Source organism: Pseudomonas anguilliseptica (assembly GCF_021375795.1).
Lineage (GTDB): Bacteria > Pseudomonadota > Gammaproteobacteria > Pseudomonadales > Pseudomonadaceae > Aquipseudomonas > Aquipseudomonas anguilliseptica_A.
Map to the genome: position 1 here is coordinate 280,738 of NZ_JAEIOI010000001.1, position 56,224 is coordinate 336,961.

Here is a 56,224-nt window from a genome sequence, read left to right on the forward strand (position 1 = left end):
GCGCATCGCCGGCTTCGGCAATCGCCGTGCCTACGGTTTGTAACAGGGCGCGGCGTTCGCTGGGCAGCCCCGGTGCATCCTGAGCCAGTTGTGCCAGGCGCTGACTGCCAAGCAACTCCACCAGCAAGGCGGCCCCGGCGGTATCCAGCGCGGCGAGGCTTTGCAGGTCGACGCGGGCGCTGCTCGGTAGCGTGCCGCGCAGTTGCAGAACCTGCGCCTCCAGGCTGGCGTAGTGAGCCAGTGTCCAGTCACCGCCAATACGCACCCCAGAAGGCGCATCCGTGCGGCTGGACTCAAGCGGCGTGATAAAGGGTGCTGTGCTCATGGGCCACAGCTTACCCCTGTCGTTACGCTCACGCCCAGTGCCAAGGTGCAGGCTTAACCGTCAGCAGTGATTTCAGCGATCAGTTCGCGCAGGGCTGCTTCGGCGTCCTCGTTGGCCACCTGGCAGGTGCCGGCATTGGCGTGGCCGCCGCCGTTGTAGCTCAGGCACAGTTCGCCAACATTGGTCTGCGAGCTACGGTCGATGATCGATTTGCCGATGGCGAACACGGTGTTCTGCTGTTTCACGCCCCACATCACGTGGATGGAGATGTTGCACTGCGGGTACAGGGCATAGATGACGAAGCGGTTGACCGCGTAAATCGTCTCCTCGTTGCGCAAATCCAGCACCACCAGGTTGTGGTAGATCGTGGCGCAGCGCTGGATCTGTGCCTTGGCTTCGCGCTGGTGGTCCAGGTACAGCGATACGCGCTCATCGACATCGGGCAGTTCAAGGATTTCATCGATGCCGTGGGTCTGGCAGAAGTCGATCAACTGCATCATCAACTGGTAGTTGGAGATGCGGAAATCTCGGAAGCGGCCAAGGCCGGTGCGTGCATCCATGATAAAGCTCAGCAGTTCCCAGCCCTGCGGGTCGAGGATGTCGTCGCGGTTGAATTGGGCGGCGTCGGCCTTGTCCACGGCCGCCATCATTTCGTCCCAGTCGCGCGGGAAGGCGTCGTGGCCGCCGTAGTGTTGCCACACCACACGCGCTGCCGAGGGTGCAGTGGCGTCGATCAGATGGTTGCTCGCCGGCTGGTTGCGGATGGTTTCGCTCAAGTGGTGATCGAAGGCCAGGTAGCAACCGGGTACGTAGGGCAGGTTGGTGGTGATGTCGTTGCTGGTGATGGCGACTTTGCCGTCCTGCATGTCTTTGGGATGGACGAAGAGGATGTCGTCGATCAGCTTGAGGTGTTTGAGCAGGGCGGCGCACACCAGGCCGTCAAAATCACTGCGGGTGACCAAGCGATAGGAACTGGACATAGAGCATCTCCGGAGCAGGCAAGCGACGTTAGGAACGTACAGGCCCTCTTCAAGGTAGCACGCGCTTTGCCCCTCAGCTCGGCGGTTGTCGCTGCGTTTCCAGGCAGCTGAAGGTCGACTTCAGGACAGTCTCGAAGAGGCCATGGCCCTAGGCTGCGGCTGTTGTTCTACCGATCTCAGGAGCCACCATGTCGCCGATTACCGTACTGCGTGATACCCATCCGATTCCGCTGCTGGATGCCTGCAAGTGGACGCGCATTGCTGGGGAACCGCACACCGTCAATCTGAATGCCTACACCTCGGCCGATGGCAGCAAGATCATGGGCACCTGGATCTGCACGCCCGGCAAATGGCAGGTGGCCTATGAAAAGTGGGAGTACTGCCACTTCCAGGAGGGCTACTGCATCATCACCCCGGAAGGCCAGGCGCCGATTCACCTGCGGGCCGGCGATATTTTTATCGTCGAACCGGGCATGAAAGGCACCTGGGAGGTGGTGGAAACCGTGCGCAAGTACTTTGTATTTGCCTGAGCCCATTCAGGGTTTGAAGCTGCGCGCATCCTTGGCCCACACATCTAGCGCCGGCTTGATGTCCTTGAGGCGCAACTGGGTGCTGTCATTCTCCAGCTGCAGGCCATGGCCTTTGCGCACCACGCGGGCCATCGGCTGGCTGTTGCGGGCTTCGATGACCTCCAGTTCGACATAGATCTCCGTGTTCAGATCGCGAGTACCGGCGGCGGTGCTGGCTGCAGCGGCCAGCAGGGCGACCGGCACCACTTCATAGACCTTGAGCCCTTCCGGTGACAGGTTCACCGCCGTAATGGCCGAGCGCAGTACCAGGGTGTCGGTATCGGGGTACTCGACAATTCGCAGCCGCCCGGCGAGCTCCAGGCGCATGGCCTGCTGCAGATAGAGGGCGATTTCGTCCAGGGTCTGCTGGCTGACCTGGGCATCGGGTGTTGGTGCCGGGTAGAACAGCGGCCGCTCCACCAGCACCGAACGGTAGTTCTCCGGCTTGAAGTCCGGTGAGACCCAGCGCATCACAGGTGCGCCGCTGGCCGATTGCGCCGGTTGCAGCTGCGAGTAGTCGCTGAGAAACCCTGAATACTGCGACGGGGTGGGCGTTTGGCTGGCGCAACCGACCAGCAGCAGGGTGGCGGACAGGGCAAGAACGGGGGCAGTGAGCTTCATCGCAGCGGCCTTGATTGGGGACAGTTGCCTAACTGTAGACCAGCCTTGAGCCCTGTTCTGCGTGGGTTAGTTGCGCCGGAAGACCAGGGCCTTGAGGGCGCTGTCCGGCTGGCTGTCGGGGAACTCCGGCGGGTTGGCCAGGCGTTCGCAAAAGCGCAGGCTTGGTGCTTCATCGGCCATGGCCTGGATCAGATAATCCGGGCCAATTTCCGGCTCGTTACTGCAGGCCAATACCACGCCGTTGGCATTCAACAGCTCGGGCAGGCGACGCAGCACCTTTGGGTAATCCTTGCTCAGTACAAAGCTGCCGCGCTGGAAGGAGGGCGGGTCGATGATGATCAGGTCATAGGGACCGTACTTGGCCACTTTGCCCCAGGACTTGAACAGGTCATGGCCGAGAAACACCACCTGGCTGAGATCGTGCTGGTTCAGCCGATGATTATCGCGACCCCGACTGAGCGCGGCTCGGGCCATGTCCAGATTGACCACCTGATGTGCGCCGCCAGCCAGTGCTGCCACCGAGAAGCCGCAGGTGTAGGCGAACAGGTTGAGCACGCGCTTGCCCGCCGCCTGGGCCTGCACCCATTGGCGGCCATAGCGCATGTCGAGAAACAGCCCGCTGTTCTGCTTTTTGCCTAGGTCGAGGCGATAGTGCAGGCCGTGCTCACAGATATCCCAGTGCTCGACCGGCTCGCCGAGCAGCCACTGGGTCGGGCTTTCCGGCAGGTAGCGCAGTTGCAGCAACAGGCTGTGTGCGCCGCTCTGCTGCCAGGCGGCGGATTGGCCGAGATCGAGCAGCATCTGCTGCAGTGCGGCCAGTTCGGCATCGCTTACTGGCTTGAACAGCGCCACCAGCAACACGCCTTGCAGCCAGTCCACGGTGATCTGCTCCAGGCCCGGCCAGCAGCGACCACGACCGTGAAACAGCCGACGGGTTTCGCTGGGCGCTGCCGATAGGGCATCAAGCAGGTGTTGCTGCAGGGTGGCAAGGGCGGTTGGATGCATGGTCAGGGCCTGTTTGCGGGGCGGGGATTTTAACAGGCCGGCCATAACCATCGCCTGCTTCGATAGTTTCTATCGTCAATCGCGTTTGGCATTCGCCTGGCCGAGTGCCTAGCATTGCCTTCTCTTTCAACCGCATTTAAGGAACGACCATGCACATCGACGAAGCCATCCGCAGCCGCCGCGCCGTCAAGGGTTATGACCCGGCTTTCACCCTGAGCGAGGCCGAGAAGGATGAACTGCTGCAACTGGCGCTGCTGGCACCGTCGGCGTTCAATCTGCAGCATGTACGCCTGGTCGAAGTCAGTGATCCGGCACTGCGTCAGCAACTGCGCGAAGTGGCCTGGGGCCAGGCGCAGGTGACCGATGCGTCGATGCTGGTGGTGGTGTGCGCGCAACTCGACAGCTGGCAGCAGAATGTCGGTCGCGTCTGGGAAGGCGCGCCGCAAGAAGTGCAGGCCTATATGGCCGGCGCCATCGACACCTACTACCGTGACAAACCGCAGGTGCAGCGTGATGAAACCATGCGCAGCTGTGGCCTACTGGCGCAGACCCTGATGCTCGCCGCACGCGGCAAGGGCCTGGATTCCTGCCCGATGGACGGCTTTGATTTCGATGCGGTGGGCAAGTTGATCAACCTGCCTGAAAACCATGTGATCGCCCTGATGGTCGCCGTCGGCAAGAAGACCATTGAACCCAAGCCGCGTATCGGCAAGCTGCCGTACAACGAAGTGGTGTTGCGCAACCGCTTCTGATTGCCAGGCAGATGGTTGCGCGCTTCGGTCATTTTTCAGCTATCACTGTGGTCAGTCTGCGGCTGTTCACACCACTAAAGGTTGGATGGCAAACGCGTTGTAGGGGGGGAATCTGGCGGGCATACGGGGGCTACACATGGCCCCGCAGCCATAACAAGAAGCCTGAGGAGCCCCCATGTCTGCCGAACATCTGGATGTATTGATCATTGGTGCCGGTCTGTCCGGCATCGGTGCTGCCTACCACCTGATGAAGCACTGCCCCGGCAAGCGCTTTGCCATCCTCGAAGGCCGCGCAGCATTGGGCGGCACCTGGGACCTGTTCCGCTATCCGGGCATTCGTTCCGACTCTGATATGTTCACCCTCGGCTACAACTTCAAACCCTGGACCAACCCGCTGGCGATTGCCGATGGCCCGTCGATCCGCAGCTACATCGAGGAAACGGCCGAGGAAAACGGTATTCAGGAGAAGATCCGCTTCCGCCACAAGGTGCTCAAGGCCGACTGGTGCAGCGAGCGCGCTATCTGGACCTTACAGGTGCAGTGCGGCGATGAACCGGAGCCGATCAAACTGAGCTGTCAGCACCTGCTGATGTGCACCGGCTATTACCGCTACGAAGCGGGTTACACCCCCGAGTTCAAAGACCGCGAACAGTTCCAGGGTGACTTTATCCACCCGCAGTTGTGGCCGGAAAACTTTGATTACAGCGGCAAGAACGTGGTGGTCATCGGCAGCGGTGCGACTGCCGTGACCCTGGTGCCGGCGATGACCGACAAGGCCAGGCACGTGACCATGCTGCAACGCTCACCGACCTATGTGGTGAGCTTGCCGCAGGGCGATCCGATCTCTGACGTGCTGCGCAAGTTCTTGCCAGAAACCTGGGTCTATCGTCTGGCGCGCACCCGTCAGGTGGCGATACAGCTGGGTTTCTACAAGCTCGCCAAGGCCTTCCCCAACCTGGTGCGCAAGGCGTTGCTGGGCCTGGCTCGGCATCAGCTGGGTAAGGATTTCGACATGCGCCACTTCAGCCCGCGTTACAAACCCTGGGATGAGCGAGTCTGCACGGTACCCAACGGCGATCTGTTCAAGGTGCTGCGCAATGGCAAGGCCTCGGTGGTCACCGAGCATATCGACGGCTTTACCGCCAAGGGCATTCGCCTGAAATCCGGCGAGGAGCTACCGGCAGATGTGATCATCAGCGCCACTGGTCTGGAGTTGCAGTTGTTTGGTGGTATGCAGGTGGCGGTCGACGGGCAGCCGTTCGACGCGTCCAAGAGCATGGGCTACCGCGGCATCATGCTGCGCGACCTACCCAATGCCGCCGTGGTGCTGGGCTACACCAACGCCAGCTGGACGCTCAAAGCCGACCTTTCCAGCGAATACTTCTGCCGGCTGATTAACCACATGGACGCCACTGGTATGCGCCAATGCACCCCGCGCGACAGTACGCGGCAGGTTAAAGAGGCACCCTTCCTCGATCTGGCGTCCGGCTATATCCAGCGCGCCGCCGACAGGATCCCTACCCAGGGTGATCGTGCGCCGTGGAAGCTCTACCAGAACTACCTGCTCGACCTGGCGCTGCTGCGCTATGGCAAGGTGGAAGACGGCTACCTGGAGTTCAGCTCACCGCATGTCGGCGAATCTACTGCAACGGCTACAGCGGTCTAGACTGGAGGGCAATGTAAGCCAAACGCTATAGCCGCCTGACGCGTTACGCCTACAGAGATGTGGCCATTTGCCGCTTTGGTGGATTGGCAGAAGGCCACTATGCTTTTGTGACAGCTTTCACGGATGAATGGCCGCTATGCCGGCTGCTGTCACAAAGGAGTCCTCTAGAGGATGAAAAGAATGGAATCGCTTCAGCAAGAGCAACGCTACCTGCCTGAACTGCGGGCGCATATCGACAAGTTGCTGGCCAAGGGCTGGGTGATCGCTGATCGCAACCCCTTGACCCTGCAGTCCGGGCGCAAGACCTACATGGTTGTGCACGGCATGTTGATTGGTGATGCTGCGTTCTAGCGCCTGCCCCATCGTTTTCCCGGGCCACTGTCGACCTCGATCGACAGTGGCCTTTTTTGTGGCCGGTGATTAACCCGTATTGCGCGGCAGTTGCCAGTGGGTCGCCGCCAGCCAGTCGGCAAACGCGGCAGGCGGCAGCGGTTTGCTCAGTAAGTAACCTTGAGCGATATCGCAGCCGAGCTGATCGAGACGGTCGAGAATGGCTTCGGTTTCCACCCCTTCGGCGACGATCTTGAGATTCATGTTGTGGCCCAACTCGATGGTCGAGCGGACGATGATGTCGTCGTCGGGATTGCTCAGCAGGTCCAGCACGAAGGACTTGTCGATCTTCAGCTCATGCACCGGCAGCCGCTTGAGTTGAGCCATGCTTGAGTAACCCGTGCCGTAGTCGTCGATCGATAGCTGCACCCCCAATTCGCATAATTCCTGCAGTTGTCCCATGGCCAGCTCCGGGTCTGCCATCACCGCGCTTTCAGTGATTTCCACGATCAGGGCAGATGGCGGCACGCCATGCTCGGCCAGTTGCGCGGCGATAAAACCGGCAAAGCCGGGATCGGCCAGATCCAGTGCGGAGATATTGATCGCTGTCTTCAGGTCCAAGCCCTGCTCCTGCCAGGCGCGACTCTGCGCCACCGCAGTGCGCACCACCCAGCGCGTGAGGGCGCAGACGTTGCCGGTCTGTTCGGCCAGGGGGATAAATTCGTCCGGCGGAATAAACCCGTGCACCGGGTGAATCCAGCGCACCAGGCATTCCACGCCATACAGGCTGCGCGCGCGGATATTCAGTTTGGGCTGGAAGTACAGGCTGAGTTGACCGCCTTCCACCGCGCCTTTCAGTTCGCTCATCAATGCCAGGCGCAGCAGGCTGTGACGGTCCAGCTCGGGGCGGTAAAGGGCGTAGGGGGAGCGCTGCTGTTTGCCTAGGTACATCGCCACTTCGGCATGCTGCAGCAGGCTGCCGGCGCTTTCACCGTGATCCGGATACAGGGCGATGCCAATCGTGGCGTTGAGGGTCATGCTGATGCCGCGTACAGCAAAGGGTTCGTGCAAGGCCGTGCGGTAATGCTCGGCCGCGGGTATCAGCCAGCCCGGCTGGCAGGGGCTGATCAGCAACGCAAACTCGTCACCGCCCAGGCGTGCCAGCTGCTCGCCTGGACGCAGCAGCGTTTGCAGGCGTCCAGCAAGCTGGCACAGCAGAAGGTCGCCGGCATCATGGCCGAGGGTGTCGTTAAGGTCCTTGAAGTTATCCAGGTCCATCAGCAGTACGGCGACGCCTGCGTCTGGCGGGCACTGCGTCAGGGCCTGTTGCAGCTGGGCAACAAAGCGGTTGCGGTTGGCCAGTTCTGTCAGCGGGTCGCGGTAGGCGAGAAAACTGATGGTGGTTTCGCGCTCGGCAATGCCTTGCTGCATGGCGACGAATTCGCGGGCAAGCAGGCCGACCTCGCCACTGGCCTGGGTCGCCGGCACTTGCATCGCCACCTGATAGTCGCCGCTGGCGATGCGTCGCACGTTGTCGACCATCTGACTCAGCGGCCGGCTGACGGTATTGGCGATCCATAGCGCGCCGAGACCAGCCAGCAGCAAAGCGATGGCGAAGATGGCGGCCAGCTGCCATTGCAGTGGCTGGTAGTCGGCCAGCTCGGCGGACAGCGAGCGCATCAGTAGCACCTGCAATTCGCTGCTGGTGCCGCTCAGCGGCGCCCGCAGGGCAACCTGCTCCAGGCCCTGCAGGTCAAAGCGAAATACCCCCTCGGTATTCGTCAGTAACTGGCCGGCCAGTGCCGCTCGTGGCAGCGCCTGCAGGTTGCTGGCCAGTACCCGGTACTGGCCAGGGCTGCCGTCGAGCAGGGCGACATCGGCGCCGCTCAGGCGTGCCAGGTGCGCAGTGGCCTGATCGTCCAGTTCAAAAGCCATCAGCAGCCAGCCCATCAGGTTGGGGCGTGGGGCGAAGATCGGCGTGGCGTTGATATGCAGCACTCGCTCGCCAAACACCACCAGGCGGTCGGCGCTTTGCGGATCGTCTGCATCCAGCAGGTCATCCCACGGCAGTGGCGCACCGGGCAGCAGTTCGCCACTGGTGCCTGCCAGAATAAGCCCCTCGGGGGCGCTGACCAGGGCGAAGCTGGCCTGGCTGCGCGAGGCGAAGGACTCCAGCGCGGCAGACAGCGACTGCGCTTCCTGCTGTGGGCTGGCGATCAGGTCGGCGATTTCGCCGAGCAGGGTGAAGTCCTTGGCGATCAGGTCGGCCATGGCGCTCTGCGCCTGCCGCCGGCTCTGCAGCTCGTTGCTCAGTACGGCATGGGCGAAGTTCAGCTGTCCGGCCACCTGGCTCAGGGTGTGCTGATAGGTGGAGCGATAGACCAGCGCCAGTAGCAGCAGCATCACCGCCAGCAATAGCAGCAGAAAGAAGCCGAGAATCTTGCCGCGCAGGGTCATGAGGCGTAGTCACGTTTGGCCGTGGGGCGGGTTTTGGGCTCTTGCGGGCGTGGGTCGCGCTTCAGCGCGCCGGTGAGTTGCCAGGTCAAGGTGCCGTCGCTGGGTACGGCGCGGCTCAGGGCTTCCTGCGGATCGGCGATGCGCGGGTGCCAGAGTTGCAGAGTTTGCCCAGCGGCAGCGTCGAATTGCAGGCTGGCCTTGCCCTGCTTGTCGGTTTGAGCGAACCAAGGGGTGTCGAGCACCAGAATAAAGCCGAGCATCCAGTCATGGATATTGCAGCCCAGGGTGACCAGGCCAGGCTGATCGAAACGCATCTCCTGTGGTGCGGCCTTCTGTTGGTGCAGGCGCAGTTCGAAGCGCTTGGCCGGGGAGAAGGAATAGACGTGGTGGTTGATCGGGTCGGAGTTGGGAAAGCTCACCGTGGTGCCGACCTGCACCGGCAGAACATAGGGGGTGAACTGGCGCTGCTGCTGGTCCATCACCGCAGTAGCGGGTTGGCTTTGTGCCGGGCCGGGTTCGATCCACAGCACGGCGTCGCTGAGCGGTTGGCCCTGATTATCGAGCAGCATGACCTCAAGACTTTGGGCCTGCGCCAGTGTGCCCAGCAGCACCAACAGCAGCGCCAACGCCGATTTCAACATGATCGATTCCCCAAGACCGCACGACAGTAGCCGTCAGTATAGGAAGGCTTTGTCCGGCTGCTGGACGCTCAGCGCTGACCGATGTGCTGGATCTGTTCAATCAGCCACTGCAGCGCCGGGTCACGCTGGCGCTGGGCCAGGCTGACAATTTCCAGGTGAAACGGGCCAAGGGCGAATGGCAACTCGAACAGTTGCAGCGGCAGCAGGCTGGCGAAGTGGCGTGCCAGCTGAGTCGGCAACACGGCGGCCAGCTCGCTGCTGGCGACGATATGCGCGGCTTGCAGGTAATTGGGCGTGGTGTAGAGGATTTCCCGACACAACCCCTGCTCCCCCAGCCATTGGTCGACCATGCCACGCGTCTGACCGCCGTGTACCCACAGGTGGCGCAGCTGCAGAAAGGTCGGCAGGTCCATGGGTTGGTTGCCCAGCGGGTGGTCGCGGCGCAGCGCCAGTTGTAGGGTTTCGCTCATCCAATGCTGGCGGGCAAAGCGCGCGGGGATGTCCTCGAAACGCCCCAGCACCAGGTCCAGCTCGCCCTTGTCCAGTGCTTCGGCCGGCAGGCTTGGGCTCAGGTGGCGGATATCGATGCGCATGCCGGGAGCCTGCTGGCTGAGTTGTTCAAGCAGGCGTGGCATGCAGATCAGCTCGACATAGTCAGTGACGGCGATGCTGAAGTGCTGACGGCTGCTGGCGGGGTCGAACACGTCGCCGGCACTCAGGCTCTGTTCCAGTTGCTGCAGGGCCGCGCGGATCGGCGTTTCCAGCGCCTGGGCGCGCGGCGTGGGTTGCATGCTGCGGCCCACCCGCACCAGCAGCGGATCGCCGAGCAATTCGCGCAGGCGATTCAGCGCGTTGCTCACCGCCGGCTGGCTCAGGGCCAGGCGCTCAGCCGCGCGGGAAACGTTCTGCTCCCGCATCAGCGCATCGAACACGCGCAACAGGTTGAGATCAAAGGTCGAAAAATTCATCTGCTGAATACGACTTATCACAAGACTAAATTTCAAAAATAGTAGCGCCTTGCTTAAGGTGGCTGGCGAATTTTCTTTGCAGCACAGGCATTTCATTCGGCACCAACTAGAGGAGTGGGCATGAGCAAGGCATTCGAGGTTCGACAGGCCGCCGTGATCGGCGCGGGCACCATGGGCCGGGGTATCGTCATGAGCCTGGCCAACGCCGGTATTCAGGTGCTGTGGCTGGACAACAACCCGCAGATGCTTGAGCAGGCCATGCAGGTGGTGGCCGAGACCAATGCCCACAACCTCAAACTGGGGCGGATCAGCGCCGAGCAGTCGGCCGCACGCCTGGCTTGCGTCACCCCGGTGGGTGACTACGCCGCGCTGGCCGATGCCGATCTGGTGATCGAAGCGGTGTACGAGAACCTTGAACTCAAGCAGCAGATCTTCCGCACGCTTGATGCCACCCTGAAGCCTGGCGCGATTCTCGCCAGCAACACCTCGGCGCTGGATATCGATGCGATTGCCGCCGTGACCAAACGCCCGCAGGACGTACTGGGTCTGCACTTCTTCAGCCCGGCGCACATCATGAAGCTGCTGGAAATCGTGCGTGGCGCCAAGACTGCGCCGGCGGTATTGGACGCGGCGCTGGCCCTGGGTCAGCGTATCGGCAAGGTCAGCGTGGTGGCGGGTAACTGCGACGGCTTTATCGGCAACCGCATGCTGCACACCTATGTACGCGAGGCGCGCATGCTGCTGCTCGAAGGCGCTTATCCGCATCAGGTAGACGCCGCGTTGCAGGGCTTTGGTTTCGCCATGGGCCCGTTCCGCATGTACGACGTGGTCGGCATTGATCTGGAATGGCGCGCTCGCGAGCTGGCCGGCAAAGGCCAGGATGATCCGGCGGTGCAGGTGGATAATCGCCTGTGTGGCCTCGGCCGCTTTGGCCAGAAGGTGCGCATGGGTTACTACCGCTACGCCGAAGGCAGCCGCCAGGCCGAGCACGACCCTGAAGTGGATGCGCTGGTGCTGCAAGTGTCCGAGCAGCTGGGTTTCACGCGCCGCGACATTGATCCTTCAGAGATTCTCGAGCGCTGCCTGCTGGCACTGGTTAACGAGGGCGCAAAAATCCTCGAAGAGAACATCGCCGCCAACAGCCACGACATCGATCTGGTCTACCTCAATGGCTACGGTTATCCAGCCGACAAGGGTGGGCCGATGAGCTGGGCGGACAGCCAGGGTGTGGCGGCGATTCATGAGCGTTTGAAAGCGTTGCAGGCGGCCTTCGGTGAGCACTGGCTGCCGGCGCGGCTGATTGAAAAACTGGCCAGCAGCGGTCAGCGCTTCGTTGATGTGCAGGAGGGCCGGGTATGAGTTATCAGGCTCCGCTGCGCGATATGCGCTTTGTGCTGCACGAGCTGTTCGATGTCAGCGGCCACTGTGAGCTGCTCGGTAATGGCCTCGACCGTGAGCTGATCGACGGCGTGTTGGAAGAGGGCGCGCGTTACGCCGCCGAGGTGGTCGCGCCGCTCAATCGCAACAGTGACGAGCAGGGTTGTCAGCTACGTGATAGTCAGGTCAGCACGCCGGACGGCTTTGCCGAGGCTTATCAGCAGTATGTGGATAACGGCTGGGCGAGCATGACCGGGCCGAGCGAATACGGCGGCCAGGCGCTGCCGCAAATGCTCGCGTGCAACTTCCACGAGATGTTGATGGGCGCCTCGCTGTCGTTCCGCGTCTACTCCGGGCTGACCGAAGGCGCGGTGCTGGCGCTGTACAAACACGGCAGCGAAACGCTGAAAGCCACCTACCTGCACAAGTTGGTGAGCGGCCAATGGACCGGCACCATGTGCCTCACCGAGCCGCAGGCTGGCACCGATCTGGCCCTGCTTAGAACCCGCGCCGAGCCGCAGGCGGATGGCAGTTTCAAGGTCAGCGGCAGCAAGATCTTTATCAGCGGCGGTGAGCAGGATCTGTCGGAAAACATCATCCATCTGGTGCTCGCGCGGCTGCCGGATGCACCGGCCGGGGTGAAGGGCATCAGCCTGCTGCTGGTGCCGAAATTTATCGCCGCGGCCGATGGCACGCCGGGCGCGCGCAACGCGCTGTCCTGCGGCGCCATCGAGCACAAGATGGGCATCAAGGGCGCGTCCACCTGCGTGATGAACTTTGACGGCGCCACCGGCTGGCTGATCGGTGAAGCCAACCAGGGCCTGGCCTGCATGTTCACCATGATGAACGACGCGCGCTTTCAGGTCGGTTTGCAGGGCTTGGGCATTGGCGAAGCGGCTTTCCAGGGTGCGCTGCGCTATGCCCGCGAGCGTTTGCAATCGCGTGCCCTGAGCGGGCCGGCGGAGCCGGGCAAGGCGGCTGATCCGATCATCGTTCACCCCGATGTGCGGCGCATGCTGCTGACGCAGAAGAGCCTGGTCGAAGGCAGCCGCATGCTCGCCGTCTACTGCGCGCGCCAGCTTGATCTGGAACACGCTCACCCGGACGCCACGGCACGCAAGGCCGCTGGCAAACGCGCGGCGCTGCTGATCCCGATCGTCAAAGCCTTTTTTACCGATATGGGCCAGGAGGTCGCCAGCCATGCGGTGCAGGTGTACGGCGGCCACGGTTTTATCCGCGAGTGGGGTATCGAGCAGCTGATGCGCGACAGTCGCATTACCCAGCTGTATGAGGGCACCAACGGCATTCAGGCGCTGGACTATATTCGCCGCAAGGTGCTCGGCGACGGCGGTGCCGAACTGTCGGCGTTGCAGGCTGAGTTCAGCGAGCTGTGCGATGCCCAGGTTGGGCGTTCGGCATTGGCCGAGATGGCCAAGAGCGTGCAGGTGCGTCTGGGCGAGTGGCGCGAGCTGAGCAGCGCGGTGATCACCGCCAGTCAGCGTGATGTGCAGGAGATCGGCGCGGTGTCGGTGGATTTCCTCCAGTATTCGGCCTATGTGTTGCTGGCCGGTTTCTGGCTGCAGGCGGCGGCGCGGGCGCAGGATGCCCTGCAGGCGGGCAATGGCGATGCCGCGTTCTACCAGGCCAAGCTGCAGTCGGCTGACTTCTACCTGCGCCGGGTATTGCCACGGGCCAGCGCCCATCGAGAAGCCCTGTTGGGTGGTGCCGACTGCCTGATGGCCATGGATGAGGCGAGTTTCGCGTTTTAACCGCGAGTCTCTGTAGGAGCCAGCTTGCTGGCGATGCTTTTGATCTGCCGGGATCGCCAGCAAGCTGGCTCCTACATGAACGTTACATAACAACAAGAGGATCACCCCATGCTGCCCTTTAGCTTTGCCACCACGGCACAGATTTTCTGCGAAACCGGCGCGTCTCGGCGTCTGGCCGAGTTGTGCCGCGAGCGCGGCGCGCAGCGGGTACTGATCGTCACCGATCCGGGCATCAGCAAGCTCGGCCTGCTGGACGAGGTGTTGCCAGGCTTTGCCCGTGCCGAGCTGACGGTTGAAGTATTCGATCAGGTGGTTGCCGACCCGCCCGAGGCCATTCTGCTGGCAGCGGTGGAGCAGGCTCGGGCGCTCAAGGCGCAGCTGATCATTGGTTTTGGTGGCGGCAGTTCGATGGACGTGGCCAAGCTGGTGGCGCTGCTGGCGCATCCCGAGTGCAGCCAGGCTTTGGCGCAGATGTATGGCGTTGGCAATGCTCGTGGGCAGCGCCTGCCGCTGATTCTGGTGCCGACCACCGCCGGTACCGGTTCGGAAGTCACGCAGATTTCCATCATCACCACCGGTGAAACCACCAAGATGGGTGTGGTTTCGCCGCTGCTGCTGCCGGACCTGGCCCTGCTCGATGCCGAGCTGACCCTCGGCTTGCCGCCGGCGGTGACTGCCGCCACCGGAATTGACGCCATGGTGCATGCCATCGAGGCCTACACCAGTGTGTTGAAAAAGAACCCGCTGTCCGACCTGCTGGCCCGCGAAGCGTTGCGTTTGTTGGCGGCCAATCTGGATGAGGTCGTGCATAACGGCGGTAACCGCGAGGCGCGTCAGGCCATGTTGCTGGGTTCCTGCCTGGCCGGCCAGGCGTTTGCCAATGCGCCCTGCGCGGCGGTACATGCACTGGCCTATCCACTGGGCGGGCATTTCCATATTCCCCATGGGCTGTCCAACGCCCTGGTACTGCCACATGTGCTGGCCTTCAACGCCAGTGCCGCCGCGCCGCTGTATGCCGAGCTGGCACCGCTGGTACTGGGCGAGCGCTTGCAAGGTGGCAGTGCTGCGCAGCAGACCGAGCACTTTATCGCGGCCCTGGCCGATTTCAGCGTGCGCAGCGGCCTGCCGACGCGTCTGCGTGACGCCGGTGTACCGCAGGACATGCTGCCGACCATGGCCCGTGATGCGATGTTGCAGCAACGCCTGCTGGTGAATAACCCGCGTGAAGTGAACGAAGCCCAGGCCCAGGCCATTTACCAGGCGGCGTATTGAGCCGCCTCGCTAACTTCAAGGATTACCGATGAGCCAACCCCAACACCTGCGCGGCGATTACCGGCACTTTCAGCCGATCACCACGCGCTGGCATGACAACGACGTCTACGGCCACGTCAACAACGTCACCTACTACAGCTTCTTCGACAGTGCGGTGAACACCTACCTGATTGAGGTCGGTGGCCTGGATATCCATAACGGCAGTGTGGTGGGCTTTGTGGTCAGCTCCAGCTGCGATTACTTCGCCTCCATCGCCTTCCCCGAGTGCATCGAGATCGGCTTGCGGGTCGGCAAACTGGGCAACAGTTCGGTGCAGTACGAGCTGGCGGTGTTCAAGGCTGGTGAAGGTGAGGCCTGCGCTGCCGGGCGCTTTGTGCATGTCTTTGTCGACCGCAGCAGCAACCGCCCGGTGAGCATTCCCGAGAACCTGCGGGCGGCGCTGACGGTGCTGCTGGTGGAACCGACAGCGTAGCGGCACTTGAGTGGCGTGCCGTCAGGCTCTCCCACATAAACAAAAAAGCCGCTGTTAGGCGGCTTTTTGCTGTCAGCATTCGGCACTTAGCGGTGTTTGTGCTTTTTATGCTTCTTGTGTTTCTTGCCGTGGTAATGGCCGCGATCACGTTCGCTGCCGCCGGCGTATTCATTAGCCAATGCGCCACCGGCCGCGCCGCCCAGGCCGGCGCCGATGGTTGAACCGGTGCTGCCGCCGACCTTGTTACCCAGTACCGAGCCACCGGCTGCGCCCAGGCCGCCGCCCAATGCGGCTTCGGTCTTGTTACCGTCGCGGGCGGTAATGACGCCACCTGCCGCGCCGCCCAGGCCTGCACCAATCGCCGCGCCGGTACTGCCACCGACCTGTTGACCGATTACGTTGCCCAGGGCACCACCAATACCGCCGCCGATGGCGACCTTGCCGGTATCGCCCGCCAGGGCCAGGGGCGAAGCCAGGGCGCTGAATAACAGCGCAGAAAATAATGTACGCATACGGCAGACCTTCTCGACTAAATGGGTGTGCGGAGCTAGGCCTTTGTTTCTAAAGGATGATTTGTCCGCGCACAGTCTTAGAGGGCGATTTGCCGAAAAATTCCCTGCCGCTGGTCGCCGCTGTGATCGCCGCCACAGATTCGCTTAAAGAATGCGCGCAGCGGCCTGATGGGCCTGCAAGCGGATGGCTACGTACTTCGAGGTCGGAGTAAAGCTGCCCGCACCAAAACTCTGCAACGGCACCAGCGGGTTGGCCTCTGGGTAATAAGCGGCGGCCTGGCCGGCGGGGATGTCGAAAGCCAGCAGGGTAAAGCCCTCGACCTTGCGCTCAATGCCGTCATCCCAGATGGACTGGATATCGACCTGCTGCCCCGGCTGAAAGCCCAGGCGCAGAATGTCCGCCTCATTGACGAACAGTACCTGGCGCTGGCCCTTGACCCCACGGTAGCGGTCATCCAGGCCATAGATGGTGGTGTTGTACTGGTCGTGAGAGCGCAGCGTCTGCAGGATCAGATCCGGCGTTTGCCCGCTGCTGCGCACTTGCGGCGGCAGCAGGTCGGCGGGCAGCGGGTTGGCCTTGAAGTTGGCTTTGTGGCTGGCGGTCAGCCAGCGCCGTTCGGCAGCGGCGTTGCCCAGGTAGAAGCCGCCGGGATGTTGCAGGCGTTGGTTGAAATCGCTGAAACCGGGAATGGTCTCGGCAATCAGTTCGCGGATGCGCCGGTAATCGGCAATCAGCGCGTCCCAGTCCGCCGGATGGTTACCCAGGGTGGCCTTGGCGATACCGGCGATGATCGCCGGCTCCGAACGCATCTGCGCCGACAGCGGTTCGAGCTGGCCGTAAGAGGCGTGGATCATGCTGAACGAGTCTTCCACGGTCACCGCCTGCGGGCCGCCGGCCTGCTGGTCGATATCGGTGCGGCCCAGGCACGGCAGAATCAGCGCGTCGGCTCCGGTGGTCAGGTGGCTGCGGTTGAGCTTGGTGCTGATCTGCACGGTCAGCGCGCAGCGGCTCAGCGCGGCATGGCTGCGCGGGCTGTCCGGAGTGGCCTGGGCAAAGTTGCCGCCCAGGCCGATAAACACCTTGGCCTGACCGTCGAGCATGGCGTTGATCGCCTCGACGGTGTTGTGGCCCTGCGCGCGCGGCACTTGGAAGTTAAAGCGTTGCTCCAGCGCATCGAGAAAAGCCGCCGACGGGCGCTCATTGATGCCCATGGTGCGATCGCCCTGCACGTTGCTGTGGCCGCGCACTGGGCACAGGCCAGCGCCGGGGCGGCCGAGGTTGCCGCGCAGCAGCTGCAGGTTGACGATCTCCTGAATGGTCGCCACCGAGTTGTGGTGCTGGGTGATGCCCATGGCCCAGCAGATGATCACCCGCTCGGCGCGGCGGTAGAGCAGGGCGGCGTGTTGCAACTCGTCCAGACTCAGGCCGGATTGCTCGACCAGCGAATCCCAACTGCTGGCATCCAGCAGCGCTAGATAGTCGTCCACGCCGTGGGTGTGTTCCGCGATAAAGGCCAGATCGAACACCGCCGGTTCGCCCTGGGCCAGCGCTTCGCGGTGCCACTGCAACAGAAACTTGGCGATGCCGCGCAGGGCGGCTAGATCGCCACCCAGTGCCGGGCGGAAGAACGCGGTGTTGAGCGGCTCGGAGCCGTTGGTCAGCATTTCCAGCGCATGTTGCGGATGCTGAAAACGCTCCAGTCCGCGCTCTTTCAGTGGGTTAAAGCACACCACTTGGGCGCCGCGTTTAACCGCCTCGCGCAGCGGTTCAAGCATGCGCGGGTGGTTGGTGCCGGGGTTTTGCCCAAGCACGAAGATCGCATCGCTGTGCTCGAAGTCGGCGAAAGTCACGCTGCCCTTGCCGACGCCCACGCTTTGCCCGAGGGCCACGCCGCTGGCTTCGTGACACATGTTCGAGCAGTCAGGAAAGTTGTTGCTGCCAAAGGCGCGGACGAACAGCTGATACAGGTAGGCCGCTTCGTTGCTGGCGCGGCCGGAGGTGTAGAACTCGGCCTGATTGGGGCTTTCCAGCGCCTTTAAATGCTCGGCAATCAGGGCGAAGGCGGCATCCCAACTGATCGGTTGGTAGTGATCGCTGGTGGCGTCATAGCGCATCGGCTCGGTCAGGCGTCCCTGGTATTCGAGCCAGTAATCGCTCTGCTCACGCAACTGACTGACGCTGTAACGGGCGAAGAAGGCGGCATCCACCCGGCGCTTGGTGGCTTCCCAATTGACCGCCTTGGCGCCGTTCTCGCAGAACTTGATCCGCCCGTCTTCCGGCGAATCACCCCAGGCGCAGCCGGGGCAGTCGAAACCGCCGTTCTGGTTGGTCTTGAGCAACGCGCGCAGGTTCTTGAACGGCTGTTTGCTGTCCAGCCAGAAGCGGGTCACGGCGTTCAGTGCACCCCAGCCAGCGGCAGCCCCTTTGTAGGGTTTGTAGCGTGGATTGATCGGTTGCAGGCTCATGGCTGAGCGACTCCGGGCGCGGCCGGGCTGTAAACCCGTGGCGCACTTTGTTGGGGCAGATGGATCAGGTTGAGGTTGTGCTGGCGCGCCCATTGCACGCTGAGGGTGGTCGGCGCAGACAGGCTGACCAGGGTGCCGATGCCGGCGCGCAGCGCCTTGTGGATCAGCTCCAGGCTGCAACGGCTGGTGACCACGGCAAAGCCCTTGCGCGGGTTTTCCCCTGCGCGATGCAGGGCGCCGAGCAGCTTGTCGAGGGCGTTATGCCGGCCGATATCTTCGCGGCACAGGCGCATCTGCCCCTGGTCATCGACAAACAGCGCGGCATGTACCGCGCCGCTGTGGCGGGCCATGGTTTGCACGGTCTGAATACGCGAGCGTAAACCCTGCAGATGAGCGGCGGCCGGCAGTGGGCTGGGCGTGAGGCTTTGCAGGTGCGGTAGGGCTTGCTCCAGCGCTTCGACCCCGCACAGGCCGCAGCCGCTATTGCCGGCTAAGGTGCGGCGCTGCTGCTTGAGTGCCCAGAACGCGCGGTTGCTGACTTGCACCTCGGCGTTGATGGCGTCGGCATGTGGCGTGAGACGGATATCGTAGACCTCATCGAAGCTGTCGATCAGGCCGGCGCTCAAGCTGAAACCGTAGATAAAGTCTTCAAGGTCGCTGGGCGACACCATCATCACGCTGTGGCTGATGCCGTTGTAGCTGATCGCCAGCGCTGTTTCGCTGGCCAACGCGGCATTGCCGTCCTGCTGGCTTTCCGCCAGTTCGACATAGTGATAGGTGGGCGCTGGCAGCAGCACCGGCGCGGAATCTTTATCGATGGTCGGGGCGTGACGTGGCATGAGCAGGCTTCCGGGCAGCGAGGCAGTAGCGCCAGCCTAGGCCGCTCTAACGGGGGCGTCTAATCGCTGTTGCCGATCTAGTGATCGACAGCGTCTATCAAGGCTTCAAGGCTGGGGCTTTCAGCTTGTCGCGTCTGCTAAAAGTTTCTGTGCTTCGGCAAAGCAGGCCTCTGCCAGGGCCGAGCGCGGCGCGCTGCGGCGCAGGATCAGGCCCAGCGGGGCGAGGGTGTGGGCGTCTTCGATGGGCGTCAGCGCCAGGTGTTCGGTGAACTCGGCCAGGCCGCTGTTGAGCGGCATGATCGCGCAGCACAGCCCGGCGCTGACTGCTTGCAGCAGTTGATGCACGGCATCGGTTTCCAGTCGTGGGTTGGGCGTCAGGCCACGGGAGCGAAAGCTGTGGTCGATCGACTGGCGAAAATGCATGCCGGCCGAGAGCAGGCCCAGCGGCAGGTCGATCAGGCTTTCCCAGCGCAGCGCCGGGCGGGTGAACTGGAAATGCCGGCGGTCATACAGCAGGCCCATGCGCGTTTCCGCCAGCTCCAGGCTGTCGAAATGCTCCGGGTTGAGGCGGTCGAGGTAGGACAGGCCGAGGTCGAGCTGATTACGCCCGAGGCGTTCGAGAATTTCCTCGCTGCTCAGGGCAAACAACTGAAAGCGCAGCCCGGCATGCTGCTCGGCGAAAAACTGTACCAGGCGCATCGGATCAAAGCCGGCCAGCGGCACCACGCCCAGACGCAAGGTGCCGACCAGCTGGCCACGGCAGGCAGCGGCTTCGGCATACAGGCCGTCGTGGGCGGCCATCACACTGCGTGCCCAGGCCAGGATGCGCTCACCTTCGGCGCTGAAACCTTCGAAGCGCTGGCCGCGTCGGACCAGTTCCAGACCCAGTTCGTCTTCCAGCTGACGCAGACGCATCGACAAGGTTGGCTGGGTGATATGGCAGCGCGCGGCGGCCTGACCGAAGTGGCGGGTTTCATCCAGGGCGATGAGGAACTTCAGCTGTTTGATATCCACGATGTGTCCTTAATACCCTGGTTTGCGCCGATTCTATCAGGCAGTTGCGTGCGCCCAGGCGCTGAATACGGCCTATGGCGCGGCCGGCAGCGACAGTGGCGGCTGTGGCACCTTTGTCACGAATCAGAGTCTAGACTTCTGGCTCCGGGCAGCACCGCCCGGTCACTTTCCAAGGAATCACGAGGAAGCCTTATGAGTCTGTTTGCCTTTGTCAAAGAAGCCGGAACCAAACTCTGGGAGTCGCTGGTCGGTCAGGAGGCCCAGGCGGCCGAGTCACTGGCGGCGCATGTCGCCAAGGTGGGCTTGGGGAACCCGGCGATTCAGATCAGCGTCGAGGGCGAGAAGGTCATTGCCCGTGGCGAGGTAGCCAGCCAGGAAGAGAAGGAGAAAATCCTGCTGGCGTTGGGCAACGTCGCCGGCGTCGCCGAAGTGGAAGACCATATCAGCGTGACCACGCCGGCCCCGGCGGCGCGCTTTGTCACGGTGAAGAAGGGCGACACCCTGAGCGCGATTGCCAAGGCCGAATACGGCAACGCCAATGCCTATCCGAAAATCTTTGAAGCCAACAAGCCGATGCTCAGCCACCCGGACAAGATCTATCCGGGCCAGGTGCTGCGTATTCCCGAGTAGAGCGCCATTGTGGGAGGGGCTTTAGCCGCGACTGTCGCCGCTAAAGCGCCTCCCACACATCATTAGCCGTTCTTCTCAAGGCCTTGCAACAACTCCCGATAATCCTCGACGGCCGCAAATTCCTCGGTGTCCTTCGGCCCCGCCTGACTATCCGGCTGGCGCACGGCGAGCAGGTGGCCGACGCCGAAACGCCCGGCGCTGCGCAGAATCGGCAGGCTGTCATCGATAAACAGGCTACGCGCAGGTGTGAAGCGGATGTCCTGCTGCAGGGCGTGCCAGAACTGCTGGTCTTCCTTGGGGAAACCATAGTCGTGGGAGCTGATCAGTCGGTCGAAATAGGGCGCCAGTTCGATACGTTCCAGCTTTAGCGACAGCGAATCGCGGTGTGCGTTGGTGATCATGACCACCTGTTTGCCGGCGGTGCGCAGGGCCTGAATAAAGGTGTCGGCGTCCGGGCGCAGGGCGATCAGGTGCGCCACTTCGCGCTTGAGGTCGCGGATCGACAGGTTCAGCTCGCGGCTCCAGAAATCCGTGCAGTACCAGTTGAGGGTGCCGGCGTGCTCGCGAAACAGCGGCAGCAGCTCGGCCTCGGCCAGCGCGCGGCTGACGCCATGCAACTCGGCATAGCGCTGCGGCAGGTGCTGCAACCAGAAGTGGTTGTCGAAGTGCAGGTCGAGCAGGGTGCCGTCCATATCCAACAGGACGGTGTCGATGGCGTTCCAGATCAGTGACGGCATGCAGGTTCTTTCGTTTACGCTGCGGGGCCTGTCGCGATTTTCGCCATGGGCGTCGTCATCGCGCAATCTCCGGCAGGGACAATGGGAAAAGGCACGGTATGATAACCCGCTACTTCACTTCACTCTCGATACATCCGGGCATTGCTGCACGCGCCAACGCGTGGCCGCCACACAGTCCGACAGGCCTGTAACAACCCGTCAAGGAGCCGCCCCATGCGTCAGAAGCCCACTGTCCTCGCTCGCGAAATCGTCGCCAGCAGCCGCCTGTTCCGCGTTGAGGAGTTGCAACTGCGCTTCAGCAATGGCGTGGAGCGCACCTACGAACGCCTGGTGGGCAAGGGCTCGGGCTATGGTGCGGTGATGGTGGTGGCGATGGTCGATGACGAGCACGCGCTGTTGGTCGAGGAATACTGCGGCGGCACCGATGACTACCAGTTGTCACTGCCCAAAGGGCTGATCGAGCCCGGTGAGGACGTGTTGGTGGCGGCCAACCGTGAGTTGAAGGAAGAAGCCGGCTTTGGTGCGCGTCAGCTGGAGCTGCTGGCCGAGCTGAGCCTGTCGCCGGGCTATATGAGCCAGAAGATTCAGGTGGTGCTGGCCTCGGACCTCTATGAAGAGCGCCTGCCGGGCGATGAGCCGGAGCCGATGCGCGTCGACCAGACCAGCCTGCGTGAGCTGTCTAGTTTGATCCAACACCCTCAATTCACCGAAGGCCGTGCCCTGGCGGCGCTGTATCTGGCCCGCGATGTACTGACTCAGCGCGGGATCTTTAAACCATGAGCCATCCGCTGATCCATGCTGTGATTGAACTGGTACGCCAGGCCGGCGTGGCGACGCTGCCGCATTGGCGCGCCGATGTAACGGTCAATGAAAAAGCCGACGCCTCGCCTGTGACTGCTGCGGATATGGCCGCGCACCATATTCTTAATGACGGCCTGCTGGCCCTTGCCCCGGATATTCCGGTGCTGTCTGAGGAAGCAGCGGATATTGCCCTGAGCACCCGTGCACAGTGGTCGCGTTGGTGGCTGGTCGACCCGCTGGATGGCACCAAGGAATTTATCGCCGGCTCCGAGGAATTCACCGTCAACGTCGCGCTGATCGAACAGGGCCGCGTAGTATTCGGCGTGGTGGGCATTCCGGCCACCGGTCAGTGCTATTACGGCGGTGCCGGTCTTGGGGCTTGGCGCGCCGATGCGGCGGGTATGGCTGAGCCGATTCATGTGCGTCTGGCCCCGCAGGAGGCCTTTACCCTGGTGGCCAGCCGCCGTCATTCCAGCCCGGCGCAGGAAGCGTTGTTGACCGGGTTGAGCGAGCGCTTTGGTGATCTGCAACTGGCCAATGTCGGCAGCTCGCTGAAGTTCTGCCTGCTGGCCGAAGGCAATGCCGATTGCTACCCGCGTTTGGCGCCGACTTCGCAGTGGGACACCGCCGCAGCGCAGGGCGTGCTGGAAGGGGCGGGCGGTGAAGTGCTGACGCTCAAGGGCGAAGTGTTGACCTATGAGGCGCGTGAGTCGCTGCTTAATCCGTATTTTCTGGCGCTGCCGGCTGCAGCAGCCTGGCGCACCGAGTTGATTCAGCTGGCCCGCGCGTTGGATTAAGCCCGTAGGATGGGTTAGCCGCAGGCCAACCCATCACTGATGCTCAGTCGAGCATATCGCCGTAGCGCGCGTCCTTCTTGAACAGCAGCGGCTGGGCGAAGCCCGGCACCTTGATCTGCTCGGTGCTGATCTCGATCTGCTGATCGTCGATCAGGTCATTACCGAAGTTATAGATAATCCCCAGATCTCCCAGCAGCGCTTGCGCGTCGTAGGTTTGAGCGGCGTGGCGCGTGGCTTCGCGGCGTTGCAGGTAGGCGGCGAAGGCCGCTTCGCCATGGCGCTTGCGCAGCATGCGTTCGGCCACATGCGGCGCCAGCAGCAGGGCGCTGGCGTTGTTGCCGCCAAAACCCTTGGAGTTGATAAAACAGACGTCGAGCTGCTCGGGCGTGCGGGTGCGGTCGCTGGTGGCGAAGCTCAGATGCTGCTGGTGCACGTCTTCAGCCACCGCATCGATGGTCTTGATGCCGGGGATGATGCCGTACTTGAAACTGCCCAGGGCGGAGATCACCTGATCGCCACTGGCGGTGGCCAGGGAGTGGCCGACAAAGGCTTTCACCGCCGTGACCGGCCATTGCTCGATGGCGAAGGCGCTGGCCACGCGGTCGAGAATTTCCGATTCGGTCACCCGGTTGGCCGGGGTGCTGGAGCCGTGGGCATGCACAAAGCTGCGCTCGCGCACCGCGTCGATGCCCAGCAGCTGAACGGCGCTGGCCACGGCCTTGGCCACGGTCAGGTAGTTGCCGGGGCCGGGGGCGGAAATGGATTTCTTGAAGCCGTCGGCGTTGATAAACACATCCGGCACCGCACCATGAATATCCGCGCCCAGCTCCAGAGCCAGTTCATCATCCATCAGCACCACGAACTGGCAGGCCTCGGCCAGGGTAAAGCCACAGTTTTCGCCAAACGGGCGGCTGGCGCGGCGGAAGTCGACCGAGTCCTTGCCTTCGATCTGGCGTAGGCCGTCTTCGGTGGCCAGCGCGCCCATGGCGCCGTAACCCTCGATGCATTCCTGATTGATTGGCGCTTCGCTGCTGCCGATTATCACTACCCGCGCTTTGCCATTGGCAATCTGTTCGATGCCCTTCTGCAGGTTATAGAGGAAGGTGGCGCAGGCGCCGGTGATGGCGCCGGTGGTGCCAACGCTGCCCAGCACGTAGGCGTTGATAAAGTCCGCCGACATGGTGTTGAGGCCCAGGGCCAGTTGCTTGGCGGTGACGCGGCCGCCTTTGAGGCGCGACTGCATCAGGCCGCCGAAGCCGTTTTCGTCGAGCTGACTCATGATGCAACTGGAGAACACCGCGACTTCGTCGGGGGCCACGTGCTGCATGATGGTTTGCCAATCGATGCCGGTGGCGCGTAGCGCGTCGGTGACGCCGGCGATGGTCATGGCCAGGCCGCGCGGGTGGAAGCGCGCGTTGTACAGCTCGCTCGGTTCGAAGCCTGTGGGCAGCTGGCCGGCGGATTTCACCGGCAGGGCGCGGTAGCTGTCGACCTTGAATTCGCAGTTGTCGTGCAGGGTCACCAGCACTTCGCTGGCGTTCAGTTCGTCCACTGTCCAGTCGCTCGGCAGCGGCTCGGGCAGGTGCTTGCGCAGGGTGATAAAGCTCAGCGGCTGACCGGCGGTGGCGCTGATGTCGATGGTTTTCTGCCAGTGTGCGGCGTCGACATCCAGATGCTGTTTCTCGATACGGCGCACCAGGGTCGAGGCGAGAATCTGCTCGGCGAAGCGGCTGTCGATCTCGGCCAGGCTCAGGGTGTTGCCGGAGTCATCCTGATAGTGGCCATCAACCACCTTGACCAGCTTCATCATCACTGCCAGGCCGGCGAGGGTTTGCTGGCGCGCGGGCGTATCCATGGATTCGATTACGGTGCGGCGGAAGCCATGGTGAAAGGAGCTGCGCCCGGCCGCGTTATAGCCACCAAAACCAACGATCACAGGTAAGCGTGAGGTCACTCGATAACTCCTTGAAAAGAGGGCGCCAGACAAGCCGAGATAAAGCTATGGAGGCTTGTCACGCAGTCTGGAGCGCGCTGCGGCGGTTATTACGCCGCGCTCAAGCGCCCAGCATGGCTGTTCGGATGCCTATGCTGACGTGATTGCTGACTTGCGAGTCACGGTTTCGACCAAGGTCGCGCATCGCTAAAGCCTTACGGCTGTTATGGTCTCTGCGCACAACGCCCAGCTGGAGAACAACAATGCACAGCGTCAATCCCTACGAGTACGGCATGCCCCGCGATGCGGCGAATTTTCAGGCACTCAGCCCACTGAGCTTTCTTGAGCGCGCCGCCAGTGTCTATCCGCAGCGCCTGGCGTTGATCAATGGCAGCCTGCGCCAGACCTGGGGCGAAACCTACAGCCGCAGTATTCGTTTGGCCTCGGCGCTGGCCCAGCGCGGCATCGGCCTGGGCGACACGGTGGCGGTGATCGCGCCCAACGGCCCGGCAATGTTCGAGGCGCATTTTGGCGTGCCGATGTGTGGCGCGGTGCTGAATGCCATCAACACTCGCCTGGATGCCGAAGCCATCGCCTTTATCCTGCAGCACGGCGAAGCCAAGGTGCTGCTGGTGGACAAGGAGTTCGGCGAACTGGCGCAGCGTGTGGTCGGCCATTTGCCCCAGCCGCCGTTGGTGATTGGCATCGATGACCCGGAATACGCTGACGGTCTGCTGATCGGCCAGCTGGAGTACGAGGCGCTGCTGGCCGAAGGCGACCCTGACTATGCCTGGCAGTTGCCGGCGGACGAGTGGCAGGCGATCTCGCTCAACTACACCTCCGGCACCACCGGCAACCCCAAAGGCGTGGTCTATCACCACCGAGGCGCTCACCTGAATGCGCTGTCCAACGCCATGTGCTGGGACATGAGCCGCTTCCCGGTGTACCTGTGGACGCTGCCGATGTTCCACTGCAATGGCTGGTGCTTCCCCTGGGCGCTGGCCGCCTATGTCGGGGTCAACGTGTGCCTGCGCCATGTGCGCGCCGAAGCCATCTACCCTGCCATCGCCGAGCATGGTGTCGACCATTTCTGTGGCGCGCCGATCGTGCTGAATATGCTGGCCAACGCCGATGACGCGCTGAAAGCGCTGAAAACCCAACCGGTCAAAGTGCTCACCGCCGGCGCCGCGCCGCCTGCGGCGGTGATCGAGGCCATGGAAGCCCTGGAGTTTCGCGTGACCCACGTTTATGGCCTGACTGAGACCTACGGCCCCAGCGTGGCCTGCGAATGGAAGAGCGAGTGGGACAGCGAAACTCCGGAACAGCGCGCGCGCCTGAAGTCCCGCCAGGGCGTGCGTGCGCCGCTGCTCGACGGCCTGATGGTGGCCGACCCGGATACTCTGCAACCGGTGCCGAAAGATGGTCAGACCATCGGCGAAATCATGATGCGCGGCAACGTGGTGATGAAAGGCTATTTGAAGAACCCCTCAGCCACCGCCGAGGCCTTTGCCGGCGGCTGGTTCCACTCCGGCGACCTGGCGGTGTGGCACGCCGACGGTTATGTAGAAATCAAGGATCGCAGCAAGGACATCATTATTTCCGGCGGCGAGAACATCTCCTCCATCGAAGTGGAAGACGTGTTGTATCGCCATCCACTGATTCTGGAGGCGGCCGTAGTGGCCATGGCCCATGCCAAATGGGGCGAAACACCCTGCGCCTTCGTCACCCTCAAGCCGGGCGCCGAGTTGACCGCCGAGGAAGTCGTCACCTTCTGTCAGCAGCGCATGGCGCGCTTCAAGGTGCCGGGCTGTGTGGTGTTTACCAGCCTGCCGAAAACCAGCACCGGCAAGGTGCAGAAGTTCGTGCTGCGCGAGCAGGCCAAGCAGTTGGCTGCCCAGCAGGCAGTGGCATAAAGGGGGTTGAAGGCACTTGTTACAGGTTTAAATGGATAGCGAGTTGAGAACCTAAATGGCATTCACTAGTATTTGGCACCTTAACTCGTCTATACCAAGAGGCATTCTTCATGCAGGTAAGCAAAGGGTTGTTCGCTGCACTCTCTCTCACAGCGCTGGCCAGCACGGCGCAGGCCGCCGATGAAGTGGTGGTTTACTCCGCGCGTATCGACGAGCTGATCAAGCCGGTATTCGACGCCTACACCGCGAAAACCGGGGTTAAGGTCAAGTTCATCACCGACAAGGAAGCGCCGCTGATCGCGCGTCTGAAAGCTGAAGGTGCCAACACCCCGGCTGACCTGCTGATCACCGTCGACGCCGGCAACCTCTGGCAGGCCGAGCAGGAAGGCGTGCTGCAGCCGACCAAATCCGAGCTGATTGCCGCCAATATCCCCGCCCAGTATCGCTCCAGCACCGACAGCTGGACTGGCTTGTCGCTGCGCGCGCGGACCATCTTCTACTCCACCGAGCGGGTTAAACCGAGCGAGCTGAGCACTTACGAAGCCCTGGCCGACAAGAACTGGGAAGGCCGTCTGTGCCTGCGTACCAGCAAGAAGGTCTACAACCAGTCGCTGACCGCCACCCTGATCGAAACCCATGGTGAAGCCAAAACCGAAGAAATCGTCAAAGGCTGGGTGAGCAACCTGGCGACCGACGTATTCGCCGATGACACCGCGCTGCTGCAGGCCATCGACGCGGGTCAGTGCGACGTCGGTATCACCAACACTTACTACTACGGCCGTCTGCACAAGCAGCAGCCTGATCTGAAAGTGAAGCCGTACTGGCCGAACCAGAACGACCGTGGCGTGCACGTCAACCTGGCCGGTGCTGGTGTGACCAAGCATGCGCCAAACGCTGAAGCCGCGCGCAAACTGCTGGAGTGGATGACTACTCCGGAAGCGCAAACCATCTTCGCGGGCGTCAACCAGGAGTTTCCGGCCAACCCGGCTGTTGAGCCTTCTGCCGAAGTGGCAGCCTGGGGTACCTTCAAGGCCGACACCATCGCCACTGAAGTGGCTGGCAAGCGTCAGGCAGAAGCGACCATGTTGATGGATCGCGCTGGCTGGAACTGAGCCTGGGCTAAGCCGGCAGGTGGAAAAGCCGTCACGGTTTTCCACCCTGCAACTCGCTGGCTTTATACTGCCGACGCCCCGCACTTGCGGGGCGTTGTCTTTTCCGCTGTAGAGGACTTTGCGTGGCCCATCCTGCCCAGCGCCGCTGGTACCCCATCGCCTTTGCCGTTGCCTTGCTGGTGCTGTTGCCGCTGAGCGTGTTGCTGTTCAGCTGGCACGAGGTCGATCAGCAGATCTGGGCGCACCTGTGGCAAACCCAGTTACCGCGTCTGCTCGGCAATACCCTGGTGCTGGTAGTGGGCGTAGGCGTAGGTGTGACGCTGCTCGGCGTCAGCCTGGCCTGGCTTACCAGCCTCTGCGAGTTTCCCGGCAGGCGTTGGCTGGACTGGGCGCTGATGCTGCCATTTGCCATTCCCGCCTATGTACTGGCGTTCGTGTTTGTCGGCCTGCTGGATTTTTCCGGCCCGCTGCAAACCCTGCTGCGCGAGTGGTTTGGCAACGATGTGCGCTTTCGCGTGCGTTCGACTGGCGGGGTGATCATCGTTCTGGTGCTGGTGTTCTATCCCTACGTTTACCTGCTCGCGCGCAATGCCTTTCTGGCGCAGGGCAAGGGCCTGATGGAAGCCGCGCGGGTGCTTGGTCTGAGCCCGTGGCGGGCGTTCTGGCGTGTCGCTTTGCCGATGGCGCGACCGGCGATTGGTGCCGGTCTGGCCCTGGCCATCATGGAAACCCTGGCGGATTTCGGTGCGGTGGCGGTATTCAACTTCGACACCTTTACCACCGCGATCTACAAGACCTGGTACAGCTTCTATAGCCTGACCAGCGCCACTCAGCTGGCCAGCCTGCTGTTGCTGGCGGTGATGCTGGTGCTTTACGGCGAGCGCCGCGCCCGTGGTGCGGTGCGCCCGGTGAATGAGCGAGCACGCAGCAAGGCGCTCTATCACCTCACGGGCGGCAAGGCGTTGGCCGCCAGCGCCTGGTGCGGGCTGGTGTTTGCCTGCGGCTTTGTTATCCCGGTGCTGCAGCTGCTTATCTGGTTCTGGCAGCGTGGCCGCTTCGATCTGGATGAGCGCTACAGCGCGCTGATTCTGCACACCCTGTATCTGGGCGCGATGGCGGCGCTGATCACCGTCAGCGTGGCACTGTTGCTGGCCTTCGCTCGGCGTATGACACCAACCCGGCTGATGCGCTCCACTGTCGGCGTGGCCAATCTTGGCTATGCCTTGCCCGGTTCGATGCTGGCGGTGGCGATCATGCTGGCGTTCAGTTACCTGGACCGTGAGCTGGTGATCCCGCTTTCCACATGGCTGGGTGGTGCGGGCAAGCCGGTGCTGCTCGGCAGCCTGTCGGCGCTGTTGCTGGCTTATATGATCCGCTTTATGGCGGTGGCCTACGGGCCGCTGGAAAACAGTCTGGCGCGGATTCGCCCGTCCTTGCCGGAAGCTTCGCGCAGCCTCGGTGTTGGCGGCGTCGGGCTGTTCTTCAAGGTCTATCTGCCCCTGCTGGTGCCGGGTGCGCTGTCGGCGGCGCTGCTGGTGTTCGTCGATGTGCTCAAGGAAATGCCCGCCACCCTGCTGATGCGCCCGTTCGGCTGGGACACGTTATCGGTGCGGGTATTTGAAATGACCAGCGAAGGCGAGTGGGCGCGCGCCGCGCTGCCGGCCCTGACCCTGGTACTGGTCGGCCTGTTGCCGGTGATTCTGCTGATCCGCCGATCTGCGCGCCGTCACGGTTAGCCTCGCGGGCTTGCGCGACAGGCTGCCACGCTGGGATGACCGCCCCCGGTGTTGCGGCTACAATGCGCGCCATTCGCAGCGGCCGATCATCTTGATAGCCCGTGCCAGTGCCCGATTGTGTGGGCTCAGCCGGGTTGCCGCTGCACTGCCCAGCCCGCAAGGAGACACTTATGGGACAGCGCACACCACTCTATGACCTGCACCTCGCTTTGGGTGCCAAGATGGTCGACTTCGGCGGTTGGGACATGCCGTTGCACTATGGCTCGCAGGTCGAGGAGCACCACCAGGTGCGTCGCGACTGCGGGGTGTTCGATGTGTCGCACATGACCGTGGTGGATGTCAGCGGCAGCCAGGCCAAGGCCTACCTGCAACACCTGCTGGCCAACGACATCGAACGCCTGCAAAGCATCGGTAAAGCCCTCTACAGCGGTATGCTCAATGAACAGGGCGGGGTGGTGGATGATTTGATCGTCTACCTCACCGACTTTGGTTACCGCGTGGTGGTGAATGCCTCGACCCGCGACAAGGACCTGGCCTGGATGCGCCTGCAGAGCGTCGACTTTGACGTGCAGCTGCAAGAACGCGCCGAGCTGGCGATGCTGGCCATTCAAGGCCCGCATGCGCGCAGCAAGACTGCCGAGCTGGTAAGCCAATCGCGTGCCAACCTGATTCAGAGCCTCAAGCCGTTCGAAGGCCAGCCCGATGGCGAGTGGTTTATCGCACGCACTGGCTACACCGGCGAAGACGGTCTGGAAATCATGCTGCCGGCCAGCGAAGTGGTGGCCTTCCTCAATGAACTGGTCGGTGCTGGGATTTCCCCGATTGGTCTCGGCGCGCGCGACACCCTGCGCCTGGAAGCCGGGATGAATCTGTACGGCCAGGACATGGACGAAAGCGTCACCCCGTTGGCCGCCAATATGGCCTGGACCATCGCCTGGGAGCCGGCCAGCCGTGGTTTTGTTGGTCGTGCCGCGCTGCAGAAGCAAAAAGCCGAAGGCGTCGCCTCCAAGCTCGTCGGCCTGGTGCTGGAAGAGCGCGGCGTGCTGCGTGCGCATCAGGTTGTGCGGGTTGAGGGCGTGGGCGAAGGCGAGATCACCAGTGGCAGCTTCTCGCCGACCCTGGGTAAATCCATCGCCCTGGCCCGTGTGCCGGCGGCGACCAGCGAACGCGCCGAGGTAGAGATTCGCGGCAAGTGGTACCCGGTGCGGGTGGTCAAGCCGACGTTTGTACGTAACGGCAAGGCGCTTATCTGAGCCTTGAGCTGGCCATGGATGGTCGAGAACGCCCCGGTTTGTAACGGTGCGCCAGGTTTTTAAAGACTTTCTTTCGGTATGGCCAAGGCCTGCTAAATTTCCATGACGGCGTGGTCGCCGTCATGTCAGATGAGGAACGACACATGAGCAATATCCCCGCCGATCTGCGTTACGCCGCCAGCCACGAGTGGGCGCGCCTGGAAGCCGATGGCAGCGTTACCGTAGGCATTTCCGATCACGCTCAGGAAGCCCTGGGTGATGTGGTGTTCATCGAGCTGCCAGAAGTCGGCAAGAGCCTGAATGCCGGTCAGGAAGCCGGGGTGGTGGAATCGGTCAAGGCCGCGTCCGACATCTATGCACCGGTCTCCGGTGAAGTGATCGCGATCAACGACGGTCTGGCCGACAGTCCGGAAAGCGTCAACAGCGATCCGTACGGCAGCTGGTTCTTCAAGCTCAAGCCGAGCGATGCCAGCGAGTTGGACAAACTGCTGGATGCCGCCGGCTACAAGGCGGCTGCCGACAGCGACGCCTAAGTACCTCGCTACAACGACAAAGCCCCGCATGGCGGGGCTTTGTCGTTTTTGGCAAACCTGCGGCTTACTCAGCCTGTGTGGCAACCACTCGCAGCAGGACGCCATCCTGGCCCACCACGCGAACCGACGTCCCCACGGGTAGGTCGGCACCGCTGACCAGCCACAGACTGTCACCGGCCTTGATCTTGCCGCGCCCGCCACTGATGGCTTCATGCAGCACGAAGTCGCGGCCGATGAATTCACTGCCGCGCTGGTTCAGTCCCGGCTGGTCGGAGGGTTTCGCCGCACTGCGCTGGCGTTGCCACCAGAACACTGCAGTGAGCACCGAGAGCACGCCGAACAGCACGAACTGGGCTGCCCAGGGCAGGCCAGGGAAGATAAAGGTCAGCAGGCCAACACTGGCGGCGGCCAGGCCGATCCACAACAGGTAGCCACCGGCGCCGAACACTTCGAGGATCAGCAACAGGGTGCCCAGGGCCAACCAGTTCCAGTACGACAGGTGCTGTAAGAAGTCCCACATGACTTAACCCTTCTTCTCACCGAAGGTGGCTTTGACGATTTCACCGATGCCGCCGACTGCGCCAATCATCTGGCTGGCTTCCAGCGGCATCAGCACAACCTTGCTGTTATTGGCGCTGGCCAGCTGGCCGAGGGCTTCGATGTACTTCTGCGCAACGAAGTAGTTGACCGCCTGCACGTTGCCGCTGGCGATGGCCTCGGAGACCATGCGGGTGGCTTCTGCTTCGGCCTGGGCCGCACGTTCACGTGCCTCGGCTTCGAGGAACGCGGCCTGGCGCTGACCTTCGGCCTTGAGAATATCGCCCTGTTTCTGCCCTTCGGCGGTGAGGATGGCGGCAGCGCGCAGGCCTTCGGCTTCGAGAATCTGCGCACGCTTGATCCGTTCGGCTTTCATCTGCCCGGACATGGCCGCCATCAGGTCGTCGGGCGGGCTGATGTCCTTGATCTCGATACGGGTGATCTTGATGCCCCAGGGTGCGGTGGCTTCGTCCACGGTCTTGAGCAGACGCTCGTTGATCGCATCGCGCTGGCCGAGCATGGCGTCCAGCTCCATGGAGCCGAGCACGGTGCGGATATTAGTCATCACCAGGTTGCGGATGGCGTGCTCGAGGTTGTTCACCTCATAGGCGGCTTGCGCCGAGTTGATGATCTGGAAGAAGCAGATGGCGTCGATCTGCACCGTGGCGTTGTCGGCGGTGATGACTTCCTGTGGCGGAATATCCAGCACGTTTTCCATCACGTTGAGCTTGCGACCGATCTTGTCCATCACCGGCACAATGATGTTAAGGCCCGGCTTCAGGGTGTTGGTGTAGCGACCAAAGCGCTCCACGGTCCATTCGAAGCCCTGAGGCACGACCTTGAAACCCATGAAGACGATGGCGACGGCGAGGCCGACAAAGAGAAAGATGACGCTGCCGATTTCCATGTGGTGTAGCTCCTTGGTGAAGTGATGTCTGCGGGTTAGCGGTTCAGGTATCTAAGCACAGTTGGCCTGGCGCTGCTGTCGAGGCCGTTGCAAGCTGCGTGGCTAGATCAGCGTGTTGGCTGGGCCAATGCTATTGGCGGCGTTGGCAGGCGCTATTTCTGCTCGCTCTGCGGGGTAACCCGCAGCACTTCCTCTATGGTGGTCAGGCCCGCGGCCACCTTTTGTGCGCCGGACAGGCGTAGGCTGCGCATGCCTTCCTTGAAGGCGTGCCGACGCAGGGCGATCAGGTCGGTATCGGCGGTGATCAGCGGCTTCATCGCGTCATTGATCAGCATGATTTCATACACCCCGGCGCGGCCGCGGTAGCCGGTGTCGCGGCATTCCAGGCAACCGACAGCGCGGCAGGCCTGGGTCGGCAGTGGCGCGCTCCAGGGTTTGGTCAGGCTTTGCCAGCCGTCTTCGTCCAGCGTTTGTGGCGCTTTGCAGTGCGGGCACAGGGTACGCACCAGGCGTTGCGCCATCACGCCGAGCAGGGTTGCTTTGAGCAGGTAGTGCGGCACGCCCAGTTCCAGCAGGCGGGTGATGGCGCTGGGGGCATCGTTGGTGTGCAGCGTCGAGAGCACCAAGTGGCCGGTGAGCGCAGCCTGGATCGCCATCTCGGCGGTCTCCAGGTCGCGGATCTCGCCGACCATGATGATGTCGGGGTCCTGGCGCATCAGCGCGCGCACGCCGCTGGCGAAGGTCAGGTCGATATTGCTCTGCACCTGCATCTGGTTAAAGGCGCCCTCGATCATTTCGATCGGGTCTTCGATGGTGCAGACGTTGACCTCTTGCGTGGCCAGTTGCTTGAGCGTGGTGTACAGCGTGGTGGTCTTGCCCGAGCCGGTGGGGCCGGTGACCAGGATGATGCCGTTGGGCTGGCTGGTCATGCTCTGCCAGCGTTTCAGGTCATCGGCGGAGAAACCCAGCTGGTCGAAGCTTTTCAGCAACACTTCCGGGTCGAAGATCCGCATCACCATTTTTTCGCCAAAGGCGGTGGGCAGGGTCGACAGACGCAGTTCCACTTCACCGCCATCCGGGGTCTTGGTCTTGACCCGGCCGTCCTGGGGCTTGCGCTTTTCTGCGACGTTCATTCGTCCCAGGCTTTTCAGGCGGCTGACTACCGCCATGGTCACCTGCGGCGGGAACTGGTAGACGGTGTGCAGCACGCCGTCGATACGAAAGCGCACGCTGCCTTGCTCGCGGCGCGGTTCGATATGGATATCACTGGCGCGCTGGGTAAAAGCGTACTGAAACAGCCAGTCGACGATATTGACGATATGCGCGTCGTTGGCATCGGGCTCCTGATCCTGGGCACCAAGGTTGAGCAGTTGCTCGAAGTTACCGGTGTTACTGATCTTCATGTCGCCCGTGTTGGCCCCGGTGACCGACTTGGCCAGGCGATAGAATTCCACGGTAAAGCGCTGGATATCCGCCGGGCTGGCCACCACGCGCTTGATCGGGCGCTTGAGCACATGGGTCAGGTCGGTTTCCCAGCTGTGCACCAGCGGCTGGCTGCTGGCGATGGTCACGCTGTCGCTGTCCACCGCCACGGCAAGAATCTTGTGGCGCTGGGCGAAGGCGTAGGACATCAGCGGGGTGATGGCCGCGACATTGATTTTCAGCGGATCGATGCGCAGAAAGGGTTGGCCGCATTGTTCGGCTAGCCAACTGGTGAGGCCTTCGAGCTCAAGCTTCTTGCCGGGAGTTTTCAGGTCATCGAGCTGCTGCGCGGCGAGAAACTCCAGCGGGTGCTGCTGGTTGTTGACCGCACTGCGGCGGATCGCCAGGCATTGTTCGGCATTGTCCTGGCTGGTCCGCCCCTGGGCGACCAGCTCGCGCAGCAGATCAGCGAGTTCCAGCTGGCGATCATGGGCGGACGAGACGAATGCGGACATAAAACTCCCTGACGATCCTGATTACGTGTTAACGACCTGCTAAGCACTGTCGGCAGCATGACGCCAAGGGCGCGGGTTGTCTGCCGACTTGATCCATTTTTGCACAGCCGCCAGCCCTAGCCGCAGCGCAGCAGACGTCAGGCGCGCTTGAGGGTTTTTACACCCTCTGCGGTACCCAGCAGTAACAGATCTGCTGGGCGTGCAGCGAACAGACCGTTGGTGACCACTCCGACTATGGCGTTGATCTGGCTTTCCAGTTCGGCCGGGTTGGTAATCGACAGGTTGAATACATCGAGGATGATATTGCCGTTGTCGGTCACCACGCCTTCGCGGTACACCGGGTCGCCGCCGAGTTTGACCAACTGGCGCGCCACATGGCTGCGCGCCATCGGGATCACTTCCACTGGCAGTGGGAAGGCGCCGAGCACCGGTACCAGCTTGCTGGCGTCGGCGATGCAGATAAAGGTCTGTGCCACGGCCGCGACGATCTTCTCGCGGGTCAGGGCCGCGCCACCGCCCTTGATCAGGTTGAGGTGTTCGTCGCTCTCGTCGGCGCCGTCGACATAGAACTCCAGGTCGCTGACGGTGTTCAGCTCATACACTGGAATGCCATGGCCCTTGAGGCGTGCAGCGGTGGCTTCGGAGCTGGCCACGGCACCATCGAATTCCATCTTGTGCTTGGCCAGGGCATCGATAAAACAGTTGGCGGTGGAGCCGGTGCCGACTCCGATCACACTCTTGGCGTCGAGTTTGGGAAGAATAAAGTCGACGGCAGCCTGGGCGACGGCTTGCTTGAGTTGATCCTGGTTCATCTTTATAAGGCCTGGCGTGGGAGTGGTGGAAAGGCGCGAATTATAGCGCGGCTGCGCCGGCGACGTTAAAACCCTGCCTGTCAGGCCGCGTGAGAGCGTAGCGAGCGAAGGTCAGGCAAGGCAAAAAGAGGCGAGGAAGCGAAGTGTACTGTTGTACATGAGCATTCCGAGCCTGTTTTTAACGCCGCATCACCGAGCGCAGTAGCTCTCGCGTGGTCTGCTTGTATGGTCGTTCGGCGCAACGCTGGGGTAGACTCGCGAACTCCCTGGAAAACCGCCTGCGATGCCCGCCATGCTCGAACAGTACGTCAAGAAAATCCTCACCTCGCGCGTCTATGACGTGGCGGTGGAAACCCCGCTGCAAGCCGCCAACCAGCTTTCCGAGCGCCTGGGCAACCAGATTCTGCTCAAGCGTGAAGACCTGCAACCGGTGTACTCGTTCAAGATTCGCGGTGCCTACAACAAGCTGGCGCAGCTCTCGGCCGAGGAACAGGCGCGTGGTGTGGTCACCGCCTCGGCCGGCAACCATGCCCAGGGCTTGGCGCTGGCGGCCAAGGTGCTTGGGGTCAAGGCGACCATCGTGATGCCCAAGACCACCCCGGAGATCAAGGTGCAGGGCGTACGTTCGCGCGGCGGCAAGGTGGTGCTGCACGGCGACAGCTTCCCCGAGGCGCTGGCCTATTCGCTGAAACTGGTCGACGAGAAGGGCTACATCTATATCCATCCCTACGATGACCCGCACACCATCGCCGGCCAGGGCACCATTGCCATGGAAATCCTCCGTCAGCAGCCGGGGGCGATCGACGCGATCTTCGTGCCGGTGGGTGGCGGCGGGCTGATTGCGGGTATCGCTGCCTACGTCAAATACCTGCGCCCGGAGATTAAGGTCATCGGTGTTGAACCGGACGATTCCAATTGCCTGCAGGCCGCGATGGCCGCTGGTGAGCGTGTGGTGTTGCCGCAGGTTGGACTGTTTGCCGATGGCGTGGCGGTGGCGCAGATCGGTCAGCACACCTTCGATGTGTGCAAGGACCATGTTGACGAGGTGATTACCGTCAGCACCGACGAGATCTGTGCGGCGATCAAGGACATCTACGACGACACCCGTTCGATCACCGAACCGGCTGGCGCGCTGAGCGTGGCCGGAATCAAGAAGTATGTGGAGCGCGAAGGCTGCAGCGGGCGCGTATTGGTCGGCATTGATTCGGGTGCCAACGTCAATTTCGACCGCCTGCGCCATGTCGCCGAACGCGCCGAACTGGGCGAGAAGCGTGAAGCGATCATCGCCGTGACCATCCCCGAGCAACCGGGCAGCTTCAAGGCCTTCTGCGAAGCCATCGGCAAGCGGCAGATCACCGAGTTCAACTACCGCTACCACGAGGATAAGGAAGCGCACATCTTTGTCGGCGTGCAGACCCACCCGGACAGCGATCCGCGTGCGGTGCTGGTGCAGGGCCTGCGTGAGCAGGGCTTCCCGGTGCTGGACCTGACCGACAACGAGCTGGCCAAGCTGCATATCCGTCATATGGTAGGCGGCCATGCGGCGGCGGTGCCGGATGAGTGCGTGTACCGGTTCGAATTTCCCGAGCGCCCGGGTGCGTTGTTCAATTTCTTACAGAAATTGGGTGGGCGCTGGAATATCTCGATGTTCCACTACCGCAACCACGGCGCGGCCGATGGTCGCGTGGTCGCGGGCTTGCAAGTGCCGCAGGCCGAGCGTCATCTGGTGCCGGCGGCGCTGGAAGCCATCGGCTATCCCTATTGGGATGAGAGCGATAATCCGGCGTACAAACTTTTCCTAGGCTAATCGGCAGGAGCTGAATTGATGGAACATTACCCACTGCTGAAAATTCTCCACAGTGCACCAGGCGTGCTGTTGCTGCTGGGCGTGCTGGCCCATGCCTTTATGCTGTGGAAGGCCGCGCGCAGCGGCGACAGCGCGGTGCTGCAGCGCAAGCTCAAGCGCACCCGACTGATTAGCTTGCCGGTATTTGGCCTGCTGGCCCTGAGCCTGCCGGTCAGTGGCTGGTGGCTGGTCAATCTGGCGGGCTTTCCGCTGGGGCTGACCTGGCTGCTGGCCAGCAGTGTGCTGTTCGGCGTGCTGGTGCTGTTCGGTCTGCTGCTCAATGGCCGCCTGGCTGCTTGGCAGGCCTTGGGTGACAGTCCAGCGCCGGTCAAACTGCAGCGTTTGTGTGCGTTGTATGCCGGGCTGATCGTGCTGTTGTTGCTGGTGATTATGGGGCTGATGGGTGCCAAGCCAGCCTGACTAGCATCCAAACAAAAACGCCGCCTGATCAGGCGGCGTTTTTGCTTAGCGCAGGGAAATGATTGGCCAGCCACGTTTCTCCGCTTCGGCGCGCAACTTCGGATCGGGGTCGACGGCGCAGGGGCGGGTCACCTGCTCCAGCAGCGGCAGGTCATTCAGCGAATCGCTGTAGAAGCTGCTGTCGGCCAGGCTCAGGCCGGTTTCGCCCAGCCAGCGGTTCAGGCGGGTGACCTTGCCTTCCTTGAAGCACGGCACATCGGTGGTGCGCCCGGTGTAGCGGCCGTCGGCTATTTCGCATTCGGTGGCCAGCAGGGTGTCGACGCCCAGGCGTGCGGCAATCGGTGCGGTGACGAAGCGGTTGGTGGCGGTGATGATCAGCAGCTTGTCGCCTGCTTCGCGGTGTTCGGCGAGCAGGGCTTCGCCCTTGGTCAGGATGATCGGCTCAATGCAGTCGCGCATAAATTCGCGGTGCCACTGCGCAAGCTGAGCCATTTCCGTACGGCCGAGGATTTCCAGGCTGAAATTCAGGTAGTCGGTGATATTCAGGCGGCCGGCCAGGTAGTCCTGATAAAAGTCATCGTTACGCGTCTTGTAGGCGATGCGGTCGAGGATGCCGCGCTCACACAGGTAGTCGCCCCAGGCGTGATCGCTGTCGCCGCCGAGCAGGGTGTTGTCGAGATCGAATAAAGCCAAACGCACGGGGCACCTTTTCTGAAAACCCAATAAGACGGCCAGATTAACGGCTTTTATAAGGCTTTCCTATTACACCGGCCGCTTGCGTTGCTGCTGCCGCGGCCTTTGTGGAACAATGCCCGCATGTCTTAAATTCAGGCGTTTACGAGGTTGTGTGCCGTGATCGATTCCGATGGTTTTCGCCCGAATGTCGGCATCATTCTGACCAATGATGTTGGCCAGGTGCTGTGGGCGCGTCGGATAAACCAGGATGCCTGGCAGTTCCCGCAAGGCGGGATCAATGACCATGAGTCGCCGGAAGAAGCGCTGTACCGCGAATTGAACGAAGAAGTGGGCCTTGAAGAGCAGGATGTGAAAATTCTCGCCTGCACTCGGGGCTGGTTGCGTTATCGTCTGCCCCAGCGTTTGGTGCGCACGCACAGCCAACCGCTGTGCATCGGTCAGAAACAGAAATGGTTTCTCCTGCGTTTGACCGGCGCAGAGGAACGGGTGCGCATGGACCTGACCGGCAAGCCGGAATTCGACGGCTGGCGCTGGGTCAGTTACTGGTACCCGCTGGGCCAGGTGGTGACATTCAAGCGCGAGGTTTACCGTCGCGCCCTCAAGGAACTCGCCCCGCGCCTTTTGGCCCGGGACTGACAACAGGCTGAGCCAAGCATGCTCAATACGCTGCGCAAGATTGTCCAGGAAGTAAACGCCGCCAAGGACCTCAAGGCGGCGCTGGGCATTATCGTGCAGCGGGTGCGCGAAGCCATGGGTAGCCAGGTTTGCTCGGTCTACCTGCTTGATCCGGAAACCAACCGCTTCGTGTTGATGGCCACCGAGGGCCTCAACAAGAAAGCCATCGGCAAGGTAAGCATGGCGCCCAACGAGGGCCTGGTTGGCCTGGTTGGTACCCGCGAAGAGCCGCTCAACCTCGAACACGCCTCCGAACACCCGCGCTACCGTTACTTCGCTGAAACCGGTGAGGAACGTTACGCCTCCTTTTTGGGGGCGCCGATCATCCACCACCGGCGGGTAATGGGCGTACTGGTCGTCCAGCAGAAAGAGCGCCGCCAGTTCGATGAAGGTGAAGAAGCCTTCCTGGTGACCATGAGCGCGCAGCTCGCCGGGGTTATCGCCCACGCCGAGGCTACCGGTTCGATTCGCGGCTTGGGTCGTCAGGGCAAGGGTATTCAGGAAGCCAAGTTTATCGGCGTGCCTGGCTCTCCCGGCGCTGCCGTGGGCACCGCCGTGGTGGTGTTGCCACCCGCTGACCTGGAAGTGGTGCCGGATAAAACGGTCGATGACATCGCCGCCGAGCTGACCCTGTTCAACAATGCCCTCGAAGGTGTACGCGCCGATATGCGTGCGCTTTCGGCGAAGATGGCCACCCAATTGCGCCCGGAAGAGCGCGCATTGTTCGATGTTTACCTGATGATGCTGGAAGACGCCGCCTTGGGTAACGAGGTGGTCAAGGTCATCAAAACCGGGCAGTGGGCCCAGGGCGCGCTGCGCCATGTGGTCAGCGAGCACGTCAATCGTTTCGAACTGATGGACGACGCCTACCTGCGCGAACGCGCTAGCGACGTCAAAGACCTCGGCCGGCGCTTGCTGGCTTACCTGCAACAGGCGCGTCAGCAGACCCTGGTCTATCCGGACAACTGCATCCTGGTTAGTGAAGAACTGTCGCCGGCGATGCTTGGCGAAGTGCCGGAAGGCAAGCTGGTCGGCCTGGTGTCGGTGCAAGGCTCGGGCAACTCGCATGTGGCGATCTTTGCCCGGGCTATGGGTATACCCACGGTCATGGGTGTGGTCGATCTGCCGTATTCGAAGATCGACGGCATCCAGCTGATCGTCGACGGCTACCACGGTGAGGTGTTCACCAACCCCAGCGAGGTGCTGCGCAAGCAGTACGCCGATGTGGTCGAGGAAGAGCGCCAACTGGCTCAGGGCCTGGATGCACTGCGTGCCTTGCCGTGTGAGACCCTGGATGGTCACCGCATGCCGCTGTGGGTCAATACGGGGCTGCTCGCGGATGTGAAGCGTGCTCAGGAGCGCGGTGCCGAAGGCGTCGGTCTGTACCGCACCGAAGTGCCGTTCATGATCAACGAGCGTTTCCCCAGCGAGAAAGAGCAACTGTCGACCTATCGCGAGCAGTTGCAGGCCTTCCACCCGTTGCCGGTCACCATGCGTACCCTGGATATCGGCGGCGACAAGGCACTGAGCTATTTCCCAATCAAGGAAGACAACCCCTTCCTCGGTTGGCGCGGCATTCGGGTGACCCTTGATCACCCGGAAATCTTCCTGGTGCAGACCCGCGCGATGCTCAAGGCCAGCGAAGGGTTGAACAACCTGCGTATCCTGCTGCCGATGATTTCCGGTATTCAGGAACTGGAAGAGGCGCTGCACCTGATTCACCGCGCCTGGGGCGAAGTGCGGGACGAGGGTACCGATGTGCCGTTGCCACCGATCGGGGTGATGATCGAGATTCCGGCGGCGGTCTACCAGACCCGAGAACTGGCACGCCAGGTCGACTTCCTCTCGGTCGGCTCGAATGACCTGACCCAGTACCTGTTGGCCGTGGACCGCAACAACCCGCGGGTTGCCGACCTTTACGACTTCCTCCACCCGGCGGTGCTGCAAGCGCTGCGTATCGTGGTGGCCGGTGCCCATGCTGAAGGTAAACCGGTGAGCATCTGTGGTGAGATGGCTGGCGACCCGGCGTGCGCGGTGCTGCTGATGGCCATGGGTTTCGACGGCCTGTCGATGAACGCCACCAACCTGCCCAAGGTCAAATGGCTGCTGCGTCAGCTCAGCCTGGGCAAGGCTCAGGAACTGCTGAGCCAGGTCATGAGCATCGACAACCCTCAGGTGATTCACAGCACCCTGCAACTGGCCCTGCGCAATCTCGGCCTGGGCCGCATGATCAACCCGGCGTCGGATATTCAGGCCTGACGCTTACTTCAGGTCTCCTGCTACAGGTGCGCGCGCACCTGGCGCTCGAGCCTACAACCCTGGTGCGCCGCTTAGCCTCGTAAAGCAACCTCCCCCAGCGCAGTGCCATGCTCAGCAAAACTGCGTTCGACCATCTGCCAGCTGCCATCGGCGTTGACGATCAGCGCGGTGCTGGCGCGGGTCCCGTATGCCGGGCTGGCGATAAAGATGCTCGACAGCAGGCGTTCGCTGGCTAAACCGATACCGGTGTCGGGCAGGTCGGCATCGGCGGCTGGAGTGGGATCGGCCAGCAGGTGCAGCAGGCGATCCGGTTGTGCGTCGGGCAAAGCATCGTTCAGGGCCTGGGTGAGCCGCTGCAGCTTGGGCCAGGGCGTATTCAGGTCGGCATTGGATAAACCATGGACACCTGGGCTGAGCAGGGTGGTGTGACCGGAGCGCGAGTTGAAGTGGCAGAGCTGCTGGCCGTCGCCCAGCAGCAGGTTGAAGCCGCTGTAATGCTGGCGCTCTGCGCGTAGCTGCTGGAGGAAATCTTCGGTACTCAGGGCGCTGGTGAGAAAGGCCGCCGGCAGTTCGCCCCGCGAGCGCGCGCCCTGCGGCAGGCTGAGGTCGCGGATGTTGGTCAGGGCGGCAAAGCGCCCGCCAGGGCCGACACCCAGCCAAGTGCCGCCGGCCTGCAAATCACGCCCGGCAAACAGCCCAGGGCTTTGCGGCCACTCGGCCAGCGCCTGGCTGGGGCGGGCATAGAATTCATCACGGTTGGCCGCTACCAGCAGCGGTTGGGCATGGCCGGGGCGCCAGGCCAGGGCAATCAGGCACATGCTTTAGCTGCGCAGCTTGGCGATGACGCCAGCGCTGTCGAGTTCCGCGCCCAGGTGCAAGCGCACCTTGCGCGCACCGCCGCCCAGGCCGAGTTCCAGCAGAATGCGTTCTTCGACCTGTGACAGACCGCCTTCAAGGCGCTCCAATGGCTGAATCAACAGCTGCGGAGGCCGGCTCAGGCGCAGGAAACGATGCGGTAACAACTCCGCGATGCCACGCTGCAACAGCTGCTGCGCCGCCGCAAAGTCCGCCACCAGCAGGCGCTGATTGCTGAAGGCCGGGTCGGCCTGCAGATGCAGTTCGCGGCCGCTTTGCAGGTGGCTCAGGTGCATCTGGTTGCAACTCAGTTTGAGGTACAGGGTTGGGCGCACAGGGTTCTATTCCAGGGGCTGTCCCGGCACTTTACGCAAAGCCTGAGCTTACATCCATCGCCCAAAGTAGAGTCCGGAGCGCTGCATCCGTTACCATGCCGGATTGTTTGCGGGGGTGCTGATGGAACTGCTGCTGTATTTGATTTTGGGTGCTGCCGCTGGAACTCTGGCGGGGCTGTTTGGTGTGGGCGGCGGCATCATCATTGTGCCGGTGCTGGTGCTGAGTTTTGCTGCACAGGGCTTTGATCCGGCGATTTTGACGCACCTGGCGGTTGGCACCTCACTGGCCACCATCATTTTTACCTCGATCAACTCGGTCCTCGAGCATCAGCGCAAGGGCGCGGTGCTGTGGCCGGTATTCGCCTGGATGACCCTGGGCATTCTGCTCGGCGCGGCCATAGGCGCGGCCACTGCTGCGGCCATTCAGGGGCCGATGCTGCAGAAGATCATCGGTGTGTTTGCCATCATCATCGCCGTGCAGATGGCTCTGGAATTGAAACCCAAAGCCAGTCGTACTGTCCCAGGCAAGCCAGGGTTGACGGTGGCGGGTGTGGTAATTGGCTGGGCGTCGGCGATTTTCGGGATTGGCGGTGGTTCACTGACGGTGCCATTCCTGACCTGGCGCAGCGTGGCGATGCAGCAGGCGGTGGCTACTTCTTCGGCTTGCGGCCTGCCGATTGCGATCGCCAGTGCCCTGAGTTTTATCTGGCTGGGCTGGGATAAACCCGCGCTGCCGGAGTGGAGTCTGGGTTTCGTCTATCTACCGGCGCTGGTCGGTATTGCCATCCCCAGCATGTATTTTGCCCGCGTCGGCGCACGTCTGGCGCACAAGCTGTCGCCGCGTCTGCTCAAGCGTCTGTTTGCCCTGCTGCTATTTAGCGTGGGCTTAAGTTTCCTGATCTAAGGAGTTTTTGATGCTGCCTTACCCGCAGATCGACCCGGTTGCACTGGCCCTTGGCCCGCTGAAAATCCACTGGTACGGCCTGATGTACCTGATCGGCATCGGTGGTGCCTGGTGGCTGGCCTCACGCCGGTTGGCGCGCTTTGATGCGGCCTGGAACAAGGAAAAACTCTCTGACCTGGTGTTCTGGGTGGCCATGGGCGTGATCCTCGGTGGCCGTCTCGGTTATGTGCTGTTCTACGATCTGGCTGCCTATATCGCCGAGCCGGCACGCATGCTGCGCATCTGGGAAGGCGGCATGTCATTCCATGGCGGCTTGATCGGCGTAATGCTGGCCACCTGGTGGTTCGGCAAACGCAATAACAAGAGCTTCTTCGAGCTGATGGACTTTATTGCGCCGCTGGTGCCGATCGGCCTGGGCGCCGGGCGTATCGGCAACTTTATCAACGCCGAATTGTGGGGCAAGGCCACTGACCTGCCCTGGGCGATGATCTTCCCCACCGATCCGCAGCAACTGGCGCGTCACCCCTCGCAGCTGTACCAGTTCGCCCTGGAGGGCGTGGCGCTGTTCACCATCCTCTGGTTCTACTCGCGCAAGCCGCGCCCGACCATGGCGGTGTCCGGTATGTTCGCGCTGTGCTACGGGATCTTCCGCTTTATCGTCGAGTTCGTCCGCGTGCCGGATGCCCAGCTCGGTTACCTGGCTGGTGGCTGGCTGACCATGGGGCAGATCCTCTGCCTGCCGATGATCCTCGGCGGCCTGGGTCTGATCGCCTACGCCTACAAACGCCAGGCTGCACAGGAGGCCGTGTAATGCAGCAGTACCTCGACCTGATGCGCCTGGTGCGCGAGACCGGCACCTTCAAGCAGGATCGCACCGGCACCGGCACCTACAGCATTTTTGCCCATCAGATGCGCTTCAACCTGGCTGACGGCTTCCCGCTGGTGACCACCAAGAAGTGCCACCTGAAATCCATCATTCACGAGCTGCTGTGGTTCCTCCAGGGCGACACCAACATCAAGTACCTGAAGGACAACGGTGTGCGCATCTGGGACGAGTGGGCCGACGAGAACGGCGACCTCGGTCCGGTGTACGGCTATCAGTGGCGTAGCTGGCCGGCGCCGAATGGTGAGTCGATCGATCAGATCAGCAAGCTGATCGAGATGATCAAAAAGAACCCGGACTCGCGCCGCCTGATCGTTTCGGCCTGGAACCCGGCGCTGGTCGAGCAGATGGCCCTGCCGCCGTGTCATGCGCTGTTCCAGTTCTATGTGGCCGACGGCAAGCTCAGCTGCCAGCTGTACCAGCGCTCGGCGGATATCTTCCTGGGCGTGCCGTTCAATATCGCCAGTTATGCGCTGCTGACGCTCATGGTGGCTCAGGTCTGCGGCCTGCAGCCTGGAGATTTCATCTGGACCGGCGGCGACTGTCACCTGTACGCCAACCATATCGAGCAGGCCGATCTGCAACTCTCACGCGAGCCGCTGCCGCTGCCGGTGATGAAGCTCAACCCCGAGGTGAAGGACCTGCTGGCGTTCAAGTTCGAAGACTTCGAACTGGTTGGTTACCAAGCCCATCCGCATATCCCGGCGCCTGTCGCGGTCTAATCTGCGCTGTTTGATTCGCGGCTAAAACGGAGCGCCGCCCGGCCCCTCCCACAGACGTTAGACGTTTTGTGGGAGGGGCTTTAGCCGCGACGCCTTGAGCGGTTAGAGCAACTCTGCCGCCAACTGCTGCACCTGCTCCTGGCGTTCGCCATCCTCCAGCTGCGCGCCAGGGTTGAGTGATGACCATTCGGGGTGCGCGCGGGCTTTGTGCAGGGCCTCCGGCAGCTTGCCTTCGCGCCAGCTGCTGTCTTGCGGCATGTTCAGGTTGATGGCCTCGACGGCGGCATGGCCACGGGCTTCCAGTGCGTGTAGCAACTGCTGCTGGCGCAAGGCGAGCAGGCGCAGCACCGCGTCGTCCACGGTCAGCTCGCGCTGGCCCTTGAGTTTGCCTTTCAGCCGCGCGCCATAGCCGCGCAGGGTCTGCGCGCTGCCGCCGAGCACGGCGCCGATCAGCGCCGCCGCGCCAAGGGTGATGCCGCCGACCAGCAGATCGACGCCCACCCCGGTGGCCGCGCCCGCCGCCATACCGCCGCCGATATTGATACCGAGCTGCTTGAGGGTTTCCGGGTTGAACAGGTCGTCGCCCCAACGGCCGTCAAGCAGCGGCAGGTTGCCTGCTTTGGCGTCGTCCTGACGGAAGGCATACAGCCGCAGCAGGGCTTCCACGCAGCGTTGCTCGCGTTGCCGAATGGTTTGATGCAGCTCGCGGATGGCGCCTTGTTCCAGCACGGCTTGCGCGGCCACGCTGCGGCGGCAGGCGGCGCAGTCGAGCAGCAGTTCGGCGATCAGCCGCGCAGCGCTGCTTTTGCGTAATTGGCGCTGCGCCAGGTGATCGTCGATCAACCGTTGCAGTTGCGGGCGAGCCTTTTCCTGCAGCAGTGCGAGGCTCTCGTACAGGCGGCGCTCGCCATCCAGTGGCGGCGCCACGCTGTCGAAGCACACCAGGGCATGCAGGCCGAGGCGGGCCAGGGCATCGCGCCAATCCTGTTCGCGGTGCTGGCTACTGCTGACGAAGTTCAGCACCGGCAGCAAGGGTTTGCCGCACATGCTTAGCACGGCCAGTTCATCGCGGTACTTGGCCAGCACCGGCTCGCGCGCGTCGATTACATAGAGACCCGCGTCCGAGGCCAGCAGCTGGCGCAACACCTTGGCTTCCTGCTCGAAACGCTGACGCGCCTCGCTGCCGCCCAAGAAGCGCGCCAGTCGCGCGGGGCCGTCCAGGCGTTCGCCGGGGCGATCCAGGCGTTCCAGATAATCCAGCAGGGCGATGGCGTCTTCCAGGCCGGGGGTGTCGTACAGTTCCAGCAGCGCCTCACCGTCCACCGACAGTCGTGCGCCTTCGACGTGGCGCGTGGTGCTGGGGCGATGGGACACCTCGCCGAAACCCACGTCGCGGGTCAGGGTGCGCATCAGCGAAGTCTTGCCGACATTGGTATGGCCGACCACGGCGAGCCTGAGGGCTTTAGTCATGGCCATGCTCCAGCCAGCTGAACGATGTACTGTCGTTGTAGCTCAGTTGCAGGTGCTCCAGTGCGCGGTGCCAGTCGCTCAGGCGCGCGCTGTCCAGCGCTTCACCGGGCGGTGGGGGCAGCAGCCAGATCCGCGTAGCGCTGGCCGTGCGCGCCAGTTCACAGAGCAGCGCCAGGCTGCCGCGATCCGGCGAGCGGCGCGGGTCGCAGGCAATCAGCAGGCGTGCCGGAGGGAAGCGGCTGAGTTGGTCGAGCAGCTGGTTGCGTTGCTCGCGGCTGTCGATCACCCCGGCATCGCTGATGCCCTTGGGTAAAACAGGCGGCCAGTTGCGTTGTGGGTCCAGCTCGACGGCGACCAGCAACGCGCCCTGGCTTGCTTCGGCAAGACTACCGGCCTGCGGCTGGTGCAACTGCGCCGGGGCCGCATCACACACGCCGAGGCGCTCGCTGCTTGGTTGCAGGCGTTCACGCAGCAGGCTGTAGCCGGGCAGGCTGAGGTCCAGTTGCAGGCGCTTCTGCCCGGCTTGCCAGCGCCACAGGCAGAACAGCGCCAAGAGCAGGCGTGGCAGGATACCGAAGACCAACAGCACGCCGAGCAGCCAGCCGGCCCAGGCATGCCGCGCGGCCTCGATGGGCAGGGCTGCATTGCCACTGGCGCGGATGATCTCGGCGCTGGGCACGCTAAACCCCAGTAATGCCGGAATGGTGCCCAGGGCATGGGTCAGGCTGACAAAGGTGTCACTGCCCAGCAGGGTGGTTTCCCAGACAAACCCGTAGCGCCGGGTGGCCAGCAGGGCCAGTGTGATCAGCAGTGCACTGAGCAGGGCGACCAGCCACAGGCCATGTACCAGCAACCCCAACAGCCAGCGATTCAGCCCCTGGCGCTGCAACAGCAGCAGGAGTGCGGGGGCCAGTTGGGCGGCGCGGGCATCACGGGCCAGTTTTTCGCTCAGCCACAGCCATAACCGGCCCAGCGCGCCAGCCTGCTTACCGCCTAGCAGCAAACCCAGTAACCAGCCGAGCAATAACAGCAGATGCAAGCCAAGCAGGCTGCCCAGTGCCCAGAACACATTGACCGGGCGCTGGCCATCGCCCAATGCACTCAGAGCCAGGCCGGCACCGCTGAGCAGGGCCAGCAACACCAGCAGAGTCAATGCCAGGCGTGCGCCTTGCAGCCAGTGTTGCTGCGCGTGCAGCAGGCCGTCGCGGTTGGCCAACCACTGGGCGCGGGCTTCGATGCGTGCCGACAGGTCGCTGGCAGCCTGCTGGGCATGGCGGTTGGCTTCGCTGTCTTCCAGTGGGCCGGCATGTTCTTCACGCAGGCGCAGGGCTTCACACAGCCACAGGCGCTGCAGGCGGTTGCGCGTCGGGTTTTCGAATGGACTCACACCGATTTCCGTTGGCGAATGGAAACCACAGCATAACCGCAGCCGCCAGCGCGTGGCATAGCACGCGGCCGGTGTACTCCAGCGCTCAGCCCAGCTAGGCTGGCAGTAGATGCGCCGGCATGGCGCACATCGGTCATGCAGCACATAACAATAAAAGCGAGAGCCATCGTGAAATTACCGCACCTGGAATGGGTCAATCAGGATTCGCCCTATCTGCGTCAGCACCAGCAGGGCTTTCGCACGCTGTCGTTTGACGTTGAGCTGGAACAGGCGTTCAAACGCTACCACGCCAACGTGTTTCTGCGGCGCATGCGCTGGTCGTTGCTGGTGGCGACTTTGCTGGCACTGCTGTTTGTGCTGATCGATGCGTTCAACCTGCCGGACCCCCTGCGTGGGCAGATACTGACCCTGCGCCTGGGTGTAATCCAGCCGATGCTCTTGCTGGCCTGGTTGGCGACCTACCGACCGAGGCTGCGTGACCACCTGCAATTGATCGGCGGCGTGGTGGCGCTGCTCTGCGGGCTGGCGGTGGCGGGCATTATCGGTCTGGCCCGTTACCACAGTTTTGCCCTGCCTTATGAGGGCATCATTCTGGTCACGGTGTACTTCTACTTTCTCACCGGATTGCGTTTCACCACCGCCGTGCTGTGTGGCTGGCTGACTTTCCTCGCCTATCTGGCGGTGGAATTGAGCCTTGGGCTGGCGGGTGAGTTGCTGCTGAGCAACGCCCTGTTCCTGGCGCTGGCCAACATTATCGGCTCGGTGGGTTGCTATTCCCTGGAGTACGCCACGCGGCAGAACTTCCTGGCCAACGGGCTGTTGCAGGACCTGGCCGAGAAGGATTTTCTCACCGGGTTGCTCAACCGCCGCGCCTTCAGTGAGCGTGCCGAGCGCAGTTGGCGTCAGGCCCAGCGCGACAAGCAGGCCCTGGGCGTGGTGATGATGGATGTGGATTTCTTCAAGCGCTACAACGACCACTACGGTCACGCGGCGGGTGATGAGGCACTGCGCCAGATCGCCCGGGTGATCGGTGAGCATGCCCGGCGGCCGCTGGACTGCGCTGCGCGTTATGGCGGCGAGGAATTTGTCGGTGTCTGGTATGGCCTCGGTGAGGAGCAGTTGCTGACGATTTTGCAGGACATCCGCGAAGCCATCGAAGCGCTGCGTTTGGAGCATGTGCGTTCTGATGCAGCCAGCGTGGTCACGCTGAGTATCGGCATGGCCTACCTCTCGCCACAGCCCCACCAGGACCTCGGTGATGCCCTGCGCCTGGCCGATGTCGCGCTCTATCTGGCCAAGGAGCAGGGGCGCAATCGCGTGGTCAGCAAGCGGCAGGACGCGTAGGTCTGAAGCCCGACAAGGCTTCAATGATTGCCACGGAGCCGGTATTCTCGCGCCTATGAAAAATTCCCTGCCCCTTTGCCTGATCGCTGCCCTCGCGGAAAACCGCGTGATTGGCCGCGATAACCAACTGCCCTGGCACCTGCCGGCGGACCTCAAGCACTTCAAGGCGCTGACCTTGGGCAAGCCGATCATCATGGGGCGCAAGACCTGGGATTCCCTCGGTCGTCCGTTGCCGGGCCGGCTCAATCTGGTGGTCAGCCGTCAACCTGGCTTGCAGCTGGAGGGCGCGGAAGTATTCGCCAGCCTTGACGCTGCACTCGAACGCGCTGAAGCCTGGGCACGCGAAGAGGATGCCGAGGAGCTGATGCTGATCGGCGGTGCGCAACTCTATGAGCTGGGTCTGGCCCAGGCTGATCGCTTGTACCTGACCCGCGTTGGTATCAGCCCCCAGGGCGATGCCTACTTCCCCTACGTGGCCGAGGCTGATTGGCACCTGTCATCCGCCATCGAACACCCAGAGGGCCTGGAAACACCGGGCTATGTGTTCGAGGTGTGGGACCGTAAATAGTCCATCCGGGCTGAATCCCTTGCTGCATTGATCTGCGCCAGGGTGGTTGCCGACATGGCATGCCACCCTGCGTGTCGTTGTTGCGTGGCGTTACGCCGTTCTTGCTGGCCGCTACGCTGTCTATTGCCGTTTGCCCTCTACAGGTTGTTCCCGATGCATGACGCTGATGCCGATCACGCCGAGCCGGATCGTATTGCCGCGATCTTTATTCGCCACCCGCTCTGGGAAGATGGCCTGGCGCTGCTGTTGGGCACGGCCATGGTGGCGCTGGGGATCACCCTCTACAGCCAGGCCGGTTTGCTGACGGGCGGCACCGTGGGTTTGGCCTTTCTGCTGAAGTACCTGCTCGGCTGGCCGTTTGGGCTGGTGTTCTTTCTGATCAACCTGCCGTTCTACGCCCTGGCCATCTGGCGCATGGGCTGGCCGTTTACCCTGCGCACCTTCTGCGCGGTGGGGATGGTCTCGCTGCTGGCCGAATTGACGCCGCAGTGGATTGGCTTCACCCACCTCGACGTGGTGTATGCCGCGCTGTTTGGTGGTTTCGCTATGGGTCTGGGCTTGCTGATGCTGTTCCGCCACCGCGCCAGCCTCGGTGGGGTGAATATCCTCGCGCTGTACCTGCAGGAGCGCTTTGGCCTGCGCGCCGGTAAGGTGCAGATGGCTATTGATGTGCTGATCGTGCTGGGGGCCGTGCTGATTGTGCCGCTGGACAAGGTGGCGTTGTCGATCCTTGGTGCGCTGGCGCTGAATATGGTACTGGCGATCAACCACCGCGCCGGGCGCTATATGGGTGTCAGTTAACAATAAAAAAGCCCGGCACTGGGCCGGGCTTTTGCGTATTGCAGACTGGCTTACGGCACCAGTTTTTCCAGCAGTGCCTTGTCGCGCACGGCGCCCTTGTCGGCGCTGGTGGCGAGCAGGGCGTAGGCCTTGAGTGCTGTGGTGACTTTGCGTGGGCGTACTTCCACCGGCTTCCAGCCTTTCTTGTCCTGTTCCACGCGGCGTGCGGCCAGCTCTTCATCGCTGACCAGCAGGTTGATGTTGCGCTCGTGGATATTGATCAGGATCTTGTCGCCTTCGCGCACCAGGCCGATGGCACCGCCTGCGGCGGCTTCCGGCGAGGCGTGGCCGATGGACAGACCCGAGGTGCCGCCGGAGAAGCGGCCGTCGGTGAGCAGGGCGCAGGCTTTGCCCAGACCCTTGGACTTCAGATAAGAAGTCGGATACAGCATTTCCTGCATCCCCGGGCCGCCTTTCGGGCCTTCGTAGCGGATGATGACGATGTCGCCTTCCTTCACTTCGTCGGCGAGGATGCCGCGCACGGCGCTGTCCTGGCTCTCGTAGATCTTCGCGCTGCCTTCGAAGATGTGGATCGACTCATCCACACCGGCGGTTTTCACCACGCAGCCGTCGAGGGCGATGTTGCCGTACAGCACTGCAAGTCCACCCTCTTTGGAATAAGCGTGCTCGACGCTACGAATACAACCATTTTCCCGGTCGTCATCCAGGGTGTCCCAACGGGTCGACTGGCTGAACGCGGTCTGCGTCGGGATGCCCGCCGGGCCAGCCTTGAAGAAGGTGTGAACGGCTTCATCGTTGGTCTGGGTGATGTCCCACTTGGCGATGGCTTCGGCTACAGACTTGCTGTGCACGGTCGGCAGGTCGGTGTGCAGCAGGCCGCCACGGGCCAGCGAGCCGAGGATGCTCATGATGCCGCCCGCGCGGTGCACGTCTTCCATGTGGTACTTCTGGATGTTCGGCGCGACCTTGCACAGTTGCGGCACAACGCGGGACAGGCGGTCGATATCGCGCAGGTCGAAATCGATCTCGGCTTCCTGGGCGGCGGCCAGCAGGTGCAGGATGGTGTTGGTCGAACCACCCATGGCGATGTCGAGCATCATGGCGTTCTCGAACGCTTTGAAGTTGGCGATGTTGCGCGGCAGTACCGATGCGTCGTTCTCGCCGTAGTAGCGTTTGCACAGCTCGACGATGGTGCGCCCGGCGGTGAGGAACAGCTGCTCGCGGTCGCTGTGGGTAGCCAGGGTCGAACCATTGCCCGGCAGGGCCAGGCCCAGGGCTTCGGTCAGGCAGTTCATCGAGTTGGCGGTGAACATGCCGGAGCAGCTGCCGCAGGTCGGGCAGGCGCTGCGCTCGTATTCGGCGACTTTTTCATCCGAAGCGGTGCTGTCGGCGGCGATGACCATGGCGTCGACCAGGTCCAGGCCGTGGCTGGCCAGTTTGGTCTTGCCGGCTTCCATCGGCCCGCCGGAAACGAAAATCACCGGGATGTTCAGGCGCAGGGCGGCCATCAGCATGCCGGGGGTAATCTTGTCGCAGTTGGAGATGCAGACGATGGCGTCGGCGCAGTGGGCGTTGACCATGTACTCGACAGCGTCGGCGATGATTTCGCGGCTCGGCAGCGAATAGAGCATGCCGTCGTGGCCCATGGCGATGCCGTCGTCCACGGCGATGGTGTTGAATTCTTTCGCTACGCCACCATGCTTCTCGATCTCGCGGGCGACCAGCTGGCCGAGGTCCTTCAGGTGCACGTGGCCGGGCACGAACTGGGTGAAGGAGTTGGCGATGGCGATGATCGGTTTCTTGAAGTCTTCGTCCTTCATCCCGGTGGCGCGCCACAGGGCACGGGCACCGGCCATGTTGCGGCCGTGGGTGGAGGTCTTCGAGCGGTAATCAGGCATGGCGATAAATCCTGCAAAGGCTATTCAGGTCACGCGTGCACAGGCAATAACGCTGTGCGGGCAACGGGCTGTTGATGCGTATGTTGAGCCGGGTTCAGGCCCAAGGCAAACGCAAGTGCGCATTTGTCGGGCCGGGGCGCTGCCTGACGCGGGGTGGGCGCTGGCGTGGCTGGGCTACAAAGTCCGCCTGGATAGGGCAGGAGAGGATCGATTCTAATCCCTTGGCGCGTTCGCAAGGAAGGCCGGCGCGCTCAGCGGCGCGCGGTTTTGGCGGGTGTGTTAGCTGATCTGCTCGATGCCGCGCATGCGCTCGGCGCGGCGACGCAGCAGCTCGATGGTCACCAGCAGGGCGATGGACACCAGGATCAGCAAGGTGGCGATGGCCAGGATGCTTGGGTTGATCTGCTCGCGCAGGCCCGAGAACATCTGCCGCGGGATGGTGCGCTGCTGCGGGCCGGCCATAAACAGGATCACCACCACCTCGTCGAACGAGGTGATAAAGGCGAACAGCGCGCCGGAAATCACCCCGGGGCGGATCAGCGGCATGATGATGTCGAAGAATACCCGCAGCGGCGTGGCACCGAGGTTCAGCGCGGCGCGGGCCAGGCTGTAGTCGAAGCCGGTGAGGGTGGCCGTCACGGTGATGATCACAAACGGTGTGCCCAACGCGGCGTGAGCAATGATCACCCCGAGGTAGTTACCGGCCAGGCCCAGGTTGGAATAGAAGAAGAACATCCCGGCGGCGGTGATGATCAGCGGCACGATCATCGGTGATAGCAGCAGCGCGGTGATCAGCCGCCGCGCGGGCATATCGTCGCGGGCCAGACCGACCGCCGCGCAGGTGCCGAGTACAGTGGCAATCAGGGTAGCGAAGAGGCCGATCAGAAAGCTGTTCTTGATCGCCAGCAGCCACTTGTCGTCATTGAAGATGGCCGTGTACCAGCGCAGTGAATAGGCCTCGGGCTGCAAGGTGAGCATGCCTTCGGTAAAGCTGAAGAAGGGCTCGACGTTGAATGACAGCGGGATGATCACCAGGATCGGCAGGATCAGAAACAGCAGCACCAGCCAGGAGCTGGTTTTCAGTAGCCAGGCGCCGAGGTGGTGCCAGAAGCCGTAGTAGGCGGGAATCTTCATGGTCAGTTCCTTAGCCCAGTTTGATATTGCTGGCGCCGACAAAGCGGTCGTACAGCCAGTACAGCAGCAGGATCAGACCGAGCAGCAGCGAGCCCAGTGCGGCGGCCAGTTCCCAGTTGTTCGAGCGTTGCATATGGAAGGCGATGATGTTGCTGATCATTTGCCCATCGGTGCCGCCGACCAGCGCTGGGGTGATGTAGTAGCCCACGGAAATGATGAACACCAGCAGCGCCCCGGCGCTCAGGCCGGGTAAGGTCATTGGGAAGTAGATGCGCGCAAAGGCCGGAATCGGCCGTGCGCCCAGTGACAGCGCGGCACGCAGGTAGCTGGGGTCAATCCCACGCATCACGCTGTACAGCGGCAGGATCATGAACGGCAGCAGGATGTGGGTCATCGCCACCACAGTGGCAAACGAGGTGTAGAGCATCTCGATGGGTTGACCGATCACGCCGATGCCGAGCAGAAAGGAGTTGATCACTCCGTTGGTCTGCAGCAACGCGATCCAGGCGGTGGTACGCACCAGCAGCGAGGTCCAGAACGGTAGCAACACCAGCACCAGCAGCAAGTTGGCGCGGTTCTCCGGCAGACCGGCCAGGTAGTAGGCCAGCGGGTAGCCGAGCAAGGCGCAGAACAGGGTGATAACCAGCGCCATGTTCAGGGTCTTGCTGTATAGCTGTAGATAAATTTGTGTGTCTTCGCGTACCTGAATGCCTTGCTCGGGGTGTAGCTCCAAGTCGAGCGCGGTCAGGTAGTAATCATAGGTGTAGGGTTTGCCGGCACGCTGGATGGCGTACCAGATTTCCGGCTTGCTCCAGTTGCGGTGCGACTTGAGCAGAATTTCAGCACCCTGCTGCTCAAGTTGTTCGGCCTGCAGGCGGCCAAGCTTGCGGGCGCTGGCTTTGACCACGCTGGACATGCCGGCCGAGGCGCGGTTGAACTCTTCGGCCAGTTTGCCGGACTGGCGCTCTTTGGCCAGTGCGTGCAGCTCCTGGGCGAACACGCTCAGGGTTTGTTGATCAGGTGTGGCTTTGCCGTCCCAGCGTTGCAGCTCGTGCAGGGTCAGCGGAATCATTGCGGCCACCGTCGGGTGATGGACGCTGCGCCAGAGCATGCTGGCAATCGGGGCGACAAAGGACAGCAGGATAAACACCAGCAGCGGCACGACGAACAGAAAGGCGGTGAGGCGCTTCTTGTTGCGTGCACTGGAGGCCTGGCTGGCTTCGGAGCGGGTCAGAGAGGACAAGGTGTTACTCCGCAGAGCCGACCCCCTCTCCCTGAAGAGAGGGGGCATGGCGGGTTACTTCAACAGCCACTCGTTGAATTTTTCACCGAGGGATTCGCCATAGTCAGCCCAGAAGTCCGAGCCGGCCTGGATACCTTTATCCAGGTGTGCGGTTGGCAGGTGCGGGGCCGCGCTCTGGTCAGCCAGCGGCATGGACGATTTACGCGTCGGGCCGTAGGCCACGTCCGGCATGCCGGCCAGTGGGGTGGAGCCGGTGGCGTAGGCGATGAATTTCAGCGCCAGGTCTTTCTTCTTCGAGCCTTTGACGATGGCCCAGGCGTCGAGGTCGTAGACGTGGCCGTCCCAGACGATAACGAAGGGCTTGTTCTCCTGGCGGATGGAATCATAGAAGCGGCCATTGGCCGACTGCACCAGCACGGCACCGCCGTCGTTGAGCAGTTGCGGAGCTTGCGACCAGGAGTCGAACCAGACGATGTCCTTCTTGATGGTGTCCAGCTTGGCAAAGGCGCGGGCCTGGCCTTCCGGCGTCGACAGCACGTCATAGACTTCGCCCGGTGGCACGCCATCGGCCAGCAGCGCCCATTCCATGTTCACTTGCGGGCGTTTGCGCAGGGCGCGCTTGCCAGGGATTTTGTTAGTGTCGAAGAAGTCGCTGATGCTCGCGGCCTTGGTGCCGCCGATGGTCTTCTCGTTGTAGGCGAAGACCACCGACCAGACGATGTTGCCGACCGCGCAGTCGCTGGCCAGGGCCTCGGGGATAAAGTCCTTCTCCGCCGGTACGCCATCGATACCGGGCGGCAGGATGTCGCGCGGGATGCTTTCCAGCAGGCCTTCGGAGCAGGCACGCTCCAGGTCGATCACTTCGAAGTCGACCACGTCCCACTGGATATTGCCGGACTCGACCTGGGCTTTGATCTCGGCCACACCACCGGTGTAGTCCTCGAACAGCACCTTGTTGCCTGTGTCTTTCTGGAAGGGGTCAATCACGTGCTTCTGTTGTGCGGCGCCGTAGGCTCCGCCCCATGACACCACGGTCAGGGTTTCCTGGGCGCTGGCGGCAAAACTTGCCGTGCCCAGGGCTGCGGCGAGGGCGAAGGTGGAAAAGCGGGTG

Annotated in this window: 52 protein-coding genes (2 of these 52 running past the window's edge); 26 read left to right on the plus strand and 26 right to left on the minus strand. The window is 62.6% G+C overall.

The features are described 5' to 3' along the window. Both IOD17_RS01300 and IOD17_RS01305 read right to left on the minus strand, forming a co-directional pair. Nucleotides 1–325, minus strand: the start of a protein-coding gene (locus IOD17_RS01300; RefSeq protein WP_233683309.1) for an MlaE family ABC transporter permease. 821 nt of this gene lie to the left of the window's left edge; only the first 325 of its 1,146 coding nucleotides appear in the window; its start codon is at nucleotides 323–325; the stop codon falls past the left edge of the window. A 53-nt stretch (nucleotides 326–378) separates the two neighbouring features. Then, nucleotides 379–1,305 carry an exopolyphosphatase gene (locus IOD17_RS01305; protein ID WP_233683310.1) on the minus strand — a complete coding sequence of 309 codons (927 nt, stop codon included), beginning with the start codon at nucleotides 1,303–1,305 and terminating at the stop codon, nucleotides 379–381. A 188-nt stretch (nucleotides 1,306–1,493) separates the two neighbouring features. On the opposite strand from IOD17_RS01305, the gene IOD17_RS01310 reads away from it, so the two are divergent. After that, a complete protein-coding gene (locus tag IOD17_RS01310; RefSeq protein WP_233683311.1) occupies nucleotides 1,494–1,835 on the plus strand; it encodes a cupin domain-containing protein in 342 nt (113 codons plus the stop codon). Between the two features lie 6 nt (nucleotides 1,836–1,841). Here the strand turns inward: IOD17_RS01310 and IOD17_RS01315 are convergent, their stop codons facing one another. Beyond that, nucleotides 1,842–2,495, minus strand: coding sequence for a DUF3313 domain-containing protein (locus IOD17_RS01315; protein ID WP_233683312.1), 654 nt, complete (start codon nucleotides 2,493–2,495; stop codon nucleotides 1,842–1,844). Nucleotides 2,496–2,561: 66 nt separating this feature from the next. Continuing rightward, complete coding sequence (locus IOD17_RS01320) at nucleotides 2,562–3,500, minus strand: class I SAM-dependent methyltransferase (RefSeq protein ID WP_233683313.1); 939 nt, start codon at nucleotides 3,498–3,500, stop codon at nucleotides 2,562–2,564. Nucleotides 3,501–3,649: 149 nt separating this feature from the next. Between IOD17_RS01320 and IOD17_RS01325 the strand changes: the two genes are divergently transcribed. The 3 genes from IOD17_RS01325 (at nucleotide 3,650) to IOD17_RS01335 (ending at nucleotide 6,269) form a co-directional block, all read left to right on the plus strand. Further along, complete coding sequence (locus tag IOD17_RS01325; RefSeq protein ID WP_233683314.1) at nucleotides 3,650–4,252, plus strand: nitroreductase family protein; 603 nt, start codon at nucleotides 3,650–3,652, stop codon at nucleotides 4,250–4,252. 175 nt (nucleotides 4,253–4,427) lie between these two features. Further along, nucleotides 4,428–5,918: a flavin-containing monooxygenase gene (locus tag IOD17_RS01330; protein WP_233683315.1), complete on the plus strand. Its 1,491-nt coding sequence runs from the start codon at nucleotides 4,428–4,430 to the stop codon at nucleotides 5,916–5,918. Nucleotides 5,919–6,098: 180 nt separating this feature from the next. Beyond that, nucleotides 6,099–6,269: a hypothetical protein gene (locus IOD17_RS01335; protein WP_170048627.1), complete on the plus strand. Its 171-nt coding sequence runs from the start codon at nucleotides 6,099–6,101 to the stop codon at nucleotides 6,267–6,269. Nucleotides 6,270–6,338: 69 nt separating this feature from the next. On the opposite strand, the gene IOD17_RS01340 is transcribed toward IOD17_RS01335, so the two are convergent. The 3 genes from IOD17_RS01340 to IOD17_RS01350 form a co-directional block, all read right to left on the minus strand. Further along, entirely contained in the window at nucleotides 6,339–8,705 is a 2,367-nt protein-coding gene (locus IOD17_RS01340; protein ID WP_233683316.1) for a putative bifunctional diguanylate cyclase/phosphodiesterase, read from the minus strand. Continuing rightward, a complete protein-coding gene (locus IOD17_RS01345) occupies nucleotides 8,702–9,346 on the minus strand; it encodes a methylamine utilization protein (RefSeq protein ID WP_233683317.1) in 645 nt (214 codons plus the stop codon). The genes IOD17_RS01340 and IOD17_RS01345 overlap by 4 nt, the downstream gene beginning before the upstream one ends. A gap of 68 nt (nucleotides 9,347–9,414) precedes the next feature. Further along, on the minus strand, nucleotides 9,415–10,314 hold the full coding sequence (locus IOD17_RS01350) for a LysR family transcriptional regulator (protein ID WP_233683318.1): 900 nt from the start codon (nucleotides 10,312–10,314) through the stop codon (nucleotides 9,415–9,417). 120 nt (nucleotides 10,315–10,434) lie between these two features. Between IOD17_RS01350 and IOD17_RS01355 the strand changes: the two genes are divergently transcribed. The 4 genes from IOD17_RS01355 (at nucleotide 10,435) to IOD17_RS01370 (ending at nucleotide 15,204) form a co-directional block, all read left to right on the plus strand. Continuing rightward, nucleotides 10,435–11,673, plus strand: coding sequence for a 3-hydroxyacyl-CoA dehydrogenase (locus IOD17_RS01355; protein ID WP_233683319.1), 1,239 nt, complete (start codon nucleotides 10,435–10,437; stop codon nucleotides 11,671–11,673). After that, complete coding sequence (locus tag IOD17_RS01360; RefSeq protein ID WP_233683320.1) at nucleotides 11,670–13,460, plus strand: acyl-CoA dehydrogenase C-terminal domain-containing protein; 1,791 nt, start codon at nucleotides 11,670–11,672, stop codon at nucleotides 13,458–13,460. Before IOD17_RS01355 ends, IOD17_RS01360 begins: the two co-directional genes overlap by 4 nt. A 108-nt stretch (nucleotides 13,461–13,568) precedes the next feature. Continuing rightward, on the plus strand, nucleotides 13,569–14,732 hold the full coding sequence (locus tag IOD17_RS01365) for an iron-containing alcohol dehydrogenase (RefSeq protein ID WP_233683321.1): 1,164 nt from the start codon (nucleotides 13,569–13,571) through the stop codon (nucleotides 14,730–14,732). Between the two features lie 28 nt (nucleotides 14,733–14,760). Further along, nucleotides 14,761–15,204 (plus strand): acyl-CoA thioesterase, encoded by a 444-nt coding sequence (locus IOD17_RS01370; protein ID WP_233683322.1) that lies wholly within the window; start codon nucleotides 14,761–14,763, stop codon nucleotides 15,202–15,204. 86 nt (nucleotides 15,205–15,290) lie between these two features. Here the strand turns inward: IOD17_RS01370 and IOD17_RS01375 are convergent, their stop codons facing one another. The 4 genes from IOD17_RS01375 to IOD17_RS01390 all read right to left on the minus strand — a co-directional run bounded on the left by IOD17_RS01375 (nucleotide 15,291) and on the right by IOD17_RS01390 (nucleotide 20,035). Next, the gene (locus IOD17_RS01375; RefSeq protein WP_233683323.1) at nucleotides 15,291–15,716 is read right to left on the minus strand and encodes a glycine zipper domain-containing protein; all 426 of its coding nucleotides are present in this window, start codon (nucleotides 15,714–15,716) and stop codon (nucleotides 15,291–15,293) included. A 144-nt stretch (nucleotides 15,717–15,860) separates the two neighbouring features. Next, complete coding sequence (locus IOD17_RS01380; protein WP_233683324.1) at nucleotides 15,861–18,182, minus strand: FdhF/YdeP family oxidoreductase; 2,322 nt, start codon at nucleotides 18,180–18,182, stop codon at nucleotides 15,861–15,863. Then, entirely contained in the window at nucleotides 18,179–19,021 is an 843-nt protein-coding gene (fdhD, locus tag IOD17_RS01385; protein ID WP_233683325.1) for a formate dehydrogenase accessory sulfurtransferase FdhD, read from the minus strand. The genes IOD17_RS01380 and fdhD overlap by 4 nt, the downstream gene beginning before the upstream one ends. A gap of 120 nt (nucleotides 19,022–19,141) precedes the next feature. Beyond that, a complete protein-coding gene (locus IOD17_RS01390; protein ID WP_233683326.1) occupies nucleotides 19,142–20,035 on the minus strand; it encodes a LysR family transcriptional regulator in 894 nt (297 codons plus the stop codon). 192 nt (nucleotides 20,036–20,227) lie between these two features. Between IOD17_RS01390 and lysM the strand changes: the two genes are divergently transcribed. Beyond that, entirely contained in the window at nucleotides 20,228–20,665 is a 438-nt protein-coding gene (lysM, locus tag IOD17_RS01395) for a peptidoglycan-binding protein LysM (RefSeq protein ID WP_233683327.1), read from the plus strand. A 62-nt stretch (nucleotides 20,666–20,727) separates the two neighbouring features. Here lysM and yrfG read toward each other — a convergent pair whose 3' ends face one another. Further along, on the minus strand, nucleotides 20,728–21,402 hold the full coding sequence (gene yrfG, locus IOD17_RS01400; protein ID WP_233683328.1) for a GMP/IMP nucleotidase: 675 nt from the start codon (nucleotides 21,400–21,402) through the stop codon (nucleotides 20,728–20,730). A 213-nt stretch (nucleotides 21,403–21,615) separates the two neighbouring features. On the opposite strand from yrfG, the gene nudE reads away from it, so the two are divergent. Both nudE and cysQ read left to right on the plus strand, forming a co-directional pair. Then, the gene (gene nudE, locus IOD17_RS01405) at nucleotides 21,616–22,182 is read left to right on the plus strand and encodes an ADP compounds hydrolase NudE (protein ID WP_233683329.1); all 567 of its coding nucleotides are present in this window, start codon (nucleotides 21,616–21,618) and stop codon (nucleotides 22,180–22,182) included. Then, a complete protein-coding gene (cysQ, locus tag IOD17_RS01410; RefSeq protein ID WP_233683330.1) occupies nucleotides 22,179–23,000 on the plus strand; it encodes a 3'(2'),5'-bisphosphate nucleotidase CysQ in 822 nt (273 codons plus the stop codon). Before nudE ends, cysQ begins: the two co-directional genes overlap by 4 nt. 43 nt (nucleotides 23,001–23,043) lie before the next feature. On the opposite strand, the gene IOD17_RS01415 is transcribed toward cysQ, so the two are convergent. Next, the gene (locus IOD17_RS01415) at nucleotides 23,044–24,954 is read right to left on the minus strand and encodes a beta-ketoacyl synthase (protein WP_233683331.1); all 1,911 of its coding nucleotides are present in this window, start codon (nucleotides 24,952–24,954) and stop codon (nucleotides 23,044–23,046) included. A 242-nt stretch (nucleotides 24,955–25,196) separates the two neighbouring features. Between IOD17_RS01415 and IOD17_RS01420 the strand changes: the two genes are divergently transcribed. From IOD17_RS01420 to gcvH, 5 genes are all read left to right on the plus strand, one after another. Continuing rightward, on the plus strand, nucleotides 25,197–26,846 hold the full coding sequence (locus IOD17_RS01420; protein ID WP_233683332.1) for an acyl-CoA synthetase: 1,650 nt from the start codon (nucleotides 25,197–25,199) through the stop codon (nucleotides 26,844–26,846). 110 nt (nucleotides 26,847–26,956) lie between these two features. Further along, nucleotides 26,957–27,958 (plus strand): extracellular solute-binding protein, encoded by a 1,002-nt coding sequence (locus tag IOD17_RS01425; protein ID WP_233683333.1) that lies wholly within the window; start codon nucleotides 26,957–26,959, stop codon nucleotides 27,956–27,958. Between the two features lie 122 nt (nucleotides 27,959–28,080). Further along, nucleotides 28,081–29,694 (plus strand): ABC transporter permease, encoded by a 1,614-nt coding sequence (locus IOD17_RS01430; protein ID WP_233683334.1) that lies wholly within the window; start codon nucleotides 28,081–28,083, stop codon nucleotides 29,692–29,694. Nucleotides 29,695–29,864: 170 nt separating this feature from the next. Next, nucleotides 29,865–30,947, plus strand: coding sequence for a glycine cleavage system aminomethyltransferase GcvT (gene gcvT / locus IOD17_RS01435; protein WP_233683335.1), 1,083 nt, complete (start codon nucleotides 29,865–29,867; stop codon nucleotides 30,945–30,947). Between the two features lie 143 nt (nucleotides 30,948–31,090). Next, a complete protein-coding gene (gene gcvH, locus IOD17_RS01440) occupies nucleotides 31,091–31,480 on the plus strand; it encodes a glycine cleavage system protein GcvH (protein ID WP_233683336.1) in 390 nt (129 codons plus the stop codon). Between the two features lie 64 nt (nucleotides 31,481–31,544). Here gcvH and IOD17_RS01445 read toward each other — a convergent pair whose 3' ends face one another. From IOD17_RS01445 to rpiA, 4 genes are all read right to left on the minus strand, one after another. Beyond that, nucleotides 31,545–32,000, minus strand: a complete 456-nt coding sequence (locus IOD17_RS01445) for an NfeD family protein (protein ID WP_233683337.1) — start codon at nucleotides 31,998–32,000, stop codon at nucleotides 31,545–31,547. 3 nt (nucleotides 32,001–32,003) lie between these two features. Continuing rightward, on the minus strand, nucleotides 32,004–32,924 hold the full coding sequence (locus IOD17_RS01450; protein WP_233683338.1) for an SPFH domain-containing protein: 921 nt from the start codon (nucleotides 32,922–32,924) through the stop codon (nucleotides 32,004–32,006). Nucleotides 32,925–33,076: 152 nt separating this feature from the next. After that, a complete protein-coding gene (locus IOD17_RS01455) occupies nucleotides 33,077–34,861 on the minus strand; it encodes a GspE/PulE family protein (protein ID WP_233683339.1) in 1,785 nt (594 codons plus the stop codon). A 137-nt stretch (nucleotides 34,862–34,998) separates the two neighbouring features. After that, entirely contained in the window at nucleotides 34,999–35,673 is a 675-nt protein-coding gene (gene rpiA / locus IOD17_RS01460; protein WP_233683340.1) for a ribose-5-phosphate isomerase RpiA, read from the minus strand. 292 nt (nucleotides 35,674–35,965) lie between these two features. Here rpiA and ilvA point away from each other — a divergent pair, with 292 nt between their 5' ends. Then, nucleotides 35,966–37,480 (plus strand): threonine ammonia-lyase, biosynthetic, encoded by a 1,515-nt coding sequence (gene ilvA / locus IOD17_RS01465; protein ID WP_233683341.1) that lies wholly within the window; start codon nucleotides 35,966–35,968, stop codon nucleotides 37,478–37,480. Nucleotides 37,481–37,498: 18 nt separating this feature from the next. Next, a complete protein-coding gene (locus tag IOD17_RS01470) occupies nucleotides 37,499–37,939 on the plus strand; it encodes a DUF2269 family protein (RefSeq protein WP_233683342.1) in 441 nt (146 codons plus the stop codon). 45 nt (nucleotides 37,940–37,984) lie between these two features. On the opposite strand, the gene IOD17_RS01475 is transcribed toward IOD17_RS01470, so the two are convergent. Beyond that, nucleotides 37,985–38,638, minus strand: a complete 654-nt coding sequence (locus IOD17_RS01475) for an HAD family hydrolase (RefSeq protein WP_233683343.1) — start codon at nucleotides 38,636–38,638, stop codon at nucleotides 37,985–37,987. Between the two features lie 153 nt (nucleotides 38,639–38,791). Between IOD17_RS01475 and IOD17_RS01480 the strand changes: the two genes are divergently transcribed. Continuing rightward, the gene (locus IOD17_RS01480; RefSeq protein WP_233683344.1) at nucleotides 38,792–39,271 is read left to right on the plus strand and encodes an RNA pyrophosphohydrolase; all 480 of its coding nucleotides are present in this window, start codon (nucleotides 38,792–38,794) and stop codon (nucleotides 39,269–39,271) included. A gap of 18 nt (nucleotides 39,272–39,289) precedes the next feature. Next, nucleotides 39,290–41,569 (plus strand): phosphoenolpyruvate--protein phosphotransferase, encoded by a 2,280-nt coding sequence (gene ptsP / locus IOD17_RS01485; protein ID WP_233683345.1) that lies wholly within the window; start codon nucleotides 39,290–39,292, stop codon nucleotides 41,567–41,569. Between the two features lie 71 nt (nucleotides 41,570–41,640). Here the strand turns inward: ptsP and IOD17_RS01490 are convergent, their stop codons facing one another. Further along, the gene (locus tag IOD17_RS01490; protein WP_233683346.1) at nucleotides 41,641–42,387 is read right to left on the minus strand and encodes an NRDE family protein; all 747 of its coding nucleotides are present in this window, start codon (nucleotides 42,385–42,387) and stop codon (nucleotides 41,641–41,643) included. Nucleotides 42,388–42,390: 3 nt separating this feature from the next. Continuing rightward, entirely contained in the window at nucleotides 42,391–42,759 is a 369-nt protein-coding gene (locus tag IOD17_RS01495) for a hypothetical protein (protein ID WP_233683347.1), read from the minus strand. Between the two features lie 121 nt (nucleotides 42,760–42,880). Here IOD17_RS01495 and IOD17_RS01500 point away from each other — a divergent pair, with 121 nt between their 5' ends. From IOD17_RS01500 to IOD17_RS01510, 3 genes are read left to right on the plus strand one after another with little or no spacing between them, the layout of a single operon-like run. Further along, nucleotides 42,881–43,663, plus strand: a complete 783-nt coding sequence (locus IOD17_RS01500; RefSeq protein ID WP_233683348.1) for a sulfite exporter TauE/SafE family protein — start codon at nucleotides 42,881–42,883, stop codon at nucleotides 43,661–43,663. Nucleotides 43,664–43,673: 10 nt separating this feature from the next. Further along, nucleotides 43,674–44,474, plus strand: a complete 801-nt coding sequence (gene lgt / locus IOD17_RS01505) for a prolipoprotein diacylglyceryl transferase (protein ID WP_233683349.1) — start codon at nucleotides 43,674–43,676, stop codon at nucleotides 44,472–44,474. Beyond that, entirely contained in the window at nucleotides 44,474–45,268 is a 795-nt protein-coding gene (locus IOD17_RS01510) for a thymidylate synthase (protein WP_233683350.1), read from the plus strand. The genes lgt and IOD17_RS01510 overlap by 1 nt, the downstream gene beginning before the upstream one ends. 102 nt (nucleotides 45,269–45,370) lie before the next feature. On the opposite strand, the gene IOD17_RS01515 is transcribed toward IOD17_RS01510, so the two are convergent. Continuing rightward, nucleotides 45,371–46,738, minus strand: a complete 1,368-nt coding sequence (locus IOD17_RS01515) for a DUF3482 domain-containing protein (protein ID WP_233683351.1) — start codon at nucleotides 46,736–46,738, stop codon at nucleotides 45,371–45,373. Next, nucleotides 46,731–48,125: a DUF2868 domain-containing protein gene (locus IOD17_RS01520; protein ID WP_233683352.1), complete on the minus strand. Its 1,395-nt coding sequence runs from the start codon at nucleotides 48,123–48,125 to the stop codon at nucleotides 46,731–46,733. Before IOD17_RS01520 ends, IOD17_RS01515 begins: the two co-directional genes overlap by 8 nt. A gap of 168 nt (nucleotides 48,126–48,293) precedes the next feature. Between IOD17_RS01520 and IOD17_RS01525 the strand changes: the two genes are divergently transcribed. The 3 genes from IOD17_RS01525 to IOD17_RS01535 all read left to right on the plus strand — a co-directional run bounded on the left by IOD17_RS01525 (nucleotide 48,294) and on the right by IOD17_RS01535 (nucleotide 50,838). Next, the gene (locus IOD17_RS01525) at nucleotides 48,294–49,469 is read left to right on the plus strand and encodes a sensor domain-containing diguanylate cyclase (protein WP_233683353.1); all 1,176 of its coding nucleotides are present in this window, start codon (nucleotides 48,294–48,296) and stop codon (nucleotides 49,467–49,469) included. A gap of 55 nt (nucleotides 49,470–49,524) precedes the next feature. Then, complete coding sequence (locus IOD17_RS01530; RefSeq protein WP_233683354.1) at nucleotides 49,525–50,037, plus strand: dihydrofolate reductase; 513 nt, start codon at nucleotides 49,525–49,527, stop codon at nucleotides 50,035–50,037. 153 nt (nucleotides 50,038–50,190) lie between these two features. Beyond that, nucleotides 50,191–50,838, plus strand: coding sequence for a YitT family protein (locus IOD17_RS01535; RefSeq protein ID WP_233683355.1), 648 nt, complete (start codon nucleotides 50,191–50,193; stop codon nucleotides 50,836–50,838). A gap of 50 nt (nucleotides 50,839–50,888) precedes the next feature. Here IOD17_RS01535 and ilvD read toward each other — a convergent pair whose 3' ends face one another. From ilvD to IOD17_RS01555, 4 genes are all read right to left on the minus strand, one after another. Continuing rightward, nucleotides 50,889–52,736 (minus strand): dihydroxy-acid dehydratase, encoded by a 1,848-nt coding sequence (gene ilvD / locus IOD17_RS01540; RefSeq protein WP_233683356.1) that lies wholly within the window; start codon nucleotides 52,734–52,736, stop codon nucleotides 50,889–50,891. A 279-nt stretch (nucleotides 52,737–53,015) separates the two neighbouring features. After that, the gene (locus tag IOD17_RS01545) at nucleotides 53,016–53,870 is read right to left on the minus strand and encodes an ABC transporter permease (RefSeq protein ID WP_233683357.1); all 855 of its coding nucleotides are present in this window, start codon (nucleotides 53,868–53,870) and stop codon (nucleotides 53,016–53,018) included. A gap of 10 nt (nucleotides 53,871–53,880) precedes the next feature. Then, entirely contained in the window at nucleotides 53,881–55,113 is a 1,233-nt protein-coding gene (locus tag IOD17_RS01550) for an ABC transporter permease (protein WP_233683358.1), read from the minus strand. 54 nt (nucleotides 55,114–55,167) lie between these two features. Beyond that, nucleotides 55,168–56,224 carry the 3' portion of an ABC transporter substrate-binding protein gene (locus IOD17_RS01555; protein WP_233683359.1) on the minus strand. The gene runs 17 nt beyond the window's last position, so 1,057 of the gene's 1,074 nt are visible here — the last part of the coding sequence; its start codon lies off the right edge, out of view — the gene reads right to left on this strand; its stop codon occupies nucleotides 55,168–55,170.

Coding starts and splice junctions, on each gene's coding strand:
- IOD17_RS01305 (WP_233683310.1), bottom strand. CDS start 1,305: ATGTCCAGTTCCTATCGCTTGGTCACCCGCAGTGATTTTGACGGCCTG.
- IOD17_RS01310 (WP_233683311.1), top strand. CDS start 1,494: ATGTCGCCGATTACCGTACTGCGTGATACCCATCCGATTCCGCTGCTG.
- IOD17_RS01315 (WP_233683312.1), bottom strand. CDS start 2,495: ATGAAGCTCACTGCCCCCGTTCTTGCCCTGTCCGCCACCCTGCTGCTG.
- IOD17_RS01320 (WP_233683313.1), bottom strand. CDS start 3,500: ATGCATCCAACCGCCCTTGCCACCCTGCAGCAACACCTGCTTGATGCC.
- IOD17_RS01325 (WP_233683314.1), top strand. CDS start 3,650: ATGCACATCGACGAAGCCATCCGCAGCCGCCGCGCCGTCAAGGGTTAT.
- IOD17_RS01330 (WP_233683315.1), top strand. CDS start 4,428: ATGTCTGCCGAACATCTGGATGTATTGATCATTGGTGCCGGTCTGTCC.
- IOD17_RS01335 (WP_170048627.1), top strand. CDS start 6,099: ATGGAATCGCTTCAGCAAGAGCAACGCTACCTGCCTGAACTGCGGGCG.
- IOD17_RS01340 (WP_233683316.1), bottom strand. CDS start 8,705: ATGACCCTGCGCGGCAAGATTCTCGGCTTCTTTCTGCTGCTATTGCTG.
- IOD17_RS01345 (WP_233683317.1), bottom strand. CDS start 9,346: ATGTTGAAATCGGCGTTGGCGCTGCTGTTGGTGCTGCTGGGCACACTG.
- IOD17_RS01350 (WP_233683318.1), bottom strand. CDS start 10,314: ATGAATTTTTCGACCTTTGATCTCAACCTGTTGCGCGTGTTCGATGCG.
- IOD17_RS01355 (WP_233683319.1), top strand. CDS start 10,435: ATGAGCAAGGCATTCGAGGTTCGACAGGCCGCCGTGATCGGCGCGGGC.
- IOD17_RS01360 (WP_233683320.1), top strand. CDS start 11,670: ATGAGTTATCAGGCTCCGCTGCGCGATATGCGCTTTGTGCTGCACGAG.
- IOD17_RS01365 (WP_233683321.1), top strand. CDS start 13,569: ATGCTGCCCTTTAGCTTTGCCACCACGGCACAGATTTTCTGCGAAACC.
- IOD17_RS01370 (WP_233683322.1), top strand. CDS start 14,761: ATGAGCCAACCCCAACACCTGCGCGGCGATTACCGGCACTTTCAGCCG.
- IOD17_RS01375 (WP_233683323.1), bottom strand. CDS start 15,716: ATGCGTACATTATTTTCTGCGCTGTTATTCAGCGCCCTGGCTTCGCCC.
- IOD17_RS01380 (WP_233683324.1), bottom strand. CDS start 18,182: ATGAGCCTGCAACCGATCAATCCACGCTACAAACCCTACAAAGGGGCT.
- fdhD (WP_233683325.1), bottom strand. CDS start 19,021: ATGCCACGTCACGCCCCGACCATCGATAAAGATTCCGCGCCGGTGCTG.
- lysM (WP_233683327.1), top strand. CDS start 20,228: ATGAGTCTGTTTGCCTTTGTCAAAGAAGCCGGAACCAAACTCTGGGAG.
- yrfG (WP_233683328.1), bottom strand. CDS start 21,402: ATGCCGTCACTGATCTGGAACGCCATCGACACCGTCCTGTTGGATATG.
- nudE (WP_233683329.1), top strand. CDS start 21,616: ATGCGTCAGAAGCCCACTGTCCTCGCTCGCGAAATCGTCGCCAGCAGC.
- cysQ (WP_233683330.1), top strand. CDS start 22,179: ATGAGCCATCCGCTGATCCATGCTGTGATTGAACTGGTACGCCAGGCC.
- IOD17_RS01420 (WP_233683332.1), top strand. CDS start 25,197: ATGCACAGCGTCAATCCCTACGAGTACGGCATGCCCCGCGATGCGGCG.
- IOD17_RS01425 (WP_233683333.1), top strand. CDS start 26,957: ATGCAGGTAAGCAAAGGGTTGTTCGCTGCACTCTCTCTCACAGCGCTG.
- gcvT (WP_233683335.1), top strand. CDS start 29,865: ATGGGACAGCGCACACCACTCTATGACCTGCACCTCGCTTTGGGTGCC.
- gcvH (WP_233683336.1), top strand. CDS start 31,091: ATGAGCAATATCCCCGCCGATCTGCGTTACGCCGCCAGCCACGAGTGG.
- IOD17_RS01445 (WP_233683337.1), bottom strand. CDS start 32,000: ATGTGGGACTTCTTACAGCACCTGTCGTACTGGAACTGGTTGGCCCTG.
- IOD17_RS01450 (WP_233683338.1), bottom strand. CDS start 32,924: ATGGAAATCGGCAGCGTCATCTTTCTCTTTGTCGGCCTCGCCGTCGCC.
- IOD17_RS01455 (WP_233683339.1), bottom strand. CDS start 34,861: ATGTCCGCATTCGTCTCGTCCGCCCATGATCGCCAGCTGGAACTCGCT.
- rpiA (WP_233683340.1), bottom strand. CDS start 35,673: ATGAACCAGGATCAACTCAAGCAAGCCGTCGCCCAGGCTGCCGTCGAC.
- ilvA (WP_233683341.1), top strand. CDS start 35,966: ATGCTCGAACAGTACGTCAAGAAAATCCTCACCTCGCGCGTCTATGAC.
- IOD17_RS01470 (WP_233683342.1), top strand. CDS start 37,499: ATGGAACATTACCCACTGCTGAAAATTCTCCACAGTGCACCAGGCGTG.
- ptsP (WP_233683345.1), top strand. CDS start 39,290: ATGCTCAATACGCTGCGCAAGATTGTCCAGGAAGTAAACGCCGCCAAG.
- IOD17_RS01490 (WP_233683346.1), bottom strand. CDS start 42,387: ATGTGCCTGATTGCCCTGGCCTGGCGCCCCGGCCATGCCCAACCGCTG.
- IOD17_RS01500 (WP_233683348.1), top strand. CDS start 42,881: ATGGAACTGCTGCTGTATTTGATTTTGGGTGCTGCCGCTGGAACTCTG.
- lgt (WP_233683349.1), top strand. CDS start 43,674: ATGCTGCCTTACCCGCAGATCGACCCGGTTGCACTGGCCCTTGGCCCG.
- IOD17_RS01510 (WP_233683350.1), top strand. CDS start 44,474: ATGCAGCAGTACCTCGACCTGATGCGCCTGGTGCGCGAGACCGGCACC.
- IOD17_RS01515 (WP_233683351.1), bottom strand. CDS start 46,738: ATGACTAAAGCCCTCAGGCTCGCCGTGGTCGGCCATACCAATGTCGGC.
- IOD17_RS01530 (WP_233683354.1), top strand. CDS start 49,525: ATGAAAAATTCCCTGCCCCTTTGCCTGATCGCTGCCCTCGCGGAAAAC.
- IOD17_RS01535 (WP_233683355.1), top strand. CDS start 50,191: ATGCATGACGCTGATGCCGATCACGCCGAGCCGGATCGTATTGCCGCG.
- ilvD (WP_233683356.1), bottom strand. CDS start 52,736: ATGCCTGATTACCGCTCGAAGACCTCCACCCACGGCCGCAACATGGCC.
- IOD17_RS01545 (WP_233683357.1), bottom strand. CDS start 53,870: ATGAAGATTCCCGCCTACTACGGCTTCTGGCACCACCTCGGCGCCTGG.